Below are 47,324 nucleotides of genomic sequence, written 5' to 3' on the forward strand. Positions count from 1 at the left end.
CCTCCGAGGTCGGCACCCCGATCGAGCCCCGGAACCTCAACCGTCATTTCGCGGCTCTCCGGAATACGGCCGGCTGTCCCGACGTACGGCTGCACGACCTCCGGCACACCGTCGTGTCGCTGCTGATGGAGCTGGGTGTCCCGCCGCACGTGGTCCAGGCCATCGCCCGGCACGCCGACGTGAAAATCACCCTGAAGATCTACTCGCACGCCAACCTTGACGTCATGCGCCAGGCGCTCGGCAAGCTCGACGGGCGGCTGTCGTGAGGCCGGCTGCTGTCACCGCTGCCGTCATCGCCCGAGAATCTGATCTTCGGGCCAACGTTGGTGCTGGTGGTATGTGGTGGGCGCGGCAGGTTTCGAACCTGCGACCCCTCGCTTGTAAGGCGAGTGCTCTCCCACTGAGCTACGCGCCCGGAACGCCCGTACGGCGGGCCGGAGGTTCCGGCAAGCTTACCTGCCGGCCTCCGGCCCGGTGCAACGGCGTGCCTGGGGTGGGAATCAGGCGGCGACGGCCTCGGCCAGGGCCTTGCGCCAGCCCTGCTGGTCACGGGGCTCGCCGGGCATGTTCATCTCGGCGAACCGGACCACGCCGGCCTTGTCGATCACGAAGGTGCCGCGGTTGGCGATGCCGGCGGCGTCGTTGAAGACGCCGTACGTCTGGGCCACCGCGCCGTGCGGCCAGAAGTCGGCCAGCATCGGGAACTGGTAGCCCTCGCGGTCGGCCCAGATCTTGTGGGAGTACACCGAGTCGACGCTGACGGTCAGCACCTGGACGTCGTCGTTGACGTACTCGGCGAGGTTGTCCCGCACCTCGCAGAGTTCGCCCTGGCAGATGCCGGTGAAGGCGAGCGGGTAGAACACCAGCAGCACGGCCCGCCTGCCGCGGAAGTCGGAGAGCCGGACCTCCTGGTTGTTCTGGTCCTTGAGCACGAAGTCCGGCGCCTCGGCGCCAACCTCGATGGGCATGCGAACTCCTTGGGTCGAGTCTGGAGACGATCAGCCTGCCACACGCGGCGACGCGCGCCGCCGGGTGGCGTACGGGCACTACTTCTTGGACTTCGACCCGCGCCGGAGCACGAGGCGGGCGCCGCTCCAGTCCCGGCCGGCGTTGACCGTGGAGGTCTGCTGGAGGCCAGCGGTCTGGGCGCTCTCCGCGACCTCGCTCGGCTCGACGTGGCCGTCGCGGCCGGCCTTCGGCGTCAGCAGCCAGACCACCCCGTTGTCGGCCAGCGGCCCGAGGGCGTCGACGAGGAGCTCGAAGAGGTCACCGTCGCCGTCGCGGTACCAGACGAGAACGGCGTCGACGACCTCGTCGGTGTCCTCGTCCACCAGATCCCCACAGCGGTCGGTCAGGGCGTCGCGGAGATCCTGGTCGACGTCGTCGTCGTAGCCCATCTCCATGACGACCATCCCCGGCTCGATCCCGAACCGGTCCGCCAGGCTGCGTACCCCGTCGGCGGCCTGACCAGCGGTCGCGCTCACTGTCGCGTGCCTCCTCATCTCATCCCTGCTCGCGGCGTCGTCCGACGCCGTCCGGCCAAGTCCACACAGTTGTGGCTCCCCGCGCAAGTGGCGCACCGGGTGGAACGGAATTTACCGTGCCAGCAGGGTACGGGCACCCTGGGTAATGGCTTCCTCGGAGACCAGAACGTGACGGGCAGCTGGCCCTAATGGTACAAAGGAGTCAAGTCCGGCCACTCTTCGCGCCGCGCCGACGTATCCGCCGTCCACCAGCGCGGCGATCACCCCCTCGCCCACCCCGCCCGACCGTCGGGTCTCGTCGACGACCAGCACCCGCCCGGTGGCCGAGGCCTCCCGGACGATGTCCGCCACCGGCAACGGCGCCAGCCAGCGCAGGTCCACCACCCGGCAGCCGATCCCCTCGTCGGCGAGGGTGGCCGCGGCCCGCAGGGACATCCGCACGCCGTTACCGAACGTGATGATCGTGACGTCCTCGGCGGAGCCGACCCCGTACACCCGGGCCCGGCCGATCGGCACGTGGCACGCGGCCCACGAGCCCGGCTCGGCGTACTCCCCCAGCCATTCGCCGTCGCCGTCGGCGTAGAGGTCGCGGGTGTGGTAGAGCGCGATCGGCTCCAGGAAGGCGCAGACGCTCCCGTCCACGGCGGCGGCGGCCAGGCAGGTCCGCAGCATCGGCGCCGCGTCGTCCGGCCGCGCCGGCACCGCGATCACCAGCCCCGGCACGTCCCGGAGCACCGCCACCGAGTTGTCGTTGTGGAAGTGCCCGCCGAACCCCTCCTGGTAGGCCAGCCCGGCGACCCGGACCACCATCGGGTTGCGGAACGCCCCGCGGGAGAAGAACCGCATGGTCGCGGCCTCGCCCCGGAGCTGGTCCTCGGCGTTGTGCAGGTAGGCCAGGTACTGGATCTCCGGCACCGGCAGCATCCCGACGACACCCGCGCCGAGACCGAGCCCGAGGATCGAGGTCTCGTCGAGCAGCGTGTCGAAGACCCGGGCCGCCCCGAACCTGTCCCGCAGCCCCTTGGTCACCCCGTACACCCCGCCCTTGGCGGCGACGTCCTCGCCGAAGACGGCCATCCCCGGGTGGTCCAGCATTCCGTCGGCGAGTGCCGCGTTGATGCTCTGCGCCAGGGTCAGCGGGCCGACCAGCTCCGGCGGCTTCCCGCCGAACACCTCGGCCCGGGCGCCCGCGTTCGGCCCGGCCGCCCGGGCCGCGGCGTCGGCCACCGCCCGGGAGATCCGAGCCGGCCGGCGCGGGGCCAGCTCGGCCACCACCTCGGCCGGGGACGACAGCTTCGGCTCGTCGAGCACCTCCTCGGCGATCCGGCGGATCTGCCAGCCGCGCTCGTCGTACCGGGCCAGCAGTTCCTCCCCCGTCGCGTAGCCGGCCGTCACCAGCAGCCGCGCGGCGGCCAGCAGCGGGTCCCGCGCGGCGTCCGCGGCGATCTCGGCCGGGCTGCGGTACGCGGTCTCCGCGTCGGCCCCGGCGTGGCCCATCAGTCGTACGGTGGTCAGGTGCAGCACGGCCGGCCGCCGGTGCCGGCGCACCCAGGCCGCCGCCTGGTCCGCCATCCGGTACGCCTCGACCGGATCGGCGCCGTCGGCGGCGAAGTACCGGATGCCCGGCCTGGCCCGCAGCGTCGCCTCGACCCAGCCCTGCGGCGAGCGCACGCTGATCCCGAGCCCGTTGTCCTCGCACACGAACAGGACCGGGATGCGCAGTCCGCTGTGGTCGTACCACCCGGCCGTGTTGAGCGCAGCCGTGGCGGTGGCGTGGTTCACCGAGGCGTCCCCGAACGAGCAGACCACGATCGCGTCCGGCGGCCACGGCGAGCCGGCGGTAGGGTCCTCGCCGGCCTCGGGCACGGCGCCGACGGGCCGCGGGGTCCCACCGACCCGGCGTAGCCGTTCCAGGGCGAGCGCCATGCCGACCGCCCGGGGCAGGTGGGACGCGATGGTCGAGGTCGTCGGGATGACCGCGAGGTCGGCGCGGCCGAAGACCTTGTGCCGGCCCCCGGCGATCGGCTCCCGCGCCGAGGCGACCATGCCGCGCAGCACGTCCCGTGCCGCCTGTGTGTACGCGTCGTCGGGATCCGGTGCGGGCAGGGCGGGCACGCCGTCCTCGGCCGCACCGGCGGTCTCCGCGGTGGCCCGGGCCCCGGTCTGGCCGGCCCGGTCCACACCGGCGGCCGCCCCGCCGGCCCCGGCCCGGGTCTCGCCGGCGGCCTCCACCGCCGCCTCGGCGCCGGCCACGACGGCAGGCGCCACCGGGTCGTCCGGGCTCCCGCCCGACCGGGTGGCCATGGCGTCGACGGCCGACCCCCCGGGTTCGAGCCTGACCTCGGCAGCCGCCTCCTCCGCCCCGTCGGTGGCCGGGCCGACGGACCGGCCGGCGGCCGAGGTCGGGCCGCCGGCGGGGGACGGGTCGGCGGCCGAAGACGGGCCGACAACCGGAGACGGGCCGGCCGCCGGGGGCAGGCGGTCGGGGTCGTCAGGCCGCGCTCCGCCCGGCTCGTGCGCCCCGGGTCCACTGTCGTCGTCGGGAACGCCGCCGCCGGCCGGCCGTCCGCCGGGGGGCGCGGCCGGGAAGTCGCCCGCCGCCTGGACGGCGCGGACGCAGTAGAAGGCCCCGGAGCGGTAGTGCAGCAGGGCGGGGTCGGTCGGCCGCAGGGCGGCGGCCACCGCGGCGTTGCTCTCGTGGCCCGCCGAGCCGATCGTGTAATAGCCCTCCCCGAAGCCGCGCAGCCACCGGCCGGCGAGGTCCAGCAGCCGGCTGGTGAGCTGGGCGTCGAAGAGGGCCAGCGCCTGCGCTCCGGTCAGCGGCCCGCCGTCGGGCAGCCACTCGGCCAGGTCACGGCGCCGGGCGGGCCTGCCGAGCGCGCCCAGCGCCTCGCGGAACCGGTCGTCGAGGTCGTGCGGGGTGGTCACGTCGGACAGCATTACCGACGGAGGCCAGAGTCGCCCACCCGGACACGTTCCGCCCGACCGGGCTCAACCCTCGCCGCACCCCTCCGGGCAGCCGCCGTCGGACACCTTCCAGACCAGCTCGCGCAGCGTGGCCAGCTCCGCGATGGTGAGGCCGGCGAGGAGTCGGGAGTCCGACATCGCCTGGCGCACCCGGTCCCGTACGCGCCGGCCGGCCTCGGTCACCACCAGCGCCTTCTGCCGCCGGTCGGCCGGGTCGACCCGCCGCTCCACCAGCCCCGCCTGCTCCAGCCGGTCGACCAGCGCGGTGACGTTGGACCGGTCGCAGCGGAGCTGCCCGGCGAGATCCCGGGCGGGCAGCGGACGGTCGGGGTCGAGCTCGACCAGCGCCCGCGCCGCGGCGGGGGTGAGCCCCAGCCGGGCGATCTCCTCGTCCTGCTGGTGCCGCATCGCGGCGGCGATGTGCAGGATCCGGCGCACGGCGTCCCCGGCCAGGCCGGAGCGGTCGCCCACGGCGGGGCCCTCGGTGGGAACTGCGGGTTGCGCCATGACCCACATCGTACCTGGGGCTCAATAATATAGGTGCTCTACTATTGACCAGCTCACCCAGATCGTGAGTCATCCGGCACGCGGGTCGGAGCGGCTTCCCGGTCGGCGGCCGGGACGGGGGCCGGGCGGAACCGCCGGCTGGTGGAGCGGGCACCGGCCGCGTGCACGACGGCCATCCCGACGCCGTCGGGCTGCTGCCGCTACCCCCGGCCAGCTCCGCCGGCTGCTGGGCTGAACCGGCCGCCGCCCTGCCCGGGTGCGGCGCGGGCGGGGCGTCAGCCCGGCAGGAAGGAGAAGCGCACCGTGCGGGTGGGGTTGTCGCCGTTGGTGTCGACCAGGCAGATCGACTGCCAGGTGCCGAGCTGGAGGCGGCCCCCGAGCACCGGCAGGGTGGCGTACGGGGGGACGAAGGCGGGCAGCACGTGGTCCCGGCCGTGCCCGGGTGAGCCGTGCCGGTGCCGCCAGCGGTCGTCGGCCGGGAGCAGATCGTCGAGCGCGCGCAGCAGGTCGTGGTCGGAGCCGGAGCCGGTCTCGATGAGGGCCAGCCCGGCGGTGGCGTGCGGCACGAAGACGTGCAGCAGGCCGTCACCCTGCCCGGAGACGAACCGCTCGGCCTCGGCCGTGATGTCCCGCACGGTCGGCCGGGACCCGGTCTGGACGCTGATCTCCTCACTTCGCATACGGCGCATTCTGCCCCAGCCGGCCGGCAACCGCCCCCACCGCCGGCACAGTCGCGCCCGCCGCGCACCGCCGTAGACGATCAACCCGAAGTTACTGGTGAGTACCTGTGTTGAGCGTCGCGTCTGAGGGAGGGAGGCGTGACGGAACGCGCCACGAGAGGGCAGGATGGCGCTAGAGACCTATCCCACACAGAACCGAGGGAACGCCTGTGGCTACGGAACGCAAGCGCCCGGTGATCACCGCTGGTCTGCCGAGCCAGCTTCCGGACATCGACCCTGAAGAGACCAGCGAATGGGTCGAGTCGCTCGACGGTGTCATCGACGAGCGCGGGACAAAGCGCGCCCGCTACGTCATGCTGAGCCTGCTGGAGCGGGCCCGCGAGCGCCAGGTCGGGGTGCCGTCCCTGACCACCACTGACTACATCAACACCATCCCGCCGGAGCGCGAGCCGTGGTTCCCGGGTGACGAGCACATCGAGCGGCGGATCCGGGCGTACATCCGGTGGAACGCCGCCATGCTGGTGCACCGGGCACAGCGCCCTGAGATCGGCGTGGGTGGCCACATCTCCACCTTCGCCAGCTCCGCGTCGCTCTACGAGGTGGGCTTCAACCACTTCTTCCGGGGCAAGGACCACCCGGGCGGCGGCGACCACATCTTCTACCAGGGCCACGCCTCCCCCGGCATGTACGCGCGGGCCTTCATGGAGGGCCGGCTCAGCGAGGACCAGCTCGACGGCTTCCGCCAGGAGCTGTCGCACCCGGGCGGCGGGCTGCCGTCGTACCCGCACCCGCGGCTGATGTCCGACTTCTGGGAGTTCCCCACCGTCTCGATGGGCCTCGGGCCGATCAACGCGGTCTACCAGGCCCGGTTCAACCGCTACCTGCACCACCGGGGCATCAAGGACACCTCCCAGCAGCACGTCTGGGCGTTCCTCGGCGACGGCGAGATGGACGAGGTGGAGTCGCTCGGCGCGATCGGCGTGGCCGCCCGCGAGGAGCTGGACAACCTCACCTTCGTGATCAACTGCAACCTGCAGCGGCTGGACGGCCCGGTCCGGGGCAACGGCAAGGTCATGCAGGAGCTGGAGGCGTTCTTCCGGGGCGCCGGCTGGAACGTGATCAAGGTGGTCTGGGGCCGGGAGTGGGACCCGCTGCTCGCGGCGGACACCGACGGTGCCCTGGTCAACCTGATGAACACCACGCCCGACGGCGACTACCAGACCTACAAGGCGGAGTCCGGGGCGTACGTCCGGGAGCACTTCTTCGGCCGCGACCCGCGCACCCGCAAGATGGTCGAGCACCTGAGCGACGACGAGATCTGGAACCTCAAGCGGGGTGGCCACGACTACCGCAAGCTCTACGCGGCCTACAAGGCGGCGATGGAGCACACCGGTCAGCCGACGGTGATCCTGGCCAAGACCATCAAGGGCTGGACGCTGGGCTCGCACTTCGAGGCCCGCAACGCCACCCACCAGATGAAGAAGCTGACGCTGGAGGACCTCAAGCTCTTCCGCGACCGGCTGTACCTGGACATCTCCGACAAGCAGCTGGAGGAGAACCCGTACCTCCCGCCGTACTTCCACCCCGGTGAGAAGTCCGAGGAGATCGAGTACCTGCACGAGCGGCGGAAGCAGCTCGGCGGCTACCTGCCGACCCGCCGGACCACCGGCAAGGTGCTGCAGATCCCGGGCAGCGAGCGCTTCTCCGACGTCAAGCGCGGCTCGGGCAAGCAGAAGGTGGCCACCACGATGGCCTTCGTCCGCCTGCTCAAGGACGTGATGAAGGACAAGGAGTTCGGCAAGCGCTGGGTGCCGATCATCCCGGACGAGGCCCGCACCTTCGGCATGGACTCGCTCTTCCCGACGGCGAAGATCTACTCGCCGCACGGCCAGCGGTACACCTCTGTGGACCGGGACCTGTTCCTGTCCTACAAGGAGGCCACCGGCGGCCAGATCCTGCACGAGGGGATCAACGAGGCCGGCTCGGTCGCCTCGTTCACCGCGGCCGGCACGTCGTACGCCACGCACGACGAGCCGATGATCCCGATGTACATCTTCTACTCGATGTTCGGGTTCCAGCGGACCGCCGACGGGCTGTGGGCCGCGGCCGACCAGATGGCGCGGGGCTTCCTGCTCGGCGCGACCGCCGGCCGGACCACGCTCAACGGTGAGGGCCTCCAGCACGAGGACGGCCACTCGCTGCTGATCGCCGCCACCAACCCGGCGGTGGTCGCGTACGACCCGGCGTTCGCGTTCGAGATCGCGCACATCATGGAGAACGGCCTGCACCGGATGTACGGCGAGGCGCAGGAGAACATCTTCTACTACCTCACCGTCTACAACGAGCCGATCTTCCAGCCGGCCGAGCCGCAGGGCGTCGACGTCGAGGGCATCCTCAAGGGCATCTACCGCTACTCCCCCGCCCCGCAGGTCGGCGGGGACGCGCCGAAGGCGAACGTCCTCGCCTCCGGCACGGGCATGCAGTGGGCGCTCAAGGCGCAGCAGCTGCTCGCCGAGGACTGGGGCGTGGCCGCCGACGTCTGGTCGGTGACCTCCTGGACCGAGCTGCGCCGGGACGCGGTGGAGTGCGAGGAGCACAACCTGCTCAACCCGGGCGCCGAGCAGCGGGTGCCGTACGTCCAGCGGAAGCTGGCCGACGCCGAGGGGCCGAAGGTCGCGGTCAGCGACTGGATGCGCGCGGTGCCGGACCTGATCGCCCGCTGGGTACCCGGCGACTACACCTCGCTCGGCACCGACGGCTTCGGCATGTCGGACACCCGGCACGCGCTGCGCCGCCACTTCCACGTCGACGCCGAGTCGGTGGCCGTCGCGACGCTGCGCCAGCTCGCCCTCCGCGGCGCGGTGCCGGCCCACGTGCCGGCCGAGGCCGCCAAGAAGTACGCGCTGGAGGACGTCAACGCCGCCCCGGTCGGCGAGACCGGCGGCGACAGCTGACCCACCCGGCGCGTAAGGGCCCGGCGGACCCCGCCGGGCCCTTACGCCACCCACCCCACCCCGCGCCGGTGTCGCTCACGGGGGCGGCCGGCTGACCGGCGGCTGAGTCGACGATGGCCCGGCGCCCCTGGCGGGAACGCCGGACCATCACCATCGCGGGCGACGCCGGGACCGGCTCGGTCAGCCGACGGCGGCCAGGTCGGTCAGCCGGGCCAGCGAATCCTCCAGGTCGGCGCCGACCCGACGCAGGCCGAGCCGGAGCAGGGCGGCCTTGACCGGCCCGGCGGGCCACCGTACGACGATGAGCCGCACGATCGTCCCGCTCTCCTCCTCGTCCGGGGTCAGCTGTACGTAGATCTCGGTGCGCGCCTCGGCCCGGGCACCGGCGCCCTTGGCCCGCTCGCGCCACCCGATCAGGGTCGGCTCCTGGTAGGCAATCACCTCGGCCTCGTGCGCCGCGCCGCGCCCGGCCTGGACCAGCTGTCGCCGGCCGAAGCCCTCCCCCGAGAGGACCTCGGCCGCGCGGACCCCCGCCAGCCAGGCCGGCAGCTGCTCGGCCCGCTGTACGACGCCCCAGACCGCTTCCACCGGCGCCATCACGTGCGCACTGCGTTCCACGAGGATCATTTCGTCTTTCCCCCACTAAGGACATCCGCGATATTCCGCACTGTATGCGCTAAATCGGACTTAAAGGGACGGCTTCGGAAAAGACACGCCGAAAACCCTTGCGCCACCGCCCACACCGGACCTATGGCGCGTCGCCCGGCGGACCCCTAGAGTCGCGAGCACGCTTCGCGTTTCTGGGAGGGCTAATGACGACCCCGCCGATGCCCGAGTTCCCCGCCGGCTTCCGATGGGGCGTGTCCACCTCCGCGTACCAGATCGAGGGAGCGACCGCCGCCGACGGTCGGGGTCCGTCCATCTGGGACACCTTCGCCGGTACGCCGGGCCGGATCGCCGACGGCAGCAGCGGCGCTGAGGCGTGCGACCACTACCACCGGTACGCCGAGGACGTCGCGCTGCTGGCCGGGCTCGGGGTGTCCGGGTACCGCTTCTCCATCGCCTGGCCCCGGGTCCAGCCCACCGGCACCGGCCCGGCCAACCCGACCGGCCTGGACTTCTACGACCGCCTGGTGGACACCCTGCTCGACGCGGGCGTCGACCCGGTCGCCACGCTCTTCCACTGGGACCTGCCCCAGGCGCTGGAGGATGCCGGCGGGTGGCTGCACCGGGACACCCCGGCCCTCTTCGCCGCGTACGCCGACCTGGCCGCCGCCCGCCTCGGCGACCGGGTGAAGCTCTGGATCACCCTCAACGAACCGTTCATCCACATGAGCCTCGGGCACGGCCTGGGGGTGCACGCCCCCGGCCGGACGCTGCTCCTCGACGCCTTCCCGGTGGCCCACCACCAACTGCTCGGGCACGGCCTCGCGGTCGCCGCGCTGCGCGCCCGCGGCACCGGCCCGGTGGCCATCGCCAACAACTACTCCCCGGTCCGGCTGATCGGCGAGACCGAGGCCGACCGGGCGGCCGGGGCGGCGTACGACGCGCTGCACAACCGCCTCTTCACCGATCCGCTGCTCGGCCTCGGCTACCCGGCGGGGATGAACTTCGACCCGGGCGTGGTCCGCGACGGGGACCTCGAGGTGATCGCCGCCCCGCTCGACGTGCTCGGGGTGAACTACTACAGCCCGACCGGCATCCGGGCCGCCGAGGAGGACTCGCCGCTGCCGTTCGAGATCGTGCCGTTGACCGGCTACCCGCGGACCGCCTTCGACTGGCCGGTGGCTCCGGACGGGCTGCGCGACCTGCTGCTCCGGCTGCGCGACACGTACGGCGACGCGCTTCCGCCGATCCAGGTCACCGAGAGCGGCTGCGCGTACGACGACGTGCCCGGCGCCGACGGCCGGGTGCACGACCCGGAGCGGATCGCGTATCTGGACGGGCACGTGCGGGCGGTCCGCGAGGCGATCGACGCCGGGGTCGAGGTGACCGGGTACTTCGTCTGGTCCCTGCTGGACAACTGGGAGTGGGCCGAGGGCTTCACCAAACGGTTCGGCCTGGTGCACGTCGACTACGCCACCCAGCGGCGTACCCCGAAGTCGTCGTACGCCTGGTTCCGCGACCACGTCGTGCGGCCGTGACCACGGTCGACCCGACGCCGGCCGCGCTGCCGGCGGCCCTGGCCGAACCGACCGCGCCGGTCCGGCGAAGCTGGATCGCGCTGATCTTCGCGGCCAACCTCGGCGTCTGGATGGCCTTCTTCACCCCGATCCAGGTGCTGCTGCCGCAGCAGGTGGAGCGGATCGCGCCGGGCGACAAGGAGGCCATGCTGGCGGTGGTCACCGGGCTTGGCGCGCTCGCCGCGGTGCTGGCCAACCCGCTCGCCGGGGCGCTCTCCGACCGGACCGTGCTGCGACTGGCGGGCCGGCACCTCGGCCGGCGGCACGTGTGGACCGCGTCCGGCGCGGTGCTCGGCGCGCTCGCCCTGGTGCTGCTGGCCCGCCAGGACAGCATCGCCGGGGTGGCGCTCGGCTGGGTCGCCGCCCAGGTCTGCTTCAACGCGATGCTGGCCAGCCTCACCGCCGCGATTCCGGACCGGGTGCCGGTCGCCCAGCGCGGCGGCGTCTCCGGCTGGGTGGGCATCCCGCAGGCGCTCGGCCTGGTGGCCGGGGCGGTGCTGGTCACCGCCGTGGTCACCGGCAACGCCGCCGGGTACGCCGCCGTCGCCCTCGCGGTGCTGCTGCTGTCGCTGCCGTTCGCGCTGCTCACCCCGGACGACCCGCTGCCCCGGGAGCACCGGCCGGCGCTGCGGCTGCGCGGCCTGCTCGCCTCGATGTGGATCAGCCCGCGCCGGCACCCCGACTTCGCCTGGGCCTGGTTCACCCGGTTCCTCGTGCAGACCGGCAACGCGCTCGGCACCCTCTACCTGCTGTACTTCCTCGCCGACGGGGTACGCGTGCCCGATCCCGAGGGCGCCCTGCTGGCGCTGATCCTGCTCTACACGCTGGGCATGATGCTGACCGCCGTGGTGGCCGGGCGGTTGTCGGACCGGTCCGGCCGGCGCAAGGTCTTCGTGATCGCCTCCGGGCTGATCATGGCGGTGGCGGCGGTGCTGCTCGCGGTCGCCCCGGCCTGGCCGATGGCGATCGTCGCCGCGCTGCTGCTCGGCGCCGGCTACGGGGTCTATCTGGCGGTGGACGCGGCGCTGATCACCCAGGTGCTGCCGGCCGCCACCGACCGGGCCAAGGACCTCGGCGTGATCAACATCGCCAACTCCGCCCCGCAGGTGCTCGGCCCGGCGCTCTCCGCCCCGATCGTGGTCCACCTCGGCGGCTACCCCACCCTGTACGCGGTCACCGCGGCGGTCACCCTGCTCGGCAGCGCCCTGGTGTTGAAGATCAGGTCCGTGCCCTGACCGCCCCCTCGGTCAAAATCGGCTCGGCCTCCGCCGTAGGCTGGGGGACGTGACGGTACGTGTACGCTTCGCCCCCTCCCCGACCGGTCTGTTCCACGTCGGCGGCGCCCGCTCGGCCCTGCAGAACTGGATCTACGCCAAGCAGCAGGGCGGGGTCTTCGTGCTCCGCATCGAGGACACCGACGCCGCTCGCAACCGGCCCGAGTGGACCGAGGGCATCCTGTCGGCGCTCGACTGGATCGGCATCGCGCGGGGCAGCTACGAGGGCCCGTACTTCCAGTCGTCGTACGCCGGTGAGCACCGGGCCGCCGCGCAGCGGCTGTACGAGGCCGGCCGGGCGTACTACTGCGACTGCACCCGGGAGGACGTGCAGGCGCGGACGGGCTCCCAGTACGGCGGCTACGACGGCTTCTGCCGCGACCGTGGCCTGACCGCGGGCGAGGGCCGGGCGCTGCGCTTCCGCACCCCGGACGAGGGCGAGACCGTGGTGGTCGACCTGGTCCGCGGCGAGCCGACCTTCGAGAACAAGCTGATCGAGGACTTCGTCATCGCCCGCGGCGACGGCTCCCCGGTGTTCCTGCTCGCGAACGTGGTCGACGACCTGACCATGGGCATCACCCACGTGATCCGGGCCGAGGAGCACCTGCCCAACACCCCGAAGCAGCAACTGCTCTGGGACGCGCTCGGGGTCAAGCCGCCGGTCTGGGCGCACGTGCCCGTGGTGGTCAACGAGAAGCGGCAGAAGCTGTCCAAGCGGCGGGACAAGGTGGCGCTGGAGGCGTACCGGGACGAGGGCTACCTCGCCGCCGCGATGCGCAACTACCTGATGCTGCTCGGCTGGGCCCCCTCCGGCGACCGGGAGATCGTACCCTGGTCGGTGATCGAGGAGGAGTTCCGGCTGGAGGAGGTCAACCCCTCCCCCGCGTTCTTCGACGAGAAGAAGCTGCGCGCGTTCAACGGCGAGTACATCCGGGCGCTGCCGATCGAGGACTTCATCACGGAGTGCCAGCCGTGGCTGACCGGCACCGGCACCATCGCCCCGCCGCCGTGGCAGCCGGAGGAGTTCGACGCGGCCGCGTTCGCCGCGGTGGCACCGCTGGCGCAGACCCGGATCGCGGTGCTCAGCGAGATCGTGCCGAACGTCGACTTCCTCTTCCTGGCCGACCCGCTGATCGACGAGGCTGCCTGGGCGAAGGCGATGAAGGAGGGCGCGGCCGAGCTGCTGGACGCGGCGATCGCCGCGTTCGAGGGGCTGGAGTCCTGGGACGCCGAGTCGCTGAAGTCCACGCTGGAGGCAATCGGCGCGGAGCGCGGCCTGAAGCTGGGCAAGGCGCAGGCGCCGGTCCGGGTCGCGGTCACCGGTCGTACCGTGGGCCTGCCGCTCTTCGAGTCCATCGAGGTGCTCGGCCGCGAGCGCACCCTGGCCCGGCTGCGCGCCGCCCGGGTCCGCCTGATCTGACCTCAGGACGCACCCGAGCGTGGCGTCATCCGGAGCCGCCGAGGCGACTCAGCGGCGGACGGAGCGGCGGCGCAGCAGCAGCCCGCCGCCCAGCACGCCGAGCACCACCACGGCCCCCAACGCCCACCACAGGCCGGAGGCGCCGCCGTCCCCCGAGCGCACGGCGACGGGTGCGGGGTCCGACGGCGTGACGGCCCCGGCCGTCGGGGTCACCTCGGCCGTCGGAATCGCCTCGGCCGTCGGGGATGCCGGCGCGGTGGTCGGTGCCACCACTTCGGCCGAGGGGGTGACGGCGGCCGCGCCGGTGGTCAGGGTGAAGACGACCTTCCCGCTGACCGGATGGCCGTCGGCCGAGCCGACCCGGTACGCGACGGTGTACACGCCGGCCGGGCCCGGGGTGAACGGCACGCTGACCCGGCTGCCGGAGAAGGTCGGCTCGCCGCCGGAGGCGGAAGCGTCGTCCGGCCCGGTCACGGTGACCCTGGTCGCGGCGGGGGCCGGCGCGGCGAGGAAGCGGAGTTCGATCCGCTTCGGGGCGGTGGCGACCGTGGCCCCGTCCTTCGGGTTGCTGCCGGTCAGCGAGTTGTGCGCGGCGGCCGGGCTGGCCGGCAGCACCGACCCGCCCAACGCCACCGCGAGCACGATCAACCAGGTACGCGCCGCGCGAGCGGGCCTGCCCCCCATGATTCCCTCCGTCCGGGTACGATCCGGCCGCTGATCATCGGCCGCTCACTTAGTCGGTTCCAGATCGCAAATAGTTCCAATTACTGTTCCAGCAGCTGCAACCGAGCGACGTTCCGCGGAGTCTTTCTGAGGTGGGCACCGGTCTTCGCCGGGCGGCCACCACCGTCGGCCGACAGCGTGACCTGCAGCGGTAGCCAGCCATCGAACGGGGCGAGGAGGCGGCGATGGTCCGGAGGGTGAGGCGGCTGCTGACCGCCGTGGCCGGGGCACTGATCGCGACCGCCTGCGCGCTGGCCCTCGCGGCCCCGGGCGCGGCCCACGCGGCGACCCCCAAGCCCAAGCCCGTGGCCGGTGTGGACATTGCCGGCGACGAGCTGGACGAGCCGCTGCGGCTGCGCGCGGACACCCAGCCCGGCGAGGTGAACGCGGTCCTCGACCAGGTCAGCTGGCTGGGGCGGACCGGCCAGCAACGCGGCCCGCAGGCGGCGGACCTCGGTCCGAAGTACACGGTCGTGGTGCTCGCCGGGGAGGTGCCGACGAAGACCTACGACCTCTACCCGCTCGCCAAGGGCGGGCCCCGGATCTACCGGCCGGCCAAGCAGCCCGACCTGAGCAAGACCCTGGCCGGCTGGTTCTTCGGCCGGCTGAACATGTCCGAGGCGCTGCGCACCGCGGGGGTGCCGCTGGAGCCGCAGTTCGACACGATCAGCGGCGGCGGCGTCGGCGGGGGCGATCGGGCCACCACGGAGAATCCGCTGGACCGGGGGCAGGACATCGACGCGGCGATGGCGGAACTCCAGCGGCTGCTGCTGCTCAACGTCGGGGTGATCGTGGTCATCACCGTCGGGCTGGCCGGCATCGCGCTGCTGGTCCGCCGCCGTACCCGCTGAGTCGGCCGCCCGCCTCAGAGCTCCAGCACCACCTTGCCCCGGATGTGCCCTGCCTCCACCAGGCGCTGCGCCTCGGCCGCCTGGGCCAGCGGGAAGGTCCGGGCCACGTGCACGGTGAGCCGGCCGGCGTCGACCAGCCCGGCCAGCACACTCAGGTCGGCCGTCGACGGCCTGACGAAGACGTAGCTGCCGCCGAGCCGGGTGACGTGCTCCGGGTCGGCGGTGGAGACCAGCCGGGCGGGCCGGGCCAGCAGTTCGGCCGACACGTCCAGCGCCGCGCCGCCGAAGAGGTCCAGCGCGACGTCCACCCCGTCGGGCGCGACCGCCCGGAGCCGGTCCAGCAGGCCGTCGCCGTAGCTGACCGGCTCGGCGCCCAGCGACCGGACGAAGTCGTGGTTGGCCTCGCTCGCGGTGCCGATCACCCGGTGGGCGCCGAGCGCCCGGGCCAGCTGCACCGCCAGGTGCCCCACCCCGCCGGCCGCGCCGTGCACCAGCACGGTGTCGCCGGCGCCCGTACGGACCAGCTGCAACGCCTGGTACGCGGTCAGGCCCGCCAGCGGCAGGCCACCGGCCTCCGCCCAGGACGCCTGCACCGGCTTGTCGGCGAGGGTCCGCTCCGGAGCGGGCACCAGCTCCGCGTACGTGCCGTGCTGGACGTCGTCGCGGCGGACGTACCCGATCACCTCGTCCCCGACGGCGAACCCGGCGACCGCCGGCCCGACGGCCTCGACCACCCCGGCGGCGTCCCAGCCGGGCACCAGCGGGAAGTGGGCCGGCAGCGCGGCGGCCAGGTGCCCCTCGCGGACCTTCCAGTCGACCGGGTTCACCCCGGCGGTGCGGACCCGCACCAGGACCGTGTCCGGGCCCACCGGCGGCGTGGGCAGGTCCCGCAGGGTGAGCCGGTCGGCCGCGCCGTACGCGTCGATCGCGATCGCCTTCACGCTGCCCACGCTAGTGCTGAAGGTTCGCCGGGTTCACCGGGCAGCGAATTCTCGTCGGGGGCGGTCGCCGGCTCTGCCCGGCGGGCCGCGTGCCCACCGGCGAGTCGGGGAGTGGCCGGGTCAGCACCAGCGGCGCGGGGGGCGCTCGCGGCGGACCGTTCGGTTGCGGGGCCGCACCGCACCGTGCCGGTGGGCGCCCGCCCAGCCGGACAGGCCGCTGTGGCAGCCCTGGCTGGGCGCCGCCTCGGGCAGGGCCGGCGGGGCCGGCTCGGCGGCCCGCTGCCGCGGCGCGGGCGGGTCGTCGTCGCGCTCCGGCCCCCAGCAGCCGGCCGGCTCGGCCGGATGGTTCAGGCCCGTCCGGCGGGGGTGCTTGGCGGACGCCGGCTGTTCGTGGCCCGGCCGGCAGGGCTCGCCCTGGGCGCAGCCGTGCTCGGCCTCCCCGTGCGCCATCCCGGTCTCCTCACGTTCACCAATCGCCCGTCGGGCGGTCGCCCCGGCGTGCCCCTGACACCGTACTGGCCGGGCCTGACGCGGTCTTCGGCGCGTACCGGGTCGGCCGGCCCCGGCCCACACACCCGACCCTCGGTGTCGAGACCCTGGTCAGGACATGCCAGTCTGAAGCGGTGAGCGAACCGGGCGGCACCGAACTGTCGGCCACGCTGCGCCGGGTCGAACGGGCGGCGGGGGCGCTGGCCACCGCCAGCGTGGCCCGGATGGACGAGGCCCTGCCCTGGTTCCGGGGACTGCCGGCGGATCAGCGGGCCTGGGTCATGCTGGTCGCCCAGGCGGGTGTCCGGTCGCTGGTGCAGTGGCTGCGGCAGGGCGGTGGCGCGGCCGACAGCACCCAGGAGGTGTCGGACGAGGTCTTCGCCGCGGCGCCGCAGGCCCTGGCCCGCTCGATCAGCCTCCAGCAGACCGTGGCGCTGATCAAGGTGACCATCGACGTGGTCGAGGAGCAGGTGGCACGGCTGGCCGCCGAGGGTGAGGAGCTGCCGTTGCGGGAGGCGGTGCTGCGGTTCTCCCGGGAGATCGCCTTCGCCGCTGCCCGGGTGTACGCCCGCGCCGCCGAGTCTCGCGGCTCGTGGGACGCCCGGCTCCAGGCGCTGCTGGTGGACGCGCTGCTGCGCGGCGACTCGCCCGACGTGCTGGCCAGCCGGGCGGCTGCGCTGGGCTGGACGGACGCGCCACCGGTGGCGGTGGCGGTGGGCCGGTCCCCCGGTGGTGAGGTGGCCGCCGTGCTGCACACCGTCTACCGGCAGGCCCGCCGGATCGGGGTCGAGGTGATCGGTGGCGTGCACGGCGACCGGCTGGTCATCGTGCTCGGCGGGGCGGCCGACCCGCTGGGAGCCACCGAGAAGCTGCTGACCGCGTTCGGCGACGGGCCGGTGGTGGTCGGCCCGGCCGTACCCAGCCTGGACGAGGCGACGGACTCGGCCCGCGCCGCGCTGGCCGGGTTCCGCGCGGCGCCGGCCTGGCCGACCGCGCCCCGCCCGGTGCCCGCGGCGGACCTGCTGCCCGAGCGGGCCCTGGCGGGCGACGCCGAGGCCCGCCGTCGGCTGCGGCACGACGTGTACGCGGCGCTGGCCCGCGCCGGCGGCGAGCTGCTGGAGACGCTGGACGCCTTCTTCGCCGCCGGCGGGACGCTGGAGAGCGCCGCCCGGGCGCTCTACGTGCACCCGAACACGGTGCGTTACCGTCTCAAGCGGGTCGCCGAGGTCACCGGGTTCTCGCCGCTGGTGCCCCGGGACGCGTTCGCGCTGCAGGTGGCGTTGACCGTCGGGCGGCTCGACCCGGTGGTCCCGGGCGTCGCACCGGTCCCAACCCAGACCATTGGCCCGAACGTCCGGAAAACGCCGCAGACGGGTGACGACCGTCGCCGATCTTTGTAAGGTTCCTCCAAAGCTTCTAGTGCGGTTTGGTGCCGTGCGTTACAGCGTGACCCGCGAGTATCCGTCAGAGTCGTAGACGTGCTCGCCGTACTCTCACCTGGACAGGGTTCCCAGAAGCCCGGTTTCCTGACCCCCTGGCTCGAGCTGCCCGGCGCCGAGGCCCGCCTGCGCTGGTGGTCGGCGCTGGCCGGGGTCGACCTGGTTCACCTCGGCACCGCGGCGGACGCGGACGAGATCAGGGACACCGCCCGCACGCAGCCGCTGCTCGTCGCGGCCGCGCTGCTCGCCGCCGAGCACCTGCCGATGCACGACGTCGGGCTGGTCGCCGGCCACAGCGTGGGCGAGCTGGGCGCCGCCGCCCTGGCCGGGGTGCTCTCCGCCGAGGCGGCCGTCACCCTCGCCGGCGTACGCGGCCGGGAGATGGCCGCCGCCTGCGCGCTCGAACCGACCGGGATGGCCGCCGTGCTCGGTGGTGACCCGGACGAGGTGCTCGCCGCCATCGAGGCGCACGGGCTGCACCCGGCCAACCGCAACGGCACCGGCCAGATCGTCGCCGCGGGCGCGGTGGCCGGCCTGGAGAAGCTGGCCGCCGAGCCGCCGGCGAAGGCCCGGGTCATCCGGCTCCAGGTGGCCGGTGCCTTCCACACCCCGTACATGGCTCCGGCCGAGGCCGCCCTGGCCGCCGTGGCCGGCGGCATCGCGCCGGCCGACCCGGCCCGAATCCTGCTCTCCAACCGGGACGGCGCGGCGGTCAACCACGGACGGGAGATGGTGCAGCGGCTGGTCCGGCAGGTCACCGCCCCGGTCCGTTGGGACCTGTGCATGCGGTCCCTGGCCGACCTCGGGGTCACCGGCGTGATCGAGCTGCCGCCGGCCGGGACCCTGGCCGGCCTGGTGAAGCGCGAGCTCAAGGGCGAGGGGGCGCCGGAGATCGTCACCCTGAACACCCCCGCCGACCTGCCCGCCGCCCGAGATCTCATCGCCCGGCACAGCGGCCTGCACGGCCACGAGCCGGTGATCCAGTTCCGGGTGGTGGTCTCCCCCGCCGCCGGGACCTTCGAGCCGCTGACGGAACTGGCCGAGGGCGCCGACCTGCGCGCCGGCCAGGTCATCGGCCACGTCGCCACCCGGCAGGGGCCGGTCGAGGTGACGGCGCACCACAACGGGCTGCTCACCGAGTGGCTCGCCCACCAGGACGACCCGGTCGCCCCGGGCCAGCCGCTCGCCCGGATCGGAGGACAGCACTGATGGCCGGCAGCAGGATCGTGGCGCTGGGGCACTACCAGCCCACCCGAGTGGTGACCAACGACGAACTCGCGCAGATGGTCGACACCAACGACGAGTGGATCCGGGACCGGGTCGGCATCGTCACCCGGCGGATCGCCGGTGACGAGACGGTGGCCGACATGGCCGCGGCCGCCGCCGGCAAGGCGCTGGCCAGCTCCGGACTCAACGCCGCCGACATCGACCTCGTCGTGGTGGCCACCTGCACGTCGGTCGACCGCAGCCCGAACGTGGCCTGCCGGGTCGCCGCCAAGCTGGGCATCAACGCACCGGGCGCGTTCGACCTCAACACCGCCTGCTCGGGCTTCGCGTACGCCCTCGGCACCGTCGACCACGCGATCCGGGCCGGAGCGGCCCGCAACGCGATCGTGATCGGCGCGGAGAAGCTCTCCGACTTCACCGACTGGACCGACCGCTCGACCTGCATCATCTTCGCCGACGGCGCCGGAGCGGCCGTGGTCACCGCGACCGCCGAGGACGAGCCGGCCGGGATCGGGCCGGTGGTCTGGGGTTCGGTGCCGGAGAAGAGCGACGCGGTCCGCATCGAGGGCTGGCGGCCCTACGTCGCGCAGGAGGGGCAGACCGTCTTCCGCTGGGCCACCACCGCGCTGGCGCCGCTCGCGCTCGAGGCCTGCGAGAAGGCCGGGGTGGCCCCCGCCGAGCTGGCCGCGTTCGTGCCGCACCAGGCCAACGCGCGGATCATCGACGGCATCGCCAAGCGGCTGAACATCCCCGACGCGATCATCGCGAAGGACATCGTCGAGTCCGGCAACACGTCGGCGGCGAGCATCCCGCTCGCCCTCTCCAAGCTGGTCGAGCGGCGGGAGGTGCCCTCCGGGGCCCCGGTGCTGCTGTTCGGCTTCGGCGGTGGCCTGACCTACGCCGGTCAGGTCGTCCGCTGCCCCTGAAGACCCCCTCGGGCGCGAGCGCACCGAGGAGTGACGGTCGGGTCGCCGGCCGTCGTCAACCCCGATGAGAGGAACCAACCGCAATGACCCGTGACGAGATCACCGCCGGCCTCGCCGAGATCCTCGAAGAGGTTGCCGGGGTGAACCCGGACGACGTGGCCGAGGGGAAGTCCTTCACCGACGACCTCGACGTCGACTCGCTCTCCATGGTGGAGGTCGTGGTGGCGGCCGAGGAGAAGTTCGGCGTCAAGATCCCGGACAACGAGGTGCAGAACCTGAAGACCGTCGGGGACGCCGTCAGCTACATCGAGGCGCAGTCCTGATCATGAGTCGCCCCGACGTCGTCGTCACCGGGCTCGGCGCGACGACCCCGCTCGGCGGGGACGTCGCGTCGACCTGGGACGCCATGCTCGCCGGCCGCTCCGGGGTGAGTGCCCTCACCCAGGAGTGGGCGGCGCAACTGCCGGTCCGGATCGCGGCCCAGCTCGCCGTCGAGCCCACCGAGGTGCTGGACCGGGTCAAGCTGCGCCGGCTGGACCGGTCCGAGGCGATCGCGCTCATCGCGGCGCAGCAGGCCTGGGCCGACGCCGGGCTGGCCGACACCGGGCCGGACCCGGAGCGGCTGGCGGTCAGCATCGGCTCCGGCATCGGCGGGGCAACCACGCTGCTCGCCCAGGACGACATCCTGGAGGCGTCCGGCCCGCGGCGGGTCTCCCCGCACACCGTGCCGATGCTGATGCCGAACGGCCCGGCCGCCTGGGTCGGGCTGGAGCTGGGCGCCAAGGCCGGCGTGCACTCGGTGGCCAGCGCCTGCGCGACCGGCGCGGAGGCGATCGCGCTCGGCCTGGACATCATCCGCGCCGGCCGGGCCGACGTGGTGGTGGCCGGTGGCACCGAGGCGGTCATCCACCCGCTGCCGATCGCCGGTTTCGCCTCGATGCGGGCCATGTCGACCCGCAACGACGACCCGGAGAAGGCCTCCCGGCCGTGGGACAAGGGCCGCGACGGCTTCGTGCTCGGTGAGGGCGCGGGCGTGGTGGTCCTGGAGCGCGCCGACCACGCCGCCGCCCGCGGCGCCCGGGTCTACGCGCGCCTGGCCGGCGCCGGGATCACCTCGGACGCGTTCGACATCGTGCAGCCGCACCCCGAGGGCGAGGGTGCGATCCGCGCGATCGGGAAGGCGATCGCGGACGCGGGCGTCGCCCCGACGGACATCACGCACGTCAACGCGCACGCCACCTCGACCCCGGTGGGCGACATGCTCGAGATCGGCGCCCTGCGCAAGGTGCTGGGCGACCACCCGGTGCTGTCGGCCACCAAGTCGATGACCGGGCACCTGCTCGGCGCGGCCGGGGCGCTGGAGTCGATCGCCACCATCCTGGCCATCCGCGATGGTGTGGTACCACCGACGATCAACCTCGACGACCCGGACGAGGGCCTCACCCTGGAGGTGGCCGCCCACAAGGCGCGTCACATGGAGATCCCGGCCGCCCTGAACAACGCGTTCGGCTTCGGCGGCCACAACGTGGCTCTCGTCTTCACGCGGGCCTGAGATCCACCGCCTGGGAGGCACAAGTGACCACCACCGCAGCCGGCACGGACAACTCGACAGTCGACCATCGGGATCCCGAGATCCGGCTCCGGGCCCTGTTCGACGCCGGTACACTGCGGCTGGCCTCAGCGCCGGACACCTCCGGCGCGCTCTGGGCGCGGGGTGAGATCGACGGTACGCCGGCGATCGCGTTCGCCAGCGACGCCACGAGGATGGGCGGGGCGATGGGCATCGACGGGTGCCGGCACATCGTCGACGCGATCGACACCGCGGTGCGGGAGCGGGTGCCGGTGCTCGGTCTGTGGCACTCCGGCGGCGCCCGGCTGGCCGAGGGCGTGGTCGCGCTCGACGCCGTCGGCCAGGTCTTCGCCGCGATGGTCCGGGCCTCCGGCCGGGTGCCGCAGATCTCCGTGGTGCTCGGGCCGGCCGCCGGTGGCGCGGCGTACGGTCCGGCGCTGACCGACATCGTGGTCATGAGCGGGGCCGGCCGGATCTTCGTCACCGGCCCCGAGGTGGTCCGCAGCGTCACCGGCGAGCAGGTCGACATGGCGCGCCTCGGCGGCCCCGAGCCGCACGGCCGGCGCTCCGGCGTGGTCCACGTGACCTGCCCGGACGACGCGGCGGCGCTGGCCGAGTCGCGCAAGCTCGCCGCGCTGCTCGGCCGGCAGGGGCGGCTCTGCCCGGACGACGTGGCCGCCGGCGTCGAGGACGGGCACGACCTGGCCGCGCGGATGCCGGCCGAGGCGAGCCGGGCATACGACGTCAAGCCGGTGGTCAAGGCGCTGCTCGACGAGCCGGGCGTGGAGTTGCACGCCAAGTGGGCGCCGAACGTCGTCACCACGCTCGGCCGGTTCGCCGGCCGGACGGTCGGCGTGATCGCCAACAACCCGCTGCGCCTGGGGGGCTGCCTCGACGCGGCCAGCGCCGAGAAGGCGGCCCGTTTCGTGCGGATGTGCGACTCGCTCGGCGTGCCGCTGATCGTGCTGGTCGACGTCCCCGGTTACCTGCCCGGCCTCGGCCAGGAGTGGGACGGCGTGGTCCGGCGCGGGGCCAAGCTGCTGCACGCCTTCGCCGAGGCGGTGGTGCCGCGGGTGACGCTGGTGACCCGCAAGGCGTACGGGGGCGCGTACATCGCGATGAACTCCCGCTCGCTGGGCGCGACCGCGGTCTTCGCCTGGCCGAACGCCGAGGTCGCCGTGATGGGCGCCAGCGCGGCGGTCAACGTCCTGCACCGCAAGAAGCTGGCCGCCGCGCCGGCCGAGGAGCGGGAGGCGCTGCGCGCCCAGCTGATCGAGGAGCAGATCCGGGTCGCCGGTGGCGTCAACCGGGCGCTGGAGATCGGCGTGGTGGACGACGTGATCAAGCCGGAGGAGACCCGGCGCCGCATCGCCGAGGCGCTCGCGGCGGCCCCCGCCGCCCGGGGCGCGCACGGCAACATCCCGCTCTGACGCATCCGCCACGGTAGGAACTGGCCCCTGGAGGGGCCGTTTCCTACCAGGATCTCGTTGGGGCCTCAGCCCCGGTTGCGGGGGTGCTGGCGGGCGGTCCGCTCGTTGCCCCGCCGGTAGTTGCCGGTCCAGCGGGCCATCACCAGCTGCGGGTCGTCGTCGACCTCGGCCAGGAACTCCGCCGCGCGACCGCCGCGCAACGTGCCGGCCGTCCGGCCGTGGTGCGTGATCACGACCGAGCCGTCGGCCCGCTCTACGTAGTCGAAACCCTGTGCACGCTGTCCCATGGCTGCCCAGCCTGCCAGCGCCCACCGCAGGGCCGCACCGGGGTTTCGCGACCGCCCCGACCGCCGACCACCCGCGCGACCGGGGTGCGCGCGGCGTACCCGCCCACGCATCTTGCCCCGGCGGCCGCCGATAAGATCACCCGGCCCGCGGCACCCGCTGCCGCTCCCGCTCGACCACGATCCGGGTCGCCACGGGCTGCAGCGTCACCTGGACGGGGGACATACGCCATGACCCGACGGTTCGCCGTGCTGACCGCGCTCGTGCTGGCCGCGCTGACCGGGTGCGCGGACGAAACGCCGCCGCCTGCCGGGTCGGCCGGGCGGTTGACGGCCGCGCCGGTCGCCGACGGCCCGCCCTGGTATGACGAGATCGGCCCCGCGCCGGCCGCCGGCACCGTCGACGCCGTGGGCGGCTGCCAGCTGCCGGTCTCCTTCGCCCTGGCCGAGCGCCGGGTGGCACGGCAGGCCAGGATCCCCGAGCCCGAGGTGGCCGAGGCGCTCGGCTCGCTCGTCCGGCGCGGCGGCGTCAGCGTCCGCTGTGAGATCGACGGTCACCTGGCCCGCGCCGGCTTCATGCGGGTGTGGACGTCCGACCGGCCGGCGACCGAGCCGCGACCGGTGCTGGAGGCGTACGTCGCGGCCGGCGAGCGGGTGAGCGACCCGACGTACCGGACCGTACGGGCGGGCACGGTGGACGCGGTGGAGGCGACCTGGACCTCCATGAGCGAGCTGACCGGCACAGATGAGCGGGAGTGGGCGCTCGCGGTGCCGGCGGGCCAGACGATCGTGCTGCTGACCACGAACGAGAGCATCGTCGACGAGGCGGCGGACGTCCTGCCCGGATACCGCCTGGCCGTGCGAACCCTTTCCGTCACCGGCTGACCGCGCGGTGCTGCCCGGGGTCGCAGCCCGGCGACGGCACCTGCCTGCGAGGGTGCCCGGGCGCCACCGGGTCAGCGGGGTGCGGGCACCGCCTCGCGGGCGAGCGTGAGCGCGCCGAGCAGCGCGGCGTCGTCGGCGAACCTGGAGAGCACCACGTCGGGCCGGTGCGGCAGCACCTCGTTGAGCCGGTCGACCAGCAGGCTGCGGATCAGCGCGCTGCCGGCCACCCCGCCGACCAGCACCACCCGTTGCGGGTCGAGCAGCAGACAGCAGGTGACCAGGTGGCGGGCCGCCTCGTCGACGCGGGCGCGCAGCGCCTCGCGCGCCGCTCCCGGGTGCTCCGCCGCGGCGGCCAGTCCGGCCGCCCCGCCCGGGACCCCGAGGTCCGCGGCGAGCCGGTCCAGGGCCCGCCCGGAGAAGTCCAGCTCCAGCATCGTGCCCGGCCAGGGGCCGCCGGCCACGGCGTACCCGATCTCACCGGCCGCCCCGCGGTGGCCGGGCACGACCACGCCGCCGACCGTCACCGCCGCCGCCACACCGGTGCCGATCCCCACGACCAGGCCGGGGTCGGCGTCCCGCAGCGCCCCGAGCCGCAGCTCGGCCAGGGCGGCGGCGTTCAGGTCGTTGTCCACCGCCACCCGCGCCACGCCCAGCGCGTCCCGCACCGCGTCGGCGAGCCGCAGCCGCTCCCAGCCGGGCACGTTGGGGGCCAGGTCGATGCCGTCCGGCCGGACCACGCCGGGCGAGGCCACCCCGGCCGCCGCGAGCGGCCCGCCGACCTCGGCGAGCAGCTCGGCGGCGAGGTCCAGCGCCCGGTCCAGGGCCTGCGCGGCGCCCTGGTCGGCATGCGTGGGGAGCCGCCGGTGGGCCAGCAGCCGGCCCCGCGCGTCGCCCACTCCGACGGCCATCTTGGTGCCGCCGAAGTCGATGCCGAGCAGCAGACCGTCGACGCGGCTACCCGCCACCGGCGGCCCGGCCAGCGGGACGCTCACCGGGCCACCAGCTCGGCGGCGACGGCGTCCAGCGCCGCGTCGGCCCGGCCGAGGCGGTCGCGCACCGCGGCGAGCCGGTCGGCGACCGCCTCGAACGCGACGCGCAGCGTACCCACCTGGGCGCGGACCGCGGCGGCGCCCGGGCCGTCGACCTGGGCCCGGTTCAGCACCAGGTCGGGGCGGACGGCGGCGGCGATCAGGTCGGCGACCGCGGCGTCGTCGAGCGGGCCGGTCAGCCCCTCGGCGGCGGCCCGGACGCCCTCGGCGGTCCAGGTGTCCGGGGCGCCGGCCCGGACCAACCGGCCGACCACCGAGTGGGCGGCCCGGAACGGCACCCCGTGCCGGGTCAGCGCATCCGCGGCGGCGGTGGTGGTGGCCCCGGAGGCGACGATCTCCTCCCGGCTCGGCGGCGACAGCGGCGCCAGTTCGGCCAGGAAACCGCCGACCAGGGCGAAGAAGCGCTCCGCCCGGTCGTTGCTCTCCCAGAGCCGGACCTGCACGTCGGTGGTGGCGTTGTTGGAGTCCTCCCACCAGGCGGCGCCGACGTTGTTCAGCACCGAGGCGGCGTCCGCCGCGGCCGCGCCGGCGTACGAGACCAGGTGCTCCAGCACGACCGGGTTGCGCTTCTGCGGCATGATGCTGCTGCCCTGGGTGAAGTCGCCGGGCGTGGTGACCCACTGCCAGCTCAGCCAGTCCATCAGGGTGCGGGCCAGCCGCGCCCCGGTGGCGAGCGCCTGCGCGTTGAGGGTGCCGACCCGGACCAGGTGGTCGGCCCCGGCGACGGCCTCGTACGAGTTGGTCACCAGGCCGGCGAAGCCGAGCAGCTCCGCCACCCGGGCCGGCGCGATGTCCAGATCGGTGCCGGCGAACGCACAGGAGCCCAGCGGCGAGTTGTTGAGCTGGTCGATCAGGTCGGCGTAGGCGGTCGCCTCGCCGGCGAGGGCCTCGGCGTAGCCGGCGAGGGCGTGGCCGATGGTGGTGGGCTGGGCCGGCCGGCGGTGCGTGTAGCCGGTGATGACGACGTCGGCGTACCGGTCGGCGCGGTCCAGCGCGGTCCGGCCGGTGGCCAGCACCCGGTCCAGCACGCCGAGAAGCTGGTCGCGCAGCAGCATCCGGAACACCCCGGCGTCCAGGTCGTTGCGGCTGCGGGCCAGCTGCACGTCCAGCTCGGAGGTGGGGATGCCGCACGCCGCGGCGAGCCGCTTCTCCATCAGGTAGTAGGTGTCCTCGAAGCTGCCGTCGTACGCCGGCGCCGGGCCGGTGTCGGCACGCAGCTCGGCCAGCCCGCGCAGCAGCCGGGCGCCCCGCTCAACCGGGATCAGCCCCTGCTCGGTCAGCATCACCACGTGCGCCTGGCTGGCGCGGACCATCGCCGGATACAGGTGACCGACGTGGTGGTCGTAGGTGGGCGCCAGGTGGTGCCGCTGGTAGGTGGTCAGCGCAGGTGTGCTCATGGCAGTTCCTTACTTCCTTCCAGTCCGCGTGGACGGTCGGGCCGTCCGCTGCGGGTTCGGCCGGTCAGTCGGTCAGGCCGAGCAGCCGTTCGGCGTTGCCGGCGAAGATCGCGCGCAGGTGGTCGTCGGGCAGGCCCAGTTCCCGGCAGACCCGGAGCTGGTCGTCGAGGTAGCGGGTGACGTAGCCGCGCGGGAACCAGGACGAGTCGCTGCCGAAGACGATCCGGTGCGGGCCGATCGTCTCGTAGCAGCGACGGAAGAGGTCCTCCAGCGTCAGCTTGTACGGCATCCAGCGCACCCACTGGTTGGAGCCGGACGTGTCGACGTGGATGTTGGGGCAGCCCCACGCGGCGAAGAACAGCTCCTGCACGTGCTGGACGCCGAAGTGCGGCACCACCACCGCCAGCTCCGGGAAGCGGCGGGCCATCCGGGCCAGCTCCTCGGGGCCGCCGTACCGGCCGAAGCTGAGGCCGCCGGCGCTGCCGTAGTGCCCGATGTGGATCAGCACGGGCACGCCGAGGCGCTGCGCGGTGCCCCAGAGCGGGTCCAGGTCCTCGTGGTCGAGCGGGCCGCGCAGCAGCGGGGCGAACAGCTTCAGCCCGCGCAGGCCGCGCTCGGTCACCGCGCGGTCCAGCTCCCCGGCGGCGTCCGGGCCGTACGGGTCGTGGTGGGCGAAGCCGAGCAGCAGGTCCGGGTGGCGGTCGACCACGTCGGCGAGGGCGTCGTTGCCGCCGCCGGTCACGAAGACGGCCTTGCGGATGTTGACCCGGCGCAGTTCGTCGGCCCAGCGGTCGGCCTCGTCCTCCCAGCGCTCCGCGGGGGGCTCGGGGTCGGGGAAGCCCCACGCCTGCCGCCACTGTCGGGCGTACGGCGCGGAGCCGGTGGCCCGGACCGCCCGCTCATGCTCCCCGCCGGGGTGCATGCCGGCCGCCTGCTCGCAGGCGTGGATCGTCTCGTCCGCACCGATCCGGAAGTGCAGGTGGAAGTCGACGACGTCCAGTCCACGGTCGACGGTCATGAGGCTCCCCCACTCGGCATCGGCTCGGCGGTCGGCGGGGACGGCGGCTCGGCGGCCACCCAGGCGGCGACGATCTCCCGCAGCCGCGCCCCGGCGAGGTTGCGGACCCGGCGTCCGGCCTCCTCACTGGCCAGCGAGACGTGCCCGGACCAGCCCTGCCAGGGGTCGGGGCGGGACTCGACCAGCACGTACGGATGGCCCACCGGCAGCTTCGGCTTCGGCGGCAGGTCGGCGGCGGCGTCGAGGCGTACCGCGCCCGGGTCGAAGCCGAGCACGCCCGAGGTCTCGTACGCCCCGCCGTGGCCGCGGGCCGGCAGCGCGCCGTAGATCTCCGCCGTCTCCGCCGCGGTGACCAGCTGGAACCAGTTGACCAGCAGCAGGCTGGCGGTACGCCGGCCGGAGACCCATTCCATGGCGGCCCGGACCGTGGACATGTTCGCGTCGTGGCCGTTGACCACCAGCAGCCGGGGGAAGCCGGCGGCGACGATCCCCTCGATCACGTCGGCGAGGTAGCCGACCGCGATCTCCGGCCGGATCGCCACCGTCCCCGGCCAGGGTCGGGTCTGCCCCGGGCAGGCCGCGTACGCGACGGCGGGAAAGAGCACGCCGCGCGGCCCGGGCGCCTCGGCGGCGCTCTCCCCGGCGAAGCCCTCGGCGAGGATCAGGTCGGTGCCGAGCGGCAGGTGCGGACCGTGCCACTCGACCGCGCCGACCGGGAGCACCGCGAAGTCGGCGGCCGCGGCCACCGCGGCGAGTTCCCCGCCGGGGATCCGGGCGGCGGGGAGCAGCCCGCCACCCGCCGGCCAGGTCACGCCGTCCATCGCGCCGCCTCCCGGCTCGCCTTCGGGCCGCTCTCCAGCCGCCCGGAGAGCACCATCACCACGAAGATCAGCACGATCTGGAGCATGCCGTACGCGGCGGCGGTGCCCACCTCGAACGAGTACATCCGGTTGTTGATCTCGACGGAGATCGGCGCGGTCTCCGAGGTGTAGATGAGCACCGAGGCAACGAACTCGCCGACGCCGTGCACGAAGGCGAGCAGCGCGCCGGCCAGTACGCCCGGCAGCATCAGCCGCAGGGTGACCGTGCCGAAGGCCCGCCACCAGGACGCCCCGAGGTTGCGGGCGGCCTCCTCGAGCGACGGGTCGAGCTGCGCCAGCGTCGCCGAGCTGGAGCGGAACACCAGCGGCAGGAACCGCACGAAGTACGCCAGCGGCATGATCCAGAAGGTGCCGATCAGCACCTGGCCGAGGCTGAACGCGTTGCCGGTGCTGAACGCCGAGATCAGGTTGATCGCCACCACCGTGCCGGGCAGCGCCCAGGCCAGCATGACCGCCACGTCGAGCAGGGCGCGGCCGCGGAAGTCCAGCCGGCGGACCGCGTACGCGACGAGCACGCCGACCACCACGCAGGCGACCGTGGCGATCAGGCTCATCTGCAGCGAGTTGACGATCGGCCGGTACGCCGTCGGGTCGGAGAAGATCGTGACGAAGTTCCGCATGGTGTACGCCGAGGGGATCACCTCGGTCGTCCACGAGCCGTCCTGCGAGAACGCCACCAGGGCGATCGTGCCCACCGGGGCGAGCAGCACCGCCGTGGCCAGCACCGAGGCGAGCAGGGCCAGCCACCGGCCGAACGGGTTGGTGATCTCCCGACGGTGCGAGGCGATGCCCTTGGACTGGGAGCGGTAGCTGCGCCGCCCCTCGTACCAGCGCATGCCGAGCAGGAAGAGCACCGACACCACGCCGAGCACCGAGGCGTACGTGGAGGCCATCGGCAGGTCGCCGTTGGTGCGGTTGATGTAGATCTGCATGGTCATCGTCTGGTCCACCCCGAACAGCAGCGGAGCGGTGTACGACGCCAGCGACGTCATGAAGACCAGCAGCGAGGCGGAGACCAGCGCCGGGGTGAGCATCGGCAGCAGCACCGTGCGCCAGACCCGGACCCGGCCGGCGCCCAGGTTGTACGCGGCCTCCTCCACCGACGGGTCCATGCCGACCAGTGCCGCCGAGGCGGCCAGGTAGAAGAACGGGTACATGGTGAAGGTGTGCACCACCAGCACCCCGGCGATCCCGGTGAACGGCAGCACCGGGTTCTCGGCGCCGAACAGGTGCTGCAGGCCACGCGGCAGGATGCCGGTCTCGCTGTAGAGCAGTTGGAACGAGATCGCCCCGATCAGCGGCGGCAGCGCCGCCGGCACCAGGATGATCGCCTCGATCAACCGGCGGCCCGGGAACGAGAAGCGCTTGAGCAGGAACGCCATCGCCACGCCGACGATGCCACAGAGCACCACGCTGGCCGCGGAGATCACCAGTGAGGTGACCAGCGAGGAGCGGGCCACCCCGTCACCGGTGAGGAAGACGGTGTAGTTCGACAGGCCGTCCGCCCCGACGCTCTCGGCGAAGGTGGCGAACATCGGCTGGACCACGTACCCGAAGAGGATCAGCGCCAGCGGGAAGACCAGCACGTACGGGAACCAGCGCGAGTTGGCGCCGCCAGCGAACCGGGCGGAGCGGCGGGTCCGCGGTGGCGTCGGGTCCTCGGTGACCGGCGGGACGGTGGCGGTGGCGGGAATCGTGCTCATGGGCGCACCACCCACATCCGCTCCCGGGGCAGCCGCAGCCCGACCTGGTCGCCGGCGGCCAGCCCGGCCGGCACGTCGATGGCGGTGACCTGCACCGGCTCGCCGGCCACGTCGACCAGGAGGTTGGTGGACATGCCGGTGAACTCCAGCTCGGCCACCCGGCCGGTGAGCGCGCCCGCCTCGGTGGCCGAGGTGAGCCGGATGTGCTCGGGCCGGACGGAGACCAGCGCGGTGGCGCCCTCGCGCAGGCCGTGCTCGGCGGGCGCGGCCACGGTCACCTGGTCGCCGCCGGGCAGCGCGACGGTGACGGTCTGCGGGCCGGCGGTGGCCACCGGCAGGCTGAGCACGTTGCTGCGGCCGATGAACCGGGCCACGAAGGCGTTCGCCGGCCGGTGGTAGATCTCCTGCGGCGCGCCGATCTGCTGCACCCGGCCGGACTCCATCACGGCGATCCGGTCGGACATCGCCATCGCCTCGGCCTGGTCGTGCGTGACGTAGATGGCGGTGGTGCCGCTCTCCTGCTGGATCCGGCGGATCTCGACCCGGGTCTCCTCGCGCAGCTTGGCGTCGAGATTGGACAGCGGCTCGTCGAGCAGCAGGGTACGCGGCCGGATCACCAGGGCGCGGGCCAGCGCGACGCGCTGCTGCTGGCCGCCGGAGAGCTGGTCGATGCGGCGGTCGCCGTAGCCGGCCAGGTGCACCTGGCCCAGCGCCTCCTCGACCCGGCGCTTCGACTCGGCCCGGCCGACCTTGCGGATCTTCAGGCCGTACGCGACGTTCTGCGCCACCGTCAGGTGCGGGAAGAGCGCGTAGTTCTGGAACACCATGCCGGTGTCGCGCTTGTTCGGCGGGCGGTGGGTGACGTCCTCCTGGCCGAAGCGGATCCGGCCGGAGGTGGGGAAGTAGAAGCCGGCCACCATGCGCAGGGTGGTGGTCTTGCCGCAGCCGCTCGGGCCGAGCAGCGTGAAGAACTCCCCCGCGGCGATGCTGATGTCGACGTCGTCGACGGCGGCGATGTCGCCGCCACGAGCGAAGCGCTTGCTCACCGACTCCAGCGTGACATCGATCATGATGTCTCTCCTTGCGTCCGGTACCGGGTCTGCCGGTGGTGGGTGGGGGCCAGACCCGGTCTGGCGGTGCGTACGGGAGGCGGGGTGCCGGGTGCGCCGCACGCACCCGGCACCGCCACGGTCAGCCCTTGTTCTTGATCTGGCTGTTCCAGTGGTTGATCCACTCGGTCTCGTGCTTGCCGATCACGTCCCAGTCGACGTTCAGCGGCTTGAGGTCGAGCTGGGCCAGCCACTCCGGCTTCTGCGCGATGTCCACGGCCGGGATCTGGAAGTAGTCCTTGGCCAGGTCGGCGCGGAGCGAGTCGTCGAAGAGGAACTCGATGAACTTCTGCGCGCCGGTGGTGTTACCGCCCTTGACCGCGGCCAGGCCGTCGACCAGGACCGGGGCGCCGGAGGCCGGCACCACGTACCCGAAGGGCATGTTGGCCTGGTTGGCCTGGAGCAGGACGTCCTGCAGGTTCCAGGCGCTGAGGACGCCCTGCTGACGGGACAGCTTCAGGTAGAGGTCGGTCGGGTTGGCCGCGTACGCGCCGGTGTTGGCGTCCAGCTTCTTCAGCCAGTCGTAACCGGGCTGGGGGTTGCTGCCGTCCGGCGACTGTCGCTGGATCATCGAGGCGTAGATCGACCGCATCGTGCCGGAGGCGGCCACGTCCCGGATGATGATCTTGCCCTTCCACTCCGGCTTCAGCAGGTCGTCCCAGTCCTTCGGGGCCTGCTCCGGGGTGAGGGCCTTGTTGTTGTACATGATGACCTCGGGCAGCAGGATCTCGCCGAACCAGCGGCCCTCCGGGTCCTTGTACTTGGCGTCCATCTTGCCGGCGAACGACGGCTGCCACGAGGTGAGCAGGTCCTCCGAGGCGCCGGCGGCCAGCCCCTGCTGGGTGCCGCCCCACCAGACGTCGGCCTGCGGGTTGGCCTTCTCTGCCCGGACCCGCTCCAGGATCTCCTGCGCGCCGAGGTTGAGGACCTCGACCTTGCCCTTGTACTCGGGGTACTTGGCGGTGAACTTGTCGACGACGAAGGTGGCGACCTTCTTGTCGCGGGCCGTGTAGATCGTCAGCTTCTCGGCGCCGCCCGCGGCGGCGTCGTTCGAGCCGCCGGCACAGGCGGTGCCGGCGGCGAGGACGGTGGCGAGCGCACCGGCGAGGAAGAGTCGGCGTCTCATGGAGTACCTCCGAGGGGTGGGGAACTACGTTGTTCGGGGAATGGGGTCAGGGGGCCGGCAGCAGGGTGGACAGTCCCGCGGCGGCGGCCGAGAGGGCGTAGCTGACCGCGCCGTGCAGCACGGCCCGGTCGCCGAGGACCGCCCGGCGGACCTCGGTCGAACTCGGCGCGGCGGCCGAGACGAGGTGCTGGAGGCGGTCGACGGCGGCGTCGTCCAGTTCGGCGGCGGCCCCGCTGAGCAGGACCCGGCCGGGATCCACGACGCAGGCGCAGGAGACGATGAGGCGGGACCAGGCGGCCAGCACCTCGTCCAGGTACGCGGCGGCCCGGTCGTCGGCGGCGGCCAGCTCCACCAGCGTCCGGACCGGCGACGCGGGACGGCGGCCGGGTGCCAGGGACACCACCTGCTCCGCGATGGCGCTCTCCGACCAGCGGGCCTCGAACGGGCCGATCCCGTCGTGCCCGCGGTCCGCCGGGTCGAGCGGCAGGAAGCCGACCTCGCCGGCCGCCCCGCCGGCGCCCCGGCGAACCTGGCCGTCCAGCACCAGCCCGGCGCCGATGCCGTCGGACACGTGCAGCAGGAGCAGGTCGGCCACGTCGGAGCCGGCGCCGGCCGCGTGCTCACCGGCGGCCATCAGGTTGACGTCGTTGTCCACCACCACCGGCATTCCGAGCCGCCGCTGGACCGACTCCCCTATCGGCCGGTCCTCCACGAGACCGACCGACGGGGCGAGCCGGACCGCGCCTCCGGAGGAGACGCCGGGGGCGGCGATGGCCACCCCGCGCAGCGCGGGCAGGCCGTCGCCGGCCAGTTCGGGCACCGCCTGGCAGATCAGGTCGACGATGTCGCCGATGAGCCGGACGGTGCGGTGGGCGACCACCGCACCGTCGCTGTCGGCGATCTCGCAGCTGATCCGCGAGGGCTCCAGCGAGACGGCCGCGACCAGCTCGGCACGGGGGTTGAACTCCAGCATGGCCCGCGGCCGTCCGGCCCGGGACGTCCCGGGTCCCCGCTCGATCAGGTAGCCCTCGGTGATCAGGTCGCGGACCAGCGGGGTGAGCGTGGCCGGGCTCAACCCGGTGAGCTCGGTCAGCTCGGCGCGGGAGAGCACCCGCACCTGGCGGGCGGCGGAGATCACGGAAAGCCGCTTGATCTCCTTCGACCGCTCCCGGCTCACCGGGCTCATCGGTGGCGTCACCACGTCGTTCACACTTCCTTCCTACGGCGAACGAATTATTGAGTCAAGTAACGAAAGCGTCTCGGTCGGCTGACGCGGGCATGATGACCAGCGGAAATGAGGGGAATCGGGACACGAACGGACAGCGCCGGAGGTTCGAGCCGCCGGGCCAGCGGAGCACATAAGGGGCAGTTAGTTTCTTTCGCAAAATAAGAAAGATCTTGCACAGCATTGACGGGCCGCCGCGCCGGTCCCTAGCGTCACCGGGCGAAGGCCTTCCAGTGTGTACGGCCCGCCGTACCGCTGCGTACCCGGCGGCCCCGGGCGCCCGAACGCGCCCGCCGTCCCGCCGCGACCAACACCGTCCGAACGCGACCACCACGTCGATGCCGCGCGTCCGACGTCGACCGCCGCTGCTTCCGGACCCGTTTCCACGGAAGGATCTGCATGCGAATCAAGGCGTTCCTGCTACCCACGGCCCTCGCCCTGGCCCTCACCGGGGCGCCGGGCACGGCCCTCGCCGCACCCGCGACCAACCGTCCCGCCGACACCGTCGACCTCGACGTGCTCTTCGTCAGCGCCCATCCCGACGACGAGGCGGGCAGCCTCGCCACGCTCGGTCAGTGGAAGGAGCGCTACGGCACGAAGGCCGGCGTGGTCACCATCACCCGGGGTGAGGGCGGCGGCAACGCGGTCGGCCTCGAGGAAGGCCCGCCGCTCGGCATCATCCGGGAGCGCGAGGAGCGCACCGCGATCGGCCGGGCCGGGGTGGAGAACCTGTACAACCTCGACCGCGTCGACTTCTGGTACACCGCGTCCGCTCCGCTGTCCGAGCGGATCTGGGGGCACGACGACACCCTCGCGCAGATCGTGCGGGTGATCCGGCAGACCCGGCCGGAGATCATCATGACGATGAACCCGTCGCCCACCCCGGGCAACCACGGCAACCACCAGCAGGCCGCCCGGTTCGCCGCCGAGGCGTTCCACGCCGCCGCCGACCCGGCCGCCTTCCCCGAGCAGCTCTCGAAGGAGGGCCTGAAGCCGTTCCGGCCGGCGAAGTTCCTGCGTACGGGCGGCACCGGTACCTCGTCCGCCGGCCCGGAGTGCGCGTCGAGCTTCGTCCCGACGGTGCCGACCGACCAGGTCTTCGGCGTCTGGGAGGGCGCCCCGAGCAACAGCGGGAAGACCTGGGCCGAGATCGAGGTGGACGCCCGCCGCGACTACGTCACCCAGGGCTGGGCCGGCACCGCCGCCGCCCCGGCCGACCCGGCGAAGATCCGCTGCGACTTCTACACCCTGGTCGACAGCCGGGTGCCGTACGACCCCACGGACACCTCGCCGGAGGCCATCCTGCGCGGTTCGGTGCTGCCGGCCGCGCCCGGCGGGCTGCCCCGGGGCAGCGAGCTGTACCTGACCACGGACCGGTTCGACCTCGCTCCCGGCGAGACCGTCAAGGTGACGGCGCACGTCCGGGCACCCCGGGACCGGGCGCTGACCTCGCCGCGGCTCGCGCTGCGACTGCCGCAGGGGTGGGCCGCCGGCGGCTCCGCCACCCTGGGCGGCACGATGCCGCCCGGCCAGGAGCGGACCGTCACCTTCACCGTCACCGTGCCGGCCGACGCCGACACCAACCAGCAGCAGCTCGTCGGGGCGACCCTGACCACCGGGCAGGGCGCCGGGCGTACCGACCGGGCGGTCCGCGTGGTCGCCGACGTGCGAGGCACCCTGGAGCCGCTGCCCGAGGTGGGCATCTTCCGGGACTGGGCCGGCACGAGCGGCTACCCGCAGCTCGACACGCTCATCAAGCCGGTGCTCACCATCGGCTCCGGGCAGAGCCGGGCGGTCCGGGTGGACCTGCGTAACCACGGCGAGACCGCACAGCGCGGTCAGGTCACCCTCGGGCTGCCCGCCGGCTTCACCGCCGACGCGGCCACGAAGAGCTACTCCGAGCTGGCACCCGGCGCCACCGGCGCGGTGACCTTCACCGTCACCAACACCGACCCCACCCTGCCCACGGCCAATGAGGGCGGTACGGGCGGCGACTACGGGATCACCATCACCACCACCAGCGCCGCCGGCAGCACCGTGGAGACCGGCGCCCTGGAGATCGTGCCAACCAGCGAGGTGCCGCACGCCGGTCCCGGCCACGCCGTCGACGGGATCGCCGCGCCCGGCGAGTACCCGGGCGAGGAGCTGGACCTCTCCCGGATCTGGGAGGGCGAACCCACTACGGCGCAGGACGCCTCGGCGACCGGCCGGGTCGCCTGGACCGAGGATGCCCTGAAGGTCTTCGTGCAGGTCACCGACGACGTGCTCGGCAAGAAGGTGGTGCCGCAGGACTGCAAGCGGCAGCGCCGCACCGACAGCGTGGAGATCATCATCGACCCGAAGGGGAATTCGACGGACACCTCCACCGTCTTCAAGGCCGGCATCTTCCCGGTCACCGACGACCCGGCCAACGGGAACCCGCCCTGCTGGCAGCGGGACGCCGACAACCGACAGGGACCGGGCACGACCACCGCGCCGGGGATGTCCGTGGTCAGCAAGGTGACCTCGCCCTACACCGGTTACGCCATCGAGGCGAGCATCCCGTTCGCGGTGCTGCCGGACGCGGTGGACCCGACCCGGATGGGCCTCAACGTGCTGGTCTACGACTCGGACACGCAGGATCTGACCTCCCAGTCCCGGCTGGGCTGGTCCACCTTCACCGGCGTCCGGGCCGACCCGTACCGGTACGGGCTGGTGACCCTGCCCGGATTCAACCCGGCGGCGCGGCAGCCCAGCGCTCCGGTCTTCCCGGACACCGCCGCGCGCAGCGTGCACAGCCCGCAGACCATCGCCCAGTCGGCGGTGGACGGGGTCGCGCCGGCGGCCGTCCCGGCCCTCCCGGCGGGAGCGCTGCGGCTCACCGACGCCCGCACGGTCCCGGGCGGCGTCTCGGTCACCCTGCGCGCCGACCGGGCCGGCACCGCGTACCTGTACGGCTGGGACGGTGACCGGGCCCTCGGTGACCACACCGTGGACCTAGCCGCCGGCCGGTCGGTGACGGTGGTCGTCCCGGTCACCGGCGGCACGCCGACGGCCCTGCTGGCGGCGTTCGAGGCCGGCGGCTCGGCACTGGCCAGCCAGCTCCGGCTCGCCTGACCCGGCGCGGCGGGGCCCCGGGTCGGCGCTGCCGGCTCGGGGCTCCGCCACGCGGCGCAGCCGGTGGTCGCCCTCCGGGTCCGTCCGGCCCGTCGCCGGGCACCGCCTTGATCGAGGCAACCGGTGGTCGCCCCCGGCCGCCCGGCGCCGCCTGAATCGGCGTACGGGTCAGGTGCCGCAGGCGGTGGCGGGCAGGCCGGTCACCGGGACCGGGGAGCGGCCGGCCGGGCGGGCCTTCCCGGCGAGCACCCGGGCCAGCGCGGTCATCGACGCCTGGCTGGACGAGTAGGTGGCCAGCAGCGTCGGCGACTTGGCGGTGGCCAGCACGTACGGCGTGTCCATCGCCACCGTCACGGCCGCGTCGGCCCGCAGGTCGCCGGCACCGTCGCCGTACCCGACCAGATGCACGATCCGGCCGCCGCTCGGCACGACCTCGAACCCGGCGGCGGTGAGCGCCTTGGCCAGCGCGGCGCGGGTGCGGTCCCGCCCGACGGAGGCGGTCACCGTGACCGGCCCGGCCACCGGAGCGTCGCAGCGGCCACGCAGCATCGTGACCCCGGCGGCGGCCAGGTCGGCGGCTGCCCTGCGGTGCTCGGCGCTGCCCAGCGTCGAGAGGTCGGGGACTGGCCGGTCGGCCAGCTTGAACTTCATGGTCAGCACTCGGGTGACCGCCTCGACCAGTCGGGCCCGAGGCAGCGACCCGGAGCGGAGCGCGGCGAGCAGCCCGTCGTACGCCTGGGTCACGTTCGGGGTCATCAGGATGAGGTCGTTGCCCGCGTTCAGCGCCCGGACCGCGGCCTCCCCCGGCGACCAGCGCTTCGCCGGCGCCATGTTCATCCCGTCGGTGATCACCACGCCCTCGAAGCCGAGCTGGCCGCGGAGCACGTCGGTGAGAAGCTTGCGGGAGAAGGTGGCGGGGGTGCCCGGGTCGACCGCCCGGACGTCGAGGTGGGCGGACATCACCGCCATCGTGCCGGCGTCGATCCCGGCGCGGAACGGCGGGAACGCGGTGCGGTCCAGCACCGCCCGGGACTGGCCGACGACCGGCAGGTCCTTGTGCGAGTCGGCGGCGCTCAGGCCGTGCCCGGGGAAGTGCTTGACGCTGGCCGCCACCCCTTCGGCCTGCAGACCGCGGACCGCGCCGGCCACCTGGGCCGCGGCGCGCCCCGGGTCAGCCCCGAAGGAGCGGGAGCCGATCACCGTGCTCCGGGTGGCCAGCACGTCGGCGACCGGGGCGAAGTCCAGGTTGATCCCCATGGCGGCCAGCTCGGCGCCGGCGGCCCGCCAGGCGGCCTCGGTCAGCGCCGGGTCGCCGGCCGCGCCGGCCGCGAGCGAGCTGGGCAGCAGGGTGACCCCGTCGGTGATCCGGGTGACCACGCCGTACTCCTGGTCGGTGCCGATCAGGAACGGCGCGGCACCGGCGGGAAGCCGGCCGGCCGCCGCTCGCAGGCCCGTGGTCAGCTCCCGCACCTGCGTCGGGTTGTCGACGTTGGTGGTGGCCTGGTTGCCCGAGGTGGGGTCGTCGGCGCTGAAGCCGACCAGGATCACCCCGCCGAGCCGGTACTTCGCCACCATCTCAGCGGGTGTGTCGACCCCGGCGAGGTCGCGGTTGCCGGCCGCCGAACCGGGCGAGACCTTGGTGGCCGAGCTGCCGTACGCGTACGGCATCAGCACCTGGCCGACCAGGTCCTCGTCGGCGAGGGTGCGGACCAGGGCTTCGGCCCGGGCCTCCGGGCCATCCGGGGTCGGGCTCGGGGCGGTCGGGGAGGCGCTCGGCGACCCGCCGGGCGCCGGCGGACCCGGCTGCTTCGCGCAGCCGGAGCCGAGCAGCACGGTCAGAGCGGCGAGCGCGAGCACAATACGCCGAGGGGTGGTCGACACGGGCCCATCCCATCAGGCTCCGCGTATCGGGGCAACTTGACCTTCGGTCAGCCCACTCGGGTGAGCAGGGTCACCGGCGCGCCGTCGCCCGCGTACCGGTACGGCTCCAACTCGGCGTCCCAGGCGGTGCCGAGCGCCTTGTCGAGGGCGTGCGCGAGCGCCTCCGGAGCGCGGGCGGACGCCACGATGGTGCGCAGCCGGTCCTCGCCGAGCTGGATGTCGCCGGCCGCGCCGACGGTGGCCCGGAACAGCCCCCGCCCCGGGACGTACATGAACCGCTCCCCGTCGACGCCCGGACTCGGCTCCTCGGTCACCTCGAAACGGATCATGGGCCACTGCCGGAGGGCAGCGGCCAGCTCGGCGCCCGTCCCCGGGCTACCGGTCCACCCGCACTCCGCCCGCCGGGCGCCGGGCTCGGCGGGCTGGGCCGTCCAGTGCAGGTTGACCGGCGCGGCGAGGACGCGCGCGATCGCCCACTCGACGTGCGAGCACACGGCGAGCGGGGTCGAGTGGACGTATACGACGCCACGCGTTGGCACGGTGACCTCCCGGAGAGCGAGGTGCGTCTTCCCCTACGACCTCGTCCACCCGAGTGGCCTGTGCAACACATGATGACCCGTGTGCCGTGTGGTGCGCCAGCGAATCGGAAAATTCGCCGGACCCGGGCGGCGGAAATACCCGGGTGGCCGACCCCGTTGACCCTCCTGACGGCGCGACGACCAGCCAGGCGTCGAGGTCGTGTACAGTTCTCTGGGCGGTTCTGTGCCGCCGCACATCTTCGCGGGCCGGCGCTCACCGAGCGTCACCCGCACCAGCCCCCGGACGTTTCAGTCCCTCCCGTACGTCTGCAAGGAGTACCTCCGTGGCGAGCAACACCTCTAAGACCGCGCGCGCCTCAGTCCGGGCCGGCCAGGCTGGCCAGGGTGGCGCCCTCAGCGTGCTGGGCGAGTTCAAGTACGTCATCCCGCTCAACGGCGGCAAGCACGCCTACGTGCGCAACCTGACCAACGGCAAGACCGCGCACCTGCGCACCGACTCCGAGGCCTTCGTCGAGGAGATCCGGACGCTGGCCGCCGCCGGCCACGCCGCCAAGGTCCGCGCCGAGCTGAGCGGCCTCGCGGCCGCCTACCCCGACCACGGCTGGGACGCCACCGAGAAGCGTCTCGTCGAGGCCGGTGTCTTCGAGGGCTGAGCCCCTCACCGCGTCACCCGAACCGCCCGCCGGGTCACCCCGGCGGGCGGTTCGCGTTTGGCCCTGCCGGGCAGCTGCCACCGGCATGGCCCCGGCGAGGGCCGCCAGCGCGGCCCGTACCCTCATTCAGCCCGTCGTGCCCGCCGCGTGACCACAGGAGCCCCCGTCTTGAGCGACCAGACCACCCTGGACCGGGAGATCGCCGTCGAACAGCGACATCTCGACCGGGTGTACGCCCGGTTGGCGGAACTGCGCCGCTCGGCCGCCGACGCCGAGCGGGAGGGCTACCGGCTGGCCCGGGTCGGCAACTTCGGCGCGCTGGTGGAGCGGGACGCGATGGTCTTCCACGCCGCGCAGCGCCGGCACGTGCTGGACGCCGAGCACGAGGGGCTGGTCTTCGGCCGGCTCGACCTGCGTACCCGGCAGGTGCTGCACGTGGGGCGGCTCGGGGTGCGCGGGGAGAACGCGGAGACGCTGGTGGTGGACTGGCGGGCACCGGCCGCCGCCGCCTTCTACCGGGCCACCCCCGCCGAGCCGATGGGCGTGGTACGCCGGCGCACCATCCAGTCGTCGGCGGAGCGGGTCACCCGGATCGAGGACGACCTGCTGGACCCGGAGGCGGCGCCGCCGGACCTGGCGGTGGTCGGTGACGGCGCGCTGCTGGCCACGCTCTCCCGGGCCACCGGCCGGGGCATGCGGGACATCGTCGCCACCATCCAGCGGGAGCAGGACGAGGCGATCCGCTCCCCCGGCTCGGGCGTCACGATCGTCTCCGGCGGTCCGGGCACCGGCAAGACGGCGGTCGCCCTGCACCGGGCCGCGTACCTGCTCTACTCCGACCGCGCCCGGTACGCCGGCGGCGGCATCCTGGTGGTCGGCCCGTCCGGCGTGTTCGTCGAGTACATCGCCTCGGTGCTGCCCTCGCTCGGCGAGGAGACCGCCACCCTGCACTCGCTCGGTTCGCTCTTCCCGGGAATGTCGACGACCCGTACCGACCCGCCGGAGGTGGCGGCGGTGAAGGGGTCGCTGCGGATGCGCCGGGTGCTGGAACGCGCGGTCCGGGACGCGGTGCCGGACTCCCCCACCGAGCTGCGCCTGCTCTACCGGGGCGAACTGCTCCGGCTGGGCCGGGCCGAGCTGGACGCGATCCGGGACCGGGCGCTACCGCGTGGCGCCCGCCGCAACGAGGTGCGCCGGGTCGGCTTCGACGCCGTTCTCGCCGCCCTGTACACCCAGGCCCGGGAGCTGCGGATCGGGCGCCTGCCGGAGCAGCCCGCGTTCGAGGACGAGATCATCGACCGGCCGGAGTTCCGCGAGTTCCTCAAGGCGTGGTGGCCGCGACTGCACCCCCGGCACGTGCTGGGCTGGCTGGCCCGCCCCGAGCGGCTGCGCCGGTACGCCGGCGGCATCCTGGCGGCCGGCGAGATCCGGCTGCTGACCGAGGCGTACCGGAGCCTGGACACCGAGGGGCTGACCATCGCCGACATCGCCCTGCTGGACGAGTTGGACGCGCTGCTCGGCAAGCCGGTCCGGCGGACGAAGCCGAAGCGTGACCCGTTCCAGCTCGCCGGGGGTGTCCGCGAGCTGAGCACGTACGCCGACCGGCAGCGGGCGGCCCGGGCCGCCGTTCGGGAGCGCCCGGAGGACTACCGCGACTACGCCCACGTGGTGGTCGACGAGGCGCAGGACGTCTCGCCGATGCAGTGGCGCATGATCGGCCGGCGCGGCCGGCTGGCTTCCTGGACGGTGGTGGGTGACCCGGCGCAGACCGCCTGGACGGGGGACCCCGGGGAGCTGACCCGGGCCCGGGACCAGGCGCTGGGGCGGCGCCGCCGGTACCGGTACGAGCTGACCACCAACTACCGCAACTCGGCCGAGATCTTCGCGGTGGCGGCGGCGGAGATCCGCCGGCGCTACCCGGACCTGGCGCTGCCGAAGGCGGTGCGCTCCACCGGGGTGCCGCCGGTCGAGCGGACCGTGCCCGCCGCCGAGCTGCCCGCCGCGACCGTGGCCGCGGCCGGCGCGCTGCTGGCCGAGGTCGAGGGTACGGTCGGCGTGATCACGCCGGTGCCGCGCCGGGACGAGGTCGCCGGCTGGCTGGGCGACCTCGGCGGCGCCCGGCTCCAGGTGGTGACCAGCCTCCAGGCCAAGGGCATGGAGTACGACGGCGTGGTGCTGGTGGCGCCGAGCGAGATCCGCGCCGACCCGGGCTCGGGGGTCCGGACGCTCTACGTGGCGCTGTCCCGGGCCACCCAGCGCCTCACCACCCTGGACCCGGTCGGCTGATCCCCACGCTCACTTGCATACATAGCGATGTGAGCATAGATTGGGTCGGGCGGGGGTACGGGGCGGAAGGGTGTGGGCGTGGGCGCAGGTCATGACCACAGCGGCACGGTCACCAACGCCGCGCACCGCCACCAGGGCCGGCTCTGGGCCGCGTTCGGGCTGCTCACCGCCCTGATGCTGGTCGAGGCGGCGGCCGCGTTCGCCACCGGCTCGCTGGCCCTGCTCTCCGACGCCGGGCACATGTTCACCGACGTGCTCGGCATCGGCATGGCGCTCGCCGCGATCACCGCGACCCGGCGCGCCAACGCCGACCCGCAGCGCACCTTCGGCCTCTACCGGCTGGAGGTGCTGGCCGCGCTCGCCAACGCGGTGCTGCTCGGCGCGGTCGCCGCCTACGTGCTCGTCGAGGCGGTACGCCGGTTCGGCGAGCCGCCGGAGGTGCTGGCCGGGCCGATGCTGGCCGTGGCGGTGCTCGGCCTGCTCGCCAACGTGGTCGCGTTCGCGCTGCTGCGCGCCGGCGCACAGGAGAGCATCAACCTGCGCGGCGCGTACCTGGAGGTGCTGGGCGACCTGCTCGGCTCGCTCGGGGTGATCGCCGCCGCCCTGGTCATCACGTTCACCGACTGGTGGTGGGCCGACCCGCTGGTCGCCGTGGCGATCGGGCTGTTCATCCTGCCGCGCACCTGGCGGCTCGGGCGGGCCGCGGTCCGCATCCTGGTCCAGGCCGCCCCGGAGCACCTCCAGGTGACCGCGGTGCGCGACCGGCTGGCCGCGGTGCCCGGCGTCGCCGAGGTGCACGACCTGCACGTCTGGACGCTCACCTCCGGCATGGAGGTGGCCTCGGCGCACCTGACCATGAGCCCCGGCGCGGAGGTGGGCGAGGTGCTGGCCGCGGCGCGGGCCGCCCTGCACGAGGACTTCCGCATCGATCACGCCACGTTGCAGATCGAACCCGGAGCGTCGGCCGGCGCGTGCGGATCAGTCGAGTGGTAATTAGGGCAAACTTAAATCCAAGTGGCTATTGTGACTAGTGACGGCTTCTGTCCGATTTTTCGCCGCGGTTGACGGCGACGGGTCGGAGCAGCGCCGGTAGGCTCGGTCGCGGCCTCCGCCGGGCGGCGCACCACCGGCGCCCGCGGCGGCCGTCGCCTAATCGCCGCGGTACGGCGAGCCGGGGAACCACGTACCTGGGGTGCATCCGCGTCAGCGGTAGGGATCTTCCGTCCCGAACCCGTCAGCTAACCCGGTCGGCGGTTGACGGAAGGACACGTGAATGCCATCTGTGGCACCTGTACGACGGACGGCCGCCCGGTTGGCGGCCCTGCTCGTCGCGGCGCTCGCCCTCGGCGTCGCGACCACGCCGGTCTCCCCCGCCGGGGCGGCCGGCCTGCTCGCCGCGGCGCCCGGCGACGACGAGGGCGGCACCCCGGCACTGCGCGCCCAGCTCGATGCGGCCAGCAAGGGCTGGCTGGACGCACGGGCCGCGCTGAACCGGTCGGTGCAGCGGCAGCAGCAGCTCGCCGCCCAGCTCAAGACGATCAACGCCGAGCTGGGCGTACGCGACGCCAAGGTCGGCGAGATCGCCGGGGTCGCGTACCGGACCGGGCGGCTCGGCACGGCCGCGGCGCTGCTCGGCAGCGGCAGCCCGCAGGGCTTGATGGACCGGGCCGCCACGCTGCAACAGGTCGCCGCGCAGGAGGACCGCGCGCTGCGCGACCTGATCGACACCCGGGACCAGGCGACCCGCACGCAGGCCGAGCTCAGCGCCGAGATCCGAAATCAGCGCAAGCAGGTCGCCGTGATGGCCAAGCGCAAGGAGCAGGCGGAACACGCGCTGGAGGTGGCCAACAAGCGGGCCGCCACCGCCGCCGCCAGCGGCGGCAGCGTGCAGGGCACCTCCAGCGCCAACGCCAAGCCGGCGCCGCGCAACGCCAACGGCTCGTGGCCCGCGGAGTCGTGCAGCGTCAACGACCCGACCCCGGCGAACGGCTGCATCACCCCGCGCATGCTGCACGCGCTCCAGGAGGCCAAGGCCGCCGGATTCACCCGCTACGTCTCCTGCTACCGGCCCAGCGGCTCCGGTGAGCACCCCAAGGGGCGGGCCTGCGACTTCGCCGCCCAGAAGGACGGCTTCGGCGGGGTGGCCACCGGCGGCGACCGGACGTACGGCAACAACCTGGCCGCCTACTTCATCCGCAACGCCGACCCGCTCGCCGTGCTCTATGTGATCTGGTTCAAGCAGATCTGGCTGCCCAGCAGCGGTTGGAAGGCGTACAGCGGCGGCAACGGCGACCCGTCCAGCGATCACACCAACCACGTGCACCTGTCGGTGTACTGAGGGCCCGCGGGTGGCCCGCCGTCGGGCGGGCCACCTGCGGTCGCCTACGTCCACCGACGTACGCCGGGTGTCGCCGCGCGCCCCACGACGCCGGGCCGGCGAGGGCCGAGCATCTCCGGTATGAAGCAACTCTCTCCCACCGGACGCAAGGCCCTGCTCACCCTGCACCTGGTCACCTCGCTGGGCTGGCTCGGCGCCGACCTGGGGCTGCTCGCCCTCGGCGTGGCCGGGCTGCGCGGGGCCGACCCCGAGGTGGTCTACCCGGCGGCGGGGCTGCTGGTCACGTACCTCTTCGCCCCGCTGAGCGTGCTGGTCTGGCTGATCGGGCTGGCCAGCGCGCTGCTCACCCCGTGGGGTCTGCTGCGCTGGCGGTGGGTGCTGGTGAAGTTCGTGATCACCACGGCGATGCTCGGCCTGGTGCTGCTGCTGCTCACCCCGACCGTGCGTCGGCTCGGCGAACTCGGGCCTGACCTCGCCGCCCGGGACCGACTGGACCTGGTCGTCCCGCCGGCGGTCTCCAGCACCCTGTTGATCGTCACGACCGTGCTGTCCACCTACAAGCCGTGGGGGCGGCTGGTCCCCGCCAGGCTCAGCCCGCCTGCCTCTCCAGGGCCGCCCCGAGCCGGCTGGCCAGGCCGAGGTGGGCCGCCCGAGCCTGCCGGAAGGCGTACCCGAACAGCGGCGCCGGGGCGGAGAGGGTGATCTCGACGTCGACCCGCACCACGCCGTCCGGCTCGTCCCGCAGGCGGGTGTGGTTGCGGACCGTGGTGGCCGGTTGCTGGCGGGCCACCGTCACCACCTCGTCCTCCGTGGCGATCAGCACGTCCGCCTGGTAGGTGACCGGGAAGTGCAGCGGCCCGAATTCCAGCCGGTCCGTGATCGCGTAGCTGGCCAGCGCACCGGGCCGGGGCGGCAGCTGGCGGACCCGGACGATCAGCGGATGCAGCTCGCCCTGGCGGGTCAGGTCGCTGAGCAGGGCGACCGCGTCCGTCCGGGTGCAGCGGGCCTGCACGGTGTAGCTGAAAGTGTCGCTGCTGAGCAACGCCGTACTCCCTTGCCGTCGGCGATCCGGACGATCGTCCCGTAACCGAGGCCCGCTGGCAACGGTCGCCGAGAGCGTACGGAAGCTGCGGGCTGGTGCCCGCCTCGCGTGCCGCCGGTAACTGTGGGTGATAGTCGCCGTCAAAGGTATGCCGTCACCGAGCGTGACGGCGCCGTGGACACCTCTGCGCGAGGCTGCTACCGCCTCAGCCAGATGACCAGCGGAAACTCGGGAAGCAGGGGCCACCGGAAAACCTTCCTCGCCCCCCTTTGCTTTGCAGCCATATCCGCAGCCAAGAACCGTGCGTGACCGTTGCGTGGGTGGCTGCAGAGCAAAGGCAAGGGTGAGTGGTGGGTGCGGGCTGGCCCGCATTCACTCGACGTGACCGTGGTCGGTGCGCTGCCGGGGCCTGACCGGCCGCCACCACTCAGCTGGGCTGCACCCGCGCTCAGGCGCCGGGCAGCACCTGGGGGGTGCTGTCGGCGAAGTACGGCTCGGGGGCGCCGAAGAGGCCCAGCAGGCCGGTGACCCAGAGCTGGCGGTGCACGAACCGGCTCGGCTCGGTGACCACCAGCTTCACGCCGCTGACCTCGGCGGTCTGGAAGCCGGCGACCAGGGCGCTGATGCCGACGGAGTCGATGAAGGTGACCAACCGCATGTTCAGCTCGATCCGGGACGGGCGGCCCTTCGCGAGCACCTCAGCGACCGCTTCCCGCACCTCGTACGCGGTGTCGACGTCGATCTCGCCCCGCGGCGCGATCTGGATGACACCACCCGGCAACACCGACTGCACGATCGACAGGCTCACGCGAGCACCTCCACTCGCCCGTACGGGCGCCTCATCAGTACGCGGGCCGCGACCGAGAGTATTCCTCCGATGGCCTCGGTCGCCACCCCTCGGGATGGGCAATTCGCGAACTGGGCACACCTGGGCATCCCAGTCCGGATCCTCCAGCTCCTGTTCTTCCCGGACGACACTTCTCATTCTCCAACGACCGGCCGGGGTCGGTCGATCCGCCGACCCAGGGTAGCCGCCCGCCACCGGTCCGGCACGCATCCGGTGCCGGCGCGTTCGAGCGGTTGGTCCTGTCCCGCCCCACCGGCGGCACCTGGCCTGGCCTGGCCTGGTTTGCCGCGACCCCGGCCGGGGCACTGCCCAGGTGAGCGCACCGTCACCCCGCCGGATGACCGCCGGAGTCCGAAGTGGCCGCCGGACTTCGCCCCCGAGGAGGTAACACCATGTTCGGAACCACTCTGCTGGACCATCGCAGCAAGCCGGAGCGGATCACGGACCAGGCGTGGCAGCACCTGGCCTCCGCCGTCGGCTCCGCCGGGGACGGCGTCCGCGGCGCCGCCCGCTCTGCCCGCCGCAACGGGTCGGGGCTGGCCGAGGACGCCGGTGACCTGATCGGCTCCGCCGCGGACGAGGCCCGCCGCCGGGCCGTCCTCGCCTTCGACGCGCTCGCCGGCCGCCGGCCGGCGCTGCCCTGGGCACTGCTGGTCAGCGCCGCGCTGGTCGGCGCCGCAATCGGCTGGGCCGCCGGCACCGCCGCCCGGGCCGCCGGAAGCCGGACACCGGACGTCGAGGAGATCGAGTTCGTGGACGTCGACCGGCCGAACTCCCCGGCCGACCTGGACGGCTGAATCGGCCCGACCGGCTCCGCCGGAGTGGGCCCGCTGAGCCGCGCCCGCCGGCGGCGGTGACCCCCAGCGGCAGCTCGGCGTACTCGGTCAGCACCGGGGCCTC

Annotated in this window: 41 protein-coding genes, 1 tRNA gene, 2 pseudogenes and 1 riboswitch; of the genes and pseudogenes, 20 read left to right on the plus strand and 24 right to left on the minus strand. The window is 73.7% G+C overall.

Annotated elements, in window-relative coordinates; all coding sequences use genetic code 11:
• Nucleotides 1–266: tyrosine-type recombinase/integrase (locus tag ABZ570_RS20470; RefSeq protein ID WP_358065683.1), on the plus strand; the 266-nt coding region annotated here is incomplete at its 5' end.
• 74 nt (nucleotides 267–340) lie between these two features.
• On the opposite strand, the gene ABZ570_RS20475 is transcribed toward ABZ570_RS20470, so the two are convergent.
• The 7 genes and pseudogenes from ABZ570_RS20475 to ABZ570_RS20505 form a co-directional block, all read right to left on the minus strand.
• A tRNA-Val gene (locus tag ABZ570_RS20475) sits at nucleotides 341–415 on the minus strand.
• Nucleotides 416–500: 85 nt separating this feature from the next.
• Nucleotides 501–968 carry a peroxiredoxin gene (locus tag ABZ570_RS20480; RefSeq protein ID WP_358065686.1) on the minus strand — a complete coding sequence of 156 codons (468 nt, stop codon included), beginning with the start codon at nucleotides 966–968 and terminating at the stop codon, nucleotides 501–503.
• 78 nt (nucleotides 969–1,046) lie between these two features.
• Entirely contained in the window at nucleotides 1,047–1,484 is a 438-nt protein-coding gene (locus ABZ570_RS20485) for a DUF3052 domain-containing protein (protein WP_358065689.1), read from the minus strand.
• Between the two features lie 111 nt (nucleotides 1,485–1,595).
• A pseudogene (locus ABZ570_RS20490) lies at nucleotides 1,596–3,557 on the minus strand (transketolase C-terminal domain-containing protein); the annotation flags it as partial.
• 534 nt (nucleotides 3,558–4,091) lie between these two features.
• A pseudogene (locus ABZ570_RS20495) lies at nucleotides 4,092–4,424 on the minus strand (transketolase); the annotation flags it as partial.
• Nucleotides 4,425–4,475: 51 nt separating this feature from the next.
• Nucleotides 4,476–4,958: a MarR family transcriptional regulator gene (locus ABZ570_RS20500; protein WP_358065692.1), complete on the minus strand. Its 483-nt coding sequence runs from the start codon at nucleotides 4,956–4,958 to the stop codon at nucleotides 4,476–4,478.
• Nucleotides 4,959–5,233: 275 nt separating this feature from the next.
• Nucleotides 5,234–5,638 (minus strand): secondary thiamine-phosphate synthase enzyme YjbQ, encoded by a 405-nt coding sequence (locus tag ABZ570_RS20505; RefSeq protein WP_358065696.1) that lies wholly within the window; start codon nucleotides 5,636–5,638, stop codon nucleotides 5,234–5,236.
• Between the two features lie 209 nt (nucleotides 5,639–5,847).
• Here ABZ570_RS20505 and aceE point away from each other — a divergent pair, with 209 nt between their 5' ends.
• Nucleotides 5,848–8,592 (plus strand): pyruvate dehydrogenase (acetyl-transferring), homodimeric type, encoded by a 2,745-nt coding sequence (gene aceE, locus ABZ570_RS20510; RefSeq protein WP_358065699.1) that lies wholly within the window; start codon nucleotides 5,848–5,850, stop codon nucleotides 8,590–8,592.
• 180 nt (nucleotides 8,593–8,772) lie between these two features.
• Here aceE and ABZ570_RS20515 read toward each other — a convergent pair whose 3' ends face one another.
• The gene (locus ABZ570_RS20515; protein ID WP_358065702.1) at nucleotides 8,773–9,219 is read right to left on the minus strand and encodes an SRPBCC family protein; all 447 of its coding nucleotides are present in this window, start codon (nucleotides 9,217–9,219) and stop codon (nucleotides 8,773–8,775) included.
• 185 nt (nucleotides 9,220–9,404) lie between these two features.
• Here ABZ570_RS20515 and ABZ570_RS20520 point away from each other — a divergent pair, with 185 nt between their 5' ends.
• Genes ABZ570_RS20520 through gltX form a run of 3 tightly spaced genes read left to right on the plus strand, consistent with a single transcriptional unit; the run spans nucleotide 9,405 to nucleotide 13,469 of the window.
• The gene (locus ABZ570_RS20520) at nucleotides 9,405–10,736 is read left to right on the plus strand and encodes a GH1 family beta-glucosidase (RefSeq protein WP_358065705.1); all 1,332 of its coding nucleotides are present in this window, start codon (nucleotides 9,405–9,407) and stop codon (nucleotides 10,734–10,736) included.
• Nucleotides 10,733–12,010, plus strand: a complete 1,278-nt coding sequence (locus ABZ570_RS20525) for an MFS transporter (RefSeq protein ID WP_358065708.1) — start codon at nucleotides 10,733–10,735, stop codon at nucleotides 12,008–12,010. Before ABZ570_RS20520 ends, ABZ570_RS20525 begins: the two co-directional genes overlap by 4 nt.
• 49 nt (nucleotides 12,011–12,059) lie before the next feature.
• Nucleotides 12,060–13,469: a glutamate--tRNA ligase gene (gene gltX / locus ABZ570_RS20530; RefSeq protein ID WP_358065711.1), complete on the plus strand. Its 1,410-nt coding sequence runs from the start codon at nucleotides 12,060–12,062 to the stop codon at nucleotides 13,467–13,469.
• A gap of 48 nt (nucleotides 13,470–13,517) precedes the next feature.
• Here the strand turns inward: gltX and ABZ570_RS20535 are convergent, their stop codons facing one another.
• Nucleotides 13,518–14,153 carry a copper resistance protein CopC gene (locus tag ABZ570_RS20535; protein ID WP_358065714.1) on the minus strand — a complete coding sequence of 212 codons (636 nt, stop codon included), beginning with the start codon at nucleotides 14,151–14,153 and terminating at the stop codon, nucleotides 13,518–13,520.
• A 224-nt stretch (nucleotides 14,154–14,377) separates the two neighbouring features.
• Here ABZ570_RS20535 and ABZ570_RS20540 point away from each other — a divergent pair, with 224 nt between their 5' ends.
• Entirely contained in the window at nucleotides 14,378–15,043 is a 666-nt protein-coding gene (locus ABZ570_RS20540) for a hypothetical protein (protein ID WP_358065717.1), read from the plus strand.
• 14 nt (nucleotides 15,044–15,057) lie between these two features.
• Here the strand turns inward: ABZ570_RS20540 and ABZ570_RS20545 are convergent, their stop codons facing one another.
• A complete protein-coding gene (locus ABZ570_RS20545) occupies nucleotides 15,058–15,984 on the minus strand; it encodes an NADP-dependent oxidoreductase (RefSeq protein ID WP_358065720.1) in 927 nt (308 codons plus the stop codon).
• 120 nt (nucleotides 15,985–16,104) lie between these two features.
• Nucleotides 16,105–16,434, minus strand: coding sequence for a hypothetical protein (locus ABZ570_RS20550; RefSeq protein WP_358065800.1), 330 nt, complete (start codon nucleotides 16,432–16,434; stop codon nucleotides 16,105–16,107).
• A gap of 146 nt (nucleotides 16,435–16,580) precedes the next feature.
• Here ABZ570_RS20550 and ABZ570_RS20555 point away from each other — a divergent pair, with 146 nt between their 5' ends.
• The 6 genes from ABZ570_RS20555 to ABZ570_RS20580 all read left to right on the plus strand — a co-directional run bounded on the left by ABZ570_RS20555 (nucleotide 16,581) and on the right by ABZ570_RS20580 (nucleotide 23,065).
• The gene (locus tag ABZ570_RS20555) at nucleotides 16,581–17,873 is read left to right on the plus strand and encodes a helix-turn-helix domain-containing protein (RefSeq protein ID WP_358065803.1); all 1,293 of its coding nucleotides are present in this window, start codon (nucleotides 16,581–16,583) and stop codon (nucleotides 17,871–17,873) included.
• Nucleotides 17,874–17,951: 78 nt separating this feature from the next.
• A complete protein-coding gene (locus ABZ570_RS20560) occupies nucleotides 17,952–19,121 on the plus strand; it encodes an acyltransferase domain-containing protein (protein WP_358065723.1) in 1,170 nt (389 codons plus the stop codon).
• Nucleotides 19,121–20,065 (plus strand): beta-ketoacyl-ACP synthase III, encoded by a 945-nt coding sequence (locus ABZ570_RS20565; RefSeq protein WP_358065726.1) that lies wholly within the window; start codon nucleotides 19,121–19,123, stop codon nucleotides 20,063–20,065. Before ABZ570_RS20560 ends, ABZ570_RS20565 begins: the two co-directional genes overlap by 1 nt.
• A gap of 83 nt (nucleotides 20,066–20,148) precedes the next feature.
• Nucleotides 20,149–20,388, plus strand: coding sequence for an acyl carrier protein (locus tag ABZ570_RS20570; RefSeq protein WP_007072348.1), 240 nt, complete (start codon nucleotides 20,149–20,151; stop codon nucleotides 20,386–20,388).
• A gap of 2 nt (nucleotides 20,389–20,390) precedes the next feature.
• Nucleotides 20,391–21,617, plus strand: coding sequence for a beta-ketoacyl-ACP synthase II (fabF, locus tag ABZ570_RS20575; RefSeq protein WP_358065729.1), 1,227 nt, complete (start codon nucleotides 20,391–20,393; stop codon nucleotides 21,615–21,617).
• Between the two features lie 23 nt (nucleotides 21,618–21,640).
• Nucleotides 21,641–23,065, plus strand: a complete 1,425-nt coding sequence (locus ABZ570_RS20580; protein WP_358065732.1) for a carboxyl transferase domain-containing protein — start codon at nucleotides 21,641–21,643, stop codon at nucleotides 23,063–23,065.
• 65 nt (nucleotides 23,066–23,130) lie between these two features.
• On the opposite strand, the gene ABZ570_RS20585 is transcribed toward ABZ570_RS20580, so the two are convergent.
• Nucleotides 23,131–23,352 (minus strand): hypothetical protein, encoded by a 222-nt coding sequence (locus tag ABZ570_RS20585; RefSeq protein WP_358065735.1) that lies wholly within the window; start codon nucleotides 23,350–23,352, stop codon nucleotides 23,131–23,133.
• A gap of 228 nt (nucleotides 23,353–23,580) precedes the next feature.
• Here ABZ570_RS20585 and ABZ570_RS20590 point away from each other — a divergent pair, with 228 nt between their 5' ends.
• Entirely contained in the window at nucleotides 23,581–24,234 is a 654-nt protein-coding gene (locus ABZ570_RS20590) for a lipoprotein (protein ID WP_358065738.1), read from the plus strand.
• A 71-nt stretch (nucleotides 24,235–24,305) separates the two neighbouring features.
• On the opposite strand, the gene ABZ570_RS20595 is transcribed toward ABZ570_RS20590, so the two are convergent.
• From ABZ570_RS20595 to ABZ570_RS20630, 8 genes are all read right to left on the minus strand, one after another.
• On the minus strand, nucleotides 24,306–25,226 hold the full coding sequence (locus ABZ570_RS20595; RefSeq protein ID WP_358065741.1) for an ROK family protein: 921 nt from the start codon (nucleotides 25,224–25,226) through the stop codon (nucleotides 24,306–24,308).
• Nucleotides 25,223–26,680 carry a lyase family protein gene (locus ABZ570_RS20600; RefSeq protein WP_358065744.1) on the minus strand — a complete coding sequence of 486 codons (1,458 nt, stop codon included), beginning with the start codon at nucleotides 26,678–26,680 and terminating at the stop codon, nucleotides 25,223–25,225. Before ABZ570_RS20600 ends, ABZ570_RS20595 begins: the two co-directional genes overlap by 4 nt.
• Nucleotides 26,681–26,744: 64 nt before the next feature.
• Nucleotides 26,745–27,698: an amidohydrolase family protein gene (locus ABZ570_RS20605; protein WP_358065747.1), complete on the minus strand. Its 954-nt coding sequence runs from the start codon at nucleotides 27,696–27,698 to the stop codon at nucleotides 26,745–26,747.
• The gene (locus tag ABZ570_RS20610; protein WP_358065751.1) at nucleotides 27,695–28,519 is read right to left on the minus strand and encodes a creatininase family protein; all 825 of its coding nucleotides are present in this window, start codon (nucleotides 28,517–28,519) and stop codon (nucleotides 27,695–27,697) included. The genes ABZ570_RS20605 and ABZ570_RS20610 overlap by 4 nt, the downstream gene beginning before the upstream one ends.
• Nucleotides 28,507–30,282: an iron ABC transporter permease gene (locus ABZ570_RS20615; protein ID WP_358065754.1), complete on the minus strand. Its 1,776-nt coding sequence runs from the start codon at nucleotides 30,280–30,282 to the stop codon at nucleotides 28,507–28,509. Before ABZ570_RS20615 ends, ABZ570_RS20610 begins: the two co-directional genes overlap by 13 nt.
• Nucleotides 30,279–31,352, minus strand: a complete 1,074-nt coding sequence (locus tag ABZ570_RS20620; protein WP_358065757.1) for an ABC transporter ATP-binding protein — start codon at nucleotides 31,350–31,352, stop codon at nucleotides 30,279–30,281. Before ABZ570_RS20620 ends, ABZ570_RS20615 begins: the two co-directional genes overlap by 4 nt.
• A gap of 121 nt (nucleotides 31,353–31,473) precedes the next feature.
• The gene (locus tag ABZ570_RS20625) at nucleotides 31,474–32,517 is read right to left on the minus strand and encodes an extracellular solute-binding protein (protein ID WP_358065760.1); all 1,044 of its coding nucleotides are present in this window, start codon (nucleotides 32,515–32,517) and stop codon (nucleotides 31,474–31,476) included.
• 46 nt (nucleotides 32,518–32,563) lie between these two features.
• On the minus strand, nucleotides 32,564–33,727 hold the full coding sequence (locus ABZ570_RS20630) for an ROK family protein (protein ID WP_358065763.1): 1,164 nt from the start codon (nucleotides 33,725–33,727) through the stop codon (nucleotides 32,564–32,566).
• Nucleotides 33,728–34,141: 414 nt separating this feature from the next.
• On the opposite strand from ABZ570_RS20630, the gene ABZ570_RS20635 reads away from it, so the two are divergent.
• On the plus strand, nucleotides 34,142–36,838 hold the full coding sequence (locus ABZ570_RS20635) for a sugar-binding protein (protein WP_358065766.1): 2,697 nt from the start codon (nucleotides 34,142–34,144) through the stop codon (nucleotides 36,836–36,838).
• Between the two features lie 168 nt (nucleotides 36,839–37,006).
• On the opposite strand, the gene ABZ570_RS20640 is transcribed toward ABZ570_RS20635, so the two are convergent.
• Both ABZ570_RS20640 and ABZ570_RS20645 read right to left on the minus strand, forming a co-directional pair.
• Nucleotides 37,007–38,719, minus strand: a complete 1,713-nt coding sequence (locus ABZ570_RS20640) for a glycoside hydrolase family 3 N-terminal domain-containing protein (protein ID WP_358065769.1) — start codon at nucleotides 38,717–38,719, stop codon at nucleotides 37,007–37,009.
• Between the two features lie 47 nt (nucleotides 38,720–38,766).
• Nucleotides 38,767–39,258, minus strand: coding sequence for a DUF3145 domain-containing protein (locus tag ABZ570_RS20645; protein WP_358065772.1), 492 nt, complete (start codon nucleotides 39,256–39,258; stop codon nucleotides 38,767–38,769).
• Between the two features lie 323 nt (nucleotides 39,259–39,581).
• On the opposite strand from ABZ570_RS20645, the gene ABZ570_RS20650 reads away from it, so the two are divergent.
• From ABZ570_RS20650 to ABZ570_RS20670, 5 genes are all read left to right on the plus strand, one after another.
• Entirely contained in the window at nucleotides 39,582–39,911 is a 330-nt protein-coding gene (locus ABZ570_RS20650; RefSeq protein WP_358065775.1) for a hypothetical protein, read from the plus strand.
• A gap of 168 nt (nucleotides 39,912–40,079) precedes the next feature.
• Nucleotides 40,080–42,197: an AAA family ATPase gene (locus ABZ570_RS20655; RefSeq protein ID WP_358065778.1), complete on the plus strand. Its 2,118-nt coding sequence runs from the start codon at nucleotides 40,080–40,082 to the stop codon at nucleotides 42,195–42,197.
• A 78-nt stretch (nucleotides 42,198–42,275) separates the two neighbouring features.
• Complete coding sequence (locus ABZ570_RS20660) at nucleotides 42,276–43,190, plus strand: cation diffusion facilitator family transporter (RefSeq protein ID WP_358065781.1); 915 nt, start codon at nucleotides 42,276–42,278, stop codon at nucleotides 43,188–43,190.
• 143 nt (nucleotides 43,191–43,333) lie between these two features.
• Nucleotides 43,334–43,466, plus strand: a riboswitch (cyclic di-AMP (ydaO/yuaA leader).
• A gap of 4 nt (nucleotides 43,467–43,470) precedes the next feature.
• Nucleotides 43,471–44,535: a hypothetical protein gene (locus ABZ570_RS20665; RefSeq protein ID WP_358065784.1), complete on the plus strand. Its 1,065-nt coding sequence runs from the start codon at nucleotides 43,471–43,473 to the stop codon at nucleotides 44,533–44,535.
• A 120-nt stretch (nucleotides 44,536–44,655) separates the two neighbouring features.
• Complete coding sequence (locus tag ABZ570_RS20670; RefSeq protein WP_358065787.1) at nucleotides 44,656–45,237, plus strand: hypothetical protein; 582 nt, start codon at nucleotides 44,656–44,658, stop codon at nucleotides 45,235–45,237.
• Here the strand turns inward: ABZ570_RS20670 and ABZ570_RS20675 are convergent.
• A complete protein-coding gene (locus tag ABZ570_RS20675; RefSeq protein WP_358065790.1) occupies nucleotides 45,125–45,577 on the minus strand; it encodes an SRPBCC family protein in 453 nt (150 codons plus the stop codon). The genes ABZ570_RS20670 and ABZ570_RS20675 overlap by 113 nt on opposite strands.
• 448 nt (nucleotides 45,578–46,025) lie before the next feature.
• Nucleotides 46,026–46,385, minus strand: a complete 360-nt coding sequence (locus tag ABZ570_RS20680; RefSeq protein ID WP_358065793.1) for an STAS domain-containing protein — start codon at nucleotides 46,383–46,385, stop codon at nucleotides 46,026–46,028.
• A 431-nt stretch (nucleotides 46,386–46,816) separates the two neighbouring features.
• Between ABZ570_RS20680 and ABZ570_RS20685 the strand changes: the two genes are divergently transcribed.
• A complete protein-coding gene (locus ABZ570_RS20685) occupies nucleotides 46,817–47,221 on the plus strand; it encodes a hypothetical protein (RefSeq protein WP_358065797.1) in 405 nt (134 codons plus the stop codon).
• Nucleotides 47,222–47,324 lie beyond the last annotated feature (103 nt).

The organism is Micromonospora sp. NPDC007271, assembly GCF_040634005.1.
In the GTDB taxonomy this organism is placed as follows: domain Bacteria; phylum Actinomycetota; class Actinomycetes; order Mycobacteriales; family Micromonosporaceae; genus Micromonospora.

Bases quoted from the DNA above. Each gene is read 5' to 3' on its own strand.
- ABZ570_RS20540 (WP_358065717.1), top strand. From the start codon at position 14,378: ATGGTCCGGAGGGTGAGGCGGCTGCTGACCGCCGTGGCCGGGGCACTG.
- ABZ570_RS20515 (WP_358065702.1), bottom strand. From the start codon at position 9,219: ATGATCCTCGTGGAACGCAGTGCGCACGTGATGGCGCCGGTGGAAGCG.
- ABZ570_RS20600 (WP_358065744.1), bottom strand. From the start codon at position 26,680: ATGAGCACACCTGCGCTGACCACCTACCAGCGGCACCACCTGGCGCCC.
- fabF (WP_358065729.1), top strand. From the start codon at position 20,391: ATGAGTCGCCCCGACGTCGTCGTCACCGGGCTCGGCGCGACGACCCCG.
- ABZ570_RS20520 (WP_358065705.1), top strand. From the start codon at position 9,405: ATGACGACCCCGCCGATGCCCGAGTTCCCCGCCGGCTTCCGATGGGGC.
- ABZ570_RS20535 (WP_358065714.1), bottom strand. From the start codon at position 14,153: ATGGGGGGCAGGCCCGCTCGCGCGGCGCGTACCTGGTTGATCGTGCTC.
- ABZ570_RS20565 (WP_358065726.1), top strand. From the start codon at position 19,121: ATGGCCGGCAGCAGGATCGTGGCGCTGGGGCACTACCAGCCCACCCGA.
- ABZ570_RS20665 (WP_358065784.1), top strand. From the start codon at position 43,471: ATGCCATCTGTGGCACCTGTACGACGGACGGCCGCCCGGTTGGCGGCC.
- ABZ570_RS20615 (WP_358065754.1), bottom strand. From the start codon at position 30,282: ATGAGCACGATTCCCGCCACCGCCACCGTCCCGCCGGTCACCGAGGAC.
- ABZ570_RS20610 (WP_358065751.1), bottom strand. From the start codon at position 28,519: ATGGACGGCGTGACCTGGCCGGCGGGTGGCGGGCTGCTCCCCGCCGCC.
- ABZ570_RS20500 (WP_358065692.1), bottom strand. From the start codon at position 4,958: ATGGCGCAACCCGCAGTTCCCACCGAGGGCCCCGCCGTGGGCGACCGC.
- ABZ570_RS20480 (WP_358065686.1), bottom strand. From the start codon at position 968: ATGCCCATCGAGGTTGGCGCCGAGGCGCCGGACTTCGTGCTCAAGGAC.
- ABZ570_RS20605 (WP_358065747.1), bottom strand. From the start codon at position 27,698: ATGACCGTCGACCGTGGACTGGACGTCGTCGACTTCCACCTGCACTTC.
- ABZ570_RS20590 (WP_358065738.1), top strand. From the start codon at position 23,581: ATGACCCGACGGTTCGCCGTGCTGACCGCGCTCGTGCTGGCCGCGCTG.
- ABZ570_RS20620 (WP_358065757.1), bottom strand. From the start codon at position 31,352: ATGATCGATGTCACGCTGGAGTCGGTGAGCAAGCGCTTCGCTCGTGGC.
- ABZ570_RS20685 (WP_358065797.1), top strand. From the start codon at position 46,817: ATGTTCGGAACCACTCTGCTGGACCATCGCAGCAAGCCGGAGCGGATC.
- ABZ570_RS20635 (WP_358065766.1), top strand. From the start codon at position 34,142: ATGCGAATCAAGGCGTTCCTGCTACCCACGGCCCTCGCCCTGGCCCTC.
- ABZ570_RS20670 (WP_358065787.1), top strand. From the start codon at position 44,656: ATGAAGCAACTCTCTCCCACCGGACGCAAGGCCCTGCTCACCCTGCAC.
- ABZ570_RS20625 (WP_358065760.1), bottom strand. From the start codon at position 32,517: ATGAGACGCCGACTCTTCCTCGCCGGTGCGCTCGCCACCGTCCTCGCC.
- ABZ570_RS20505 (WP_358065696.1), bottom strand. From the start codon at position 5,638: ATGCGAAGTGAGGAGATCAGCGTCCAGACCGGGTCCCGGCCGACCGTG.
- ABZ570_RS20570 (WP_007072348.1), top strand. From the start codon at position 20,149: ATGACCCGTGACGAGATCACCGCCGGCCTCGCCGAGATCCTCGAAGAG.
- ABZ570_RS20550 (WP_358065800.1), bottom strand. From the start codon at position 16,434: ATGGCGCACGGGGAGGCCGAGCACGGCTGCGCCCAGGGCGAGCCCTGC.
- ABZ570_RS20585 (WP_358065735.1), bottom strand. From the start codon at position 23,352: ATGGGACAGCGTGCACAGGGTTTCGACTACGTAGAGCGGGCCGACGGC.